The organism is Leifsonia sp. 71-9, assembly GCF_001898805.1.
Classification (GTDB): Bacteria; Actinomycetota; Actinomycetes; order Actinomycetales; family Microbacteriaceae; genus Leifsonia.
On record NZ_MKVJ01000017.1, the window covers coordinates 62,004 to 119,343 of the forward strand.

Sequence of the window (57,340 nt, forward strand, 5' to 3'; positions counted from 1 at the left end):
GTGAGGCGCCCGCCTGTCCGGCGTTCGTGCTCCCCGGCTAGTGCTCGACGGTGCCGCTGCGACGGCGGCGCGAGGTCAGCACGAGGCCGGCGAGGGTGAGCAGGGCCCCGAGGCCGAAGAGACCCGCCAGGGCGGTGGATCCCGTCTCGGCCAGCCGGTCGCCGCTCTGCGCCGCGTCGGTCGACGGAACGGGCGATGACGGCGTTGCGGGAGGTGCGGGAGTCGACGGCGTCGACGGCGGAGTGGGCGTCGTGGGCGCAGCCGCCGGGGCCGTCGTCACCGTCAGGGTCGCGGCCGCCGTGATGGCCTGGTTCCCGGCTCCGGGGCCGGTGAAGACCGCGCGGAACAGGTCCTCGCTCTGCTCGGCCGTCGTCTCCGGAGTGGTGTACGCCGGGTCCGTGGCGCCGGCGATGTCCGTCCACGTGGCGCCGTCGTCGGCACTCGTCTGCCACTGCACCGCGATCGGGGCGCTGCCGTTGGCGGCCGCGGCGAACTCGGCCGCGTCTCCGATGGCGACAGTCGCATCGGCCGGATCCGTCGTGACGGCGACCGGGATGGGCGTGACGATGACCGCCGCCGCGACCGTGGCCGCGGTCCCGACCGGATCGGTGAAGACGGCCCGGTAGAGGGTCACGCTCTGACCGAGCGCCGTCGGCGGGGTCGTGTAGGTGCCGGTCGTCGCGCCCGCGATGTCGGTCCAGGTGACGGCGTCGGTGCTGGACTGCCACTGGACGGTCATCGGGGACGTCCCGTCGGCGTCGGCGGTGAAGGTGGCGGTCTCGCCCTCGGAGACCGTCTGCCGCACCGGCTGCGTGGTCACGGTCGGCCCGACCGGGACCACCTTGGTCAGGACCGCCGAACCGTAGTTGATGGAGGTTACGAAGGTGCTGTGGGTCGTCGGATCGGTCGCGGTGTAGTAGGCGCCGGTCACGCCGGCCAGGCTCTGGCTGAGCGTCCCGGACCGCGAGTCGATGATCCCGAGCGAGCCGCCGTCGGCGAACGGCTGCGTGACGAAGAGGGAGCCGAGGGCGGCGTCCTGCGACTGGTAGTAGGTGCTGCTCAGCGGGACGGACGCGCTCGGTGCGCCTTCGGACGGTCCGGCTGTGAGGTCCACGACGGGGAACGTCGTGCCGAGCTGGACGGACACGTAGGCGCGCGTGTCGTCGGGGGAGAGGGCGACCTGGTGCGCCGCGCTGAGGCCGGTCCAGGTGTCCAGGAGGGCGCCGGTGGCGGCGTCGATGACGGAGACGGCGTTGGAGTCGCTCTTCGCGCCGTAGAGGGTGCTGCCGTCGGTGCTGACGGTGACGCGTTCGACGTTGGCGATCGGGATGGCGGGGAGCGCGGCGGGTGCTGCCGGGTCGGCGAGGTCGTAGACGTTGACGCCGGTCGTCGAGCCGACGTAGAGGAGGTCTCCGTCGGGGGAGACGGTGACGCCGACGGGGGCGGTGCCGGCGGGCAGGGTGTCGACCACGGCGCGCGTGTCCGGGTCGATGACGGAGAGGGAGCCGGCCGAGGCGGTGTCCGTGTACTGGGAGACGTAGACGTATCCCGTGGGGCCGACCGCGATGTTGTACGGCTGGTTCGGGACCGGGACGGTGGCGACGAGCGAGAGCGAGGCCGCGTCGTAGACCCAGACCGCCGACGAGCGGCGGCCGGCGACGTAGACGAGGCCACGGGCACTGTCGACGGCGACTCCCGCCGTTTCGGTTCCGGGAGGCGCGACCTGCTGCGCGATGCGGTAGGTCGGGAGCTCCGTGGTGACCGCGGTCGCGCTGCCGACGGGAACGGCCGCGATCGCGAACGCGGTCACCGCCGCACCGGCGACGGCGATCCACCGGCCCAGGCGGGAGGCGGCTCCGCGCGCGTGCCGGGTGGAGCGGTGCGGACGTGGGGGCGCTGGGGTGTTCTTCGGGTTCACGGTTGTTCCTTCGGGATCGATCGGGTTCGAGCCGGCTCAGGTCGTCGGGATGGTGCGGGCGGCCGGGTCGTGAGGGAGCGCGGGCGGGTTCCTAGTCCGCGCCCGCGCTCTGCTCCGCTGGCGACCCGAACGCCAGCGGAAGCGGCCGAACGTCGCAACCCACGACAGAGAACGGCCCGCGTCAACAGTGCGGCACAGGGTGGCCTCCGACCGCTGCCGGAACCGTGATCGAGTACCGGCCGACGCCGATTGCCGTAGTCGCAGCCGCGCCATGCAGTGCGATTCGGCTGGACATCAGTAACAGAAGCGGGGCGGAAGCGCGCACGCGGAGATACGTAACGTGCCCTACTCACTCACGCAAATCTGCCCGCGAACTACGTCAACGCCGCTCGCGTACTGCTGTCCTGGAGAGGCGACTTTTCTGCTCCTCCGTATGGGGAGGGATAGACCGTCCTCCCGGCCGGGATGCCCGAGTGCAGTCACCATCGAGCCGGCCGCTTTCGAGGAGGGCGTCGGTGCCCTCCGGCCGAGGTTCACGACGTGGTGGCTGTTCCGGGCGGAATGAGCGCCACGTCGTGAACCTCGGCGGCCGGAGCTACGCGGCGGCGCGGTCGGCGGTGGGCCGCCGGCGCAGTGCGGCGTCGCCGACCTCCGGACCGCGGTAGACCATGTCCATCGCGCCGATGCTCTCGCCGGGCGGGACGATCGCGTCGATGCGGTCGAGGATCTCGTCCGACAGGGCGACGTCCACACCGGCCAGGGTGTCCTCGAGCTGCTCCATCGTGCGGGGTCCGGCAATGGCGGAGGTGACGCCGGGGTGGGCGATGACGAACGCCATCGCGAGGTGCGTGAGCTTCACCCCGACCTCGTCGGAGAGGGCGATCAGCTCCTCGACGGCGGCGAGCCGGCGCTCGTCGCGGAAGTGGTGCATCCCGGTGCGGGTCGAGCGGAAGTTGTCGTTCTCCTGGCCCGCGCGGTACCGGCCGGTCAGGGTGCCGCCGGCGAGCGGGCTGTAGACGAGCGTCCCCATCCCGTACCGCTGGGCCACGGGGAGGATCTCGCGCTCGATCTCGCGGTCGAGGATGGAGTAGTTGGGCTGCTCGGTGCGGAACCGCTCGAAGCCGCGGCGCTCCGACATCCACTGGGCTTCGACGATCTCGGAGCCGCGCATGGACGAGCTGCCGATCGCGCGGACCTTGCCCTGCCGCACCAGGTCGGTGAGCGCCGAGAGCGTCTCGTCGATGTCCGCCTCGGTGTCGGGGCGGTGCAGCTGGTAGAGATCGATGTGGTCGGTCTGCAGGCGGCGCAGCGACCGCTCGACGGCCTGCATGATCCAGCGGCGGGAGGCGCCGCGGTGGTTGATGTCGTCGTCGACAGGCCCCCAGAACTTGGTGGCGAGCACGACGTCGTCGCGGCGCCCCTTGAGCGCCTCGCCGACGACCTCCTCCGAGTCGCCGTAGCGGTCGGCGGTGTCGATGAAGTTGATGCCCGCGTCGAGCGCGCGGTGGATGATGCGGATGCCGTCGGCGCGCTCGGGGTTGCCGAGCGACCCGAGCATCATGGCGCCGAGGGCGTAGGGGGTGACCTTGATGCCGGTGCGGCCGAGGGTTCGATACTGCATGCTGTCTGCTCCTGAACGGATCGAGATCGTGGCACCGGGAGGGTCGGGGTGTCGTATGATCGGTGAATCGGAACAATGCTCCGGTTGGGAGTCCACTCTAACCGGAACAATGTTCCGTTTACAAGACGACTGTACCCGGGCCGCGTCCCGCGCGCCAGAGGGAGCCCCGCATGACCGACTCCGCCGTCCGCCCCCGGCGGGCCGACGCGCGCCAGAACGTCGCCTCCCTCGTGGAGGCGGCGAAGGCCGTGTTCGCCGAATCCGGCGTCGACGCGCCCGTGCGCGCGATCGCCGAGAGGGCCGGCGTCGGCGTCGGCACGCTGTACCGGCACTTCCCGCTGCGCTCCGACCTGATCTCGGCCGTGTTCCGCCGCGAGATCGACGCGTGCGCCGACGCGGCGACCGAGATCGAGGCCGCCTACCCTCCGGGAGAGGCGCTGGACCGCTGGATCATGCGATACACCCAGTTCGTGGCGACGAAGCGCGGTCTCGCCTCCGCCCTCCACTCGGGCGACCCCGCGTACGAACCGCTCGCGGAGTACTTCTCCACCCACCTCGCTCCGACGCTCGAGCGGCTGCTCGCGGCGGCGACGGCGTCGGGCGACGTCGTGCAGGAGGTGGAGGCGTCCGAGTTCCTGGGCGCGGTCGCCAACCTGTGCCACGGGGGAGGCCCGGCGGGAGGCGCGACCTCGCCGCGCGCGGAGCGGATGGTGCGGTTGCTGCTGGCGGGGCTGCGGGCGCCAGGGGATGGCCTCGGCTAGCCTCGACCCATGACTTCGGGGGGAGGCAGGGGCGCTGCCGTCGAGCGCCGCTGGAAGGTCGGGGGCGCCCTCGCGCTGCTCGTCCCCCTCGCCGCGCTGGCGTTCCTGGTCGCCACCGTCGTCAGCGGGCTGCCGGATGCCCCGACGTCCGGCGACGCCCGAGGGGAGGCCGAGGCGGTCCTCCGGGAGGTCGACGCGGCAGACCTCCGCGCGCTGCGCGAACGCTTCGACAGCCCCTACCCTCCCGGCGCCGACGAGCTCTACGCGAGCTGCCGCGACATCGCGCCAGGCGGCCGGCAGATCGAGGTGTCGGGCAGCGCTGACTTCCCCTCGTTCGGCATCACCGTCGTCGGAGCCGCGCGCCAGGACCCCGGAGAGCACATGAGCTGCTCATTCAGCCTCCTCCGGAAGGACCGCCACTGGGTCGTCAGGGTGCGGTGAGGGCTGCCGTCAGAGGCCGCGGACGTGCTGCAGGCCGACCCGGATGCGGCGCAGCTGGAAGCGCCACGGGCTCAACCGCGGAGCCGTGAGGGACAGCCCGGCGTGGTCGGCCATCCACTCCACCACCTCGTCGGTCGTGCGGTGATCGGTGTGCACGTGCGTGGCGTAGCGGTCGCCGGCGAGAGCGGCGACGCAGCGGTCGATCTGCTGCACGGCCCAGGTCTCGCGGCGCAGCCCGGTGCGCAGGAAGCCGATCCGGGTGCTCAACCGCCTGCGCAGGGTCGCGGGGGAGGCGAGCAGCGCGTAGTGCCGCACATCCACTCCCCGCGAGCGCAGCCCGCCGATGATCTCGTCGAAGTAGTCGTCGCGGACGATCGTCATCGGCACGAGCACCGGCCCGGGATGTGCGGCCTCCGCCTGCTGCAGGGTGTCGACGACGGCGGAGCGCCACTGGGGGAGGTCCTGGAAGTCGGGCCGCGCCTCCACCGGAAGCGTGCGCTGCAGCGCGAAGCCGAGCAGTTCCGGGTCGGCGACATGCGAGCCCGCGAGTCGTCGTCGGAGCTCGAAGGCGGTGTGGGTCTTGCCGGCACCGAAGGCGCCGTTGATCCAGATCAGCACGATCCGAGCCTACGGCGCCCCCGATGTCATCGAGCGAGTGACTTCTCCTCGGCGACGAGGGCGTTGATGCGCGCACGCTCGGCGCGACCGTAGGTCTCCCGGGTGACGAGGATCGCGACGAGTCCCACGATGGCCGCGCTCAGGTACAGCAGGGAGGCGCCCGCCCAGCCGATCCATCCCACCAGCGCCGCGGCGAGGAGCGGGGCGAAGCCGCCGAGCGCGGCCGCGATCTGGTACCCGAGCGAGGCGCCCGAGGTGCGGGTCGACGTGCCGAACTGCTCGGTGAGCAGGGAGCCCTGGTTGCCGGTGAGGGTGGCGTGGATGAAGCCGATCCCGAAGACGAAGACCGCGACCACCAGGGCAGGAGTGCCGTCCTGGGTGAGGAGGTACATCGGGAAGGCGAACAGGATGGCGGCGATGCACGCGCCGATGTACAACGGTCTGCGGCCGACCCGGTCTGTCAGCGCGCCCGCGACGAAGGTCGTGAAGATCGCGAGGATGCTCGCGGCCGTGATCGCGCCGAGGGCGGTGGGCCGGATGTCGGGGAAGCGCTCGGTGAGGTAGTTCAGCAGGTACGTGGCGGTGGAGTAGTACGCGAACGACTCGACGATCCGCAGGCCGATGACCCGGAGGATGCTCCGCCAGTCGCGGCGGATGGTGGTCAGGAACGGGTTCTTCTCGATCCGTCCCTCGGCCTTCGCCTCGACGAACTCGGGGGATTCCGACAGGCGCGAGCGCACGATGAGAGCGACGACGACCAGGACGGCGCTGAGCAGGAACGGGACGCGCCAGCGCCAGTCGCCCTCGAGGTTCGCGCACAGCAGGAACATCCCGCTGGCGAGGGCGATCCCGAGAGGGTTGCCGGACTGCGGGATGGCGGCGTACATTCCCCGCCGGTTCCACGGTGCGTGCTCGTAGGCCATCGTGATGGCGCCGCCCCACTCGGCGCCGAACGCGAGGCCTTGGATCATCCGGATGATCACGAGAAGGATCGGCGCCAGGATGCCGACGGTCGCGTAGGTGGGCAGCAGCCCGATCACGAAGGTCGCGCCGCCCATCACGAGCATCGCCCCGACGAGCACGGGCTTGCGGCCGAACCGGTCGGCGAGGTAGCCGCCGACGGCTCCGCCGAGAGGGCGCATCAGGAAGCCGACCGCGAGGGTGGCGAACGAGAGCAGGGTTCCCACGAACCGGTCGCTCTCGGGGAAGAAGACGGCGCTGAAGTAGAGGGCGGACGCGGTGCCGTAGGCGATGAAGTCGTAGTTCTCCACGCTGGTGCCGAGTGCCGCGGCGATGGCGGTCTTGTTGCGGTCTTTCGACCCCAGCGCAGAGGTCTGCGCGGCCGTCGTCGTGCTTGTCACGGATGGATCTCCTTTGATCGGGAACGGGGGTGTTCGGGGGCGGTCAGATGAGGGTGAGGGGGAGGGGCGTCGCGGTCGCGAGTTCGTCGAGAGCGTTCAGCTTGGCGACTCTGCGCCGCGTGTCCTCGTCGTCGTCGAAGGTCGCTGCGAGGAAGGCGGCGACGATGTCGTCGATGAAGGCCGGCGGGACGAGCCACGCACCGAGCGCGATGACGTTGGCGTCGTCGTGCTCGACCGCCTGGTGCGCCGAGTAGGACTCGTTGGCGAGACCGCACCGGATGCCGGGGATCTTGTTGGCGGCCATGATGGCGCCCGCGCCGGTGCCGCAGACCAGCACGGCGCGGTCGGCGCGGCCGTCGAGCACCGGGGTGCAGGTGGCCAGGGTGATGTCGGGGAAGTCGACCGGGTCGGTGCTGTGGGTTCCGCGGTCGATGACCGTGTGCCCGAGCGCGGTGATGGCGTCGATCACGCGCTGCTTGATGGGGAATCCGGCGTGGTCGGCCCCGACGGCGACTCTCAAGCGGGTGTCCTTTCGGCGAGCCGGGCGAGCAGGGGCTCGACCTCGGCGATGGGCGGGATGGAGGAGGATGCGCCTGCGCGCGTGACGGTCAGTGAGCCGGCGGCGCCGGCGAGGGTCAGACGTTCGGCGAGGGGGAGGTGGGGGTGCGCCGCGAGGTAGCCCACGACGGTGTCGCCCGCGGCCGTCGTGTCGACGGCCTGGACTTCCGGGGCGCTCACCGATCCTGAGCTGTCGCCGTCGACGTAGAGGGCCCCGGCCGCGCCCAGCGTGCAGACGGCGGCGAGGGGCCTCCCGGAGGACTCGGCCAGGGCAGAGGCGGTCCGGGCGAGCAGCGCGGCTCGCCCGTCGGCGCCGGAGTCTCGCCCGACACCGAGAAGGGAGGCCAATTGCTCGAGTTCCCGTTCGTTGACGACGAGCAGGTCGATGTCGTGGACGATGTCGTCGGCGGTCGCGGGAGCCGGCGCGGCGTTCCAGATGACCGTCGCTCCCGCCGCGCGGGCCAGGCGTGCGGCGGCGCGGTTCGCCACGGATGGCACCTCGTTCTGCAGCACGAGCACGTCGCCGGGGCGGAGGGTGCCGGGGAGGGCGAACGCGTCGGCGGCCGCGGTCGCGTCGACGAGGCCGTTCGCGCCGGGAAGCACGATGATGGCGTTCTCCCCGCGTTCGTCGACGGCGACGACGGCGCGGCCCGTGGAGGCGCCCGGCCGGGTGCAGACGGAGGCGGTGTCCACGTCGCGGTCGGCCAGCGCGCGCAGGACCGCCGCCCCCTCCGCATCGTCGCCCACGAGGCCCGCCATCCGTGCACGGGCTCCCGCCGCTGCCGCGGCGATCGCCTGGTTGGCACCCTTGCCGCCCGGGGAGGACTGCGCCGAGTGCGCGAGCACCGTCTCGCCCGGGGCGGGCAGCGCGGCCATCCGGTAGCTGGTGTCCGTGTTGATGCTGCCGAACACGAAGACGGCCGCCGTGGCATCCCTCTCGCCGACCCGCATGCGCACCTCCGTGTGAACGTTTCCATGGAAACGATTCCATGACTGACGGTGACAATGATGCCCCACGATCCCCGGCAGCGCAAACCCGGTCAGGCGGCGGAGCGATCCACCAGTTCCATCGCGACCCGCTGGGACTCGACCGGTCGGCCGTCGATGAGGTCGATCAGGCCGCGCACCCCGAGCCGGCCGATGGAGGCGGCGTCGTTGCGGACCGCGCTGATCCGGGGCGTCGTGAAGTCGAACCAGTCGAGGTCGTCGAACGAGATCACGTCGATCGCCGACGCGGCCTCGCGACCCAGACGCGCGTGCAGCGCCCGAACGGCGCCGAGGGTGGTGGGGCCGTTGGCCCCGAACACCGCCGTCGGCCGCACCCCGCGGTCGAGGATGCGCGTCATCGCCGCCGCTGCACCGTCGGGAAGGAAGTCACCCGCCTCCACGAAGGCGTCCGAGGTCGTGATGCCGTGCTCGGCGCGACCGGCGACGTACGCGGCCAGCCGCTCCGCGCCCGTCGAGATGCTGGCCGGGCCGCCGACGTAGGCGACGTCGCGGTGGCCGTGCCGCTGCAGCCAGTCCAGGACGAGGCCGACGCCCTGCTCGTTGTCCGTCTCGAACAGCGGCGCATCCAGTCCGTCGGCGTGCCGGTTCAGCAGAACGACGGGCATCCCCGACGCGACCAGGGCGCTCAAGCGCGGGGTGACGGGCCCCTGCGGCGACAGCAGCAGGCCGTCGATGCGTTGCGAGGCGAAGATGCCGAGATATTCGTCGGCCTGGGCTTCGTCCTCGTTGGCGTTGGCCAGGAGCACGCTGTACCCGGCTCGCAGGGCGTCGCGCTCGGCGGCATGAGCGAGCTCGGAGAAGAAGGGGTTCCGGATGTCCGACACCAGCAGCCCCAGGACGTCCGTGCGCGAACGGCGCAGCGATCGCGCCGGCCCGTGTGCGACGTAGGCGAGCTCTGCGGCGGCGGCCTGCACGCGGGCGCGCGACTCCGGCGACGTGGCGGAGCTGCCGCTCAGAACCCGCGACGCCGTTCCGAGCGACACCCCGGCTCGCGCTGCCACATCCTTGATCGTGGCCACTGGCCAGCCCTCCACGGAAACGTTTCATCCGGTACGTACTTCGACCGACAGTATATTTCGCGAGCCCGGGGTGCCGCCGGACGGTGATCTTCGTCCGCCCCTTGACCTCAAGCGCTTGAGGTCTGTTCTGATGGGGTCATGATCACGTTGGCCATCCAGGACGTCGCCCGGCAGAGCGGGCTCAGCGAGCCGACCCTGCGGTATTACGAGGAGGTCGGCCTGCTCGGGCCGATCGCGCGCGATGCCAGCAGCGGGCATCGGCGGTACCGCGAGAGCGATCTCGACGAGGCCCAGGTGCTCGCCTGTCTGCGGGCGATGGGCATCGGCATCGACGACATGCGCGCCTACCAGCTCAACCGGCGTCGGGGCCGAGCGGCGGCGGGTGAGCAGCGGGACATCCTGTTGCGCCACGCCGGCCGGGTGGAGGAGCAGATCGCGACGCTCCGCGTGCACCTCGACTACCTGCGGGTGAAGTCCGCCCTGTGGGACGCCCGTGATCGCGCCGACGCGGAGGCCGAGGCCGCCGCGCACGCCGCGCTCGAATCCATCCTTCCCCGACTCGAGGAGACCTTCCGATGACCACGACACCCACCATCCTCATCACCGGCGGCACCGGCTACCTCGGCACCCGGCTCCTCGCCGACGTGCTCGCCACCGGCGCCGACGTGCGCACCAGCGTCCGCTCGCTCGACCGGGCGGACGAGGTGCGGGAGGCCGTCCGCCGGGCCGGCGCCGACGACGCGGGCCTGTCGTTCGTCGCCGCCTCCCTCACCGCCGACGAGGGCTGGAGCGACGCCATCGCCGGCATCACGGACGTCTACCACGTCGCCTCGCCGATGATCCAGACGGCGGACCCGGACGAGGTCGTCGTCCCCGCTCGCGACGGTGCGCTGCGTGTGCTGCGCGCCGCCCGCGACGCCGGCGCCCGCCGGGTGGTGCTCACCTCGTCGTTCGCCGCCGTCGGGTACTCGCCGAAACCGGTGCGGGACTACGACGAGTCCGACTGGACCGACCCGGCGACGCCCGGCCTCCCGGCCTACCCGCTCTCGAAGGCGGTCGCCGAGCGCGCCGCCTGGGACTTCGTCGAGCGCGAGGGTGACGGCCTCGAACTGGTCGCGATCAACCCGACCTGGATCGCCGGCCCCACCCTGACCGCCTCCGCCCGCTCGTCCCTGCAGGTCTTCACCGGGATGCTCGACGGCACGATGACCGCAGTTCCGCGGCAGCGGTTCGGGATCGCGGACGTGCGCGACGTCTCGGCGGCGCACCTCGCGGCGATGGCGACCCGGGATGCGGCGGGCAAGCGTTACCTGGTGCTCGCGGACGGCCCGACGATGACGTTCCTCGACGTCGCGAACGTCCTCCGTGCCGAACTCGGCGACCTCGCCGCGCGCGTGCCGACCGTCGAGATCCCGGGCGACGAGCCGTCGCCGCTCGTCATCCACAACGACCGCGCGAAGACCGAGCTGGGCTTCCGGCCGCGGCCGGTGGTGGAGACGATCGTGGAGACCGCGGACAGCCTGCGGGAGCTGGGGCTGTTGGCGTCGAGGGGCTGAGCACACGGCGGCCGCGGGGCGTCCGGGCCCCTCACTGCAGGCAGAACTCGTTGCCCTCCGGGTCGCGCATCATGATGACGAACTCCTCGTACGGGCCCCAGGTGCCGAGGAGGGTCTTCTCCTCGGTCGCGCCGAGGGCGATGAGGCGGTCGCGTTCGGCCTCCAGTTCGTCCCGCGTGGCCCGGCGGTCGTCGAACGGGGTGATGTCGAGGTGGACGCGGTTGCGCTGCCGCTTCTCGTGGCGGTAGCGGGAGAAGTAGAGGCGCTGGTGGGCGGGGTTGCCGTCCCACGCCTCGGCGCGGTCGGCGATGGCGTCGTCGTCGAAGCCGGACTCGCGGAGGGCGGCGACCTCCTCGTCGTCCCAGCCCGTGAAGGCGGGATAGCCGAGCACTTCGGCCCAGAAGGCGGCGAGGGCGACGGGTTCGTCGGCGTGGAAGGTCACGTTGGCGATGCGGGCGGTCATAGCGGGAAGGCTATCCCGGCCCGGTCGCGCCAGGAAGGTCCGGCTCGGACGGTCAGTCCCGCAGGGTCAGGCCGGCGAAGAACGTCCGGATGTGGTCGGCGGCCAGGTCCGGCTGTTCCAGGCCGAGGAAGTGGCCGCCCCGCGGCGCGCGTTCGAAGGAGCGGAGGTCGTCGGCCGCCCGTTCCGCGAGGGAGCGCGGGAAGCCGTCCATCACGGGCTCGCGGCTGAGCAGCACGCCGAGGGGCGCGGCGATCGGCGGTCGCGGCGGGTTCGCGTCGTAGTCGAAGTACTGCCGGAAGGACGTCCCGATGCTGCCGGTCGCCCAGTAGAGCGTCGCGATGGTGAGCAGCGCATCCCGCGGCACCGCCCGGTCGAGGTCGCCGTCGACCCAGTCGTGCCACTTGTCCGCGATCCAGCCGAGCAGCCCGGCGGGGGAGTCTGCGAGGGCGGCGGCGATGGTGTCGGGCCGGGTGGCCATGATCTCGCTGTAGCCGCCGTCCGCGGCGTCGTACGTGGCGACGGCCTCCAGGTAGGCGCGCTCGTCGTCGGTGTGCGGCTCCTCGTCGGCGGGGAAGGGGGCGTGGATGAGCTGCACGCCGATCACCTGGTCGGCATGGTCGACGCCGAGCCAGGTCGCGGCCCCGCCGCCGATGTCGCCGCCGAAGGCCGCGTACCGGTCGTACCCGAGCACGGTCGTCATGAGCTCGTGGAGGTCGTGGGCGATCGCCTGCCGGGTGAGCAGCCCCTCCGGGAGCTCGGAGAACACGAAGCCGGGCAGCGAGGGCACGACGACGTCGAAGGCGATGCGCGCATCCGAGCCGGAGCCGGCGGGGTTCGCCAGGCGCTCGGCGAGCGGCAGGTACTCCGTGTACGCGCTGGGCCAGCCGTGCAGCAGGAGCAGCGGGATGCGGACCTCGGCCGACCCCGCGGCTGGAACCCGCACGAAGTGGAGACGGTGCCCGCCGACGTCGGCCAGGTACTGGTCGTACGAGTTGAGGTGCCCCTCCTGCGCCCGCCAATCGAAAGCGAGCCAGGAGTCGACCAGCTCGCGCAGCACCGGGCCGCCCGCGCCGCCGCTCCACGGCGCCGAGCCCAGGGGGTCGACGAAGCGCGTGGCCGCGAGCCGGGCGCGCAGATCGTCGAGCAGTTCGTCGGAGAGGTGGATGCGGAAGTCGTCGATGCTCACCGGGGACACGGTACCCGCACGCCGGTCGACGCAGGTGCCGACGCCGGATCAGCCGATGCGGAGCGACGACGCGTTGCTGCGCATGTTGCCCACGTTCGTGCTGGAGCCGACCGGGCCGTACGCGGCGCCGCCGTAGTTGGCGTCCCAGTAGAGCGTCGTGGTGCAGCCGTTGTACGAGTCGACGGACTGGATGCGGTCGTTCCAGGCGCCGAGCGAGGCATAGCCGTAGCTGAGGCCGCTGCAGATGCCGGCGCTGCTGGTGAAGTACGTGTTGCTGGCGCCGCTGTAGCTGAGGCCGTCGTACACGACGGCCAGGATGTAACTCGCGGCGGGAGCGGCGGACGCAGCAGGCGCGGCGGCGTTGCGGGCGGCGGCGCCGGTGGGGACAGCGACGACCGGGAGCCCGGTGTCCGACTCGATCTGCTGCAGCGGGTCGAGCGCGGCGTCGAAGCAGCGGGTCTCGCCGGTGTCCACGTTGACCCAGCAGGACTGGTGAGCCCCTTCTGCGGTGGTGGCCGCACCCGCGGGCGCGGCGATACCGGAGACGAGAGCGGTCGTGGCGGCGAGTCCGGCGAACGCGAGAGAGAGGGCGCGGGATGCGGTCGAGTTCATGGCACCAGTGAACCGATCGGGGAGGGTGCGGCGCCGGAGGCCGCCGATGACGGGTCGATGACGGTTTGCGTCGTCGGATGAGCGGACGTTGCACTCTCGGGGAACGTTCGCCTGCCGGGGTAAGAAGACCCCGGAGGGCGACGTAGCTGTAAAGAGGAACGCGTTCTCGCTCAACGTCCCTGGGGCGCGGGCTCCGACGCGATCGTGGCCCGAATGGGGGTGAACCTCCACCCCCGCCATCGCTTAGGGTGCTCACGATGTCCACCCTCACGGATCGTCTGCTCGTCGAGGCGGCATTACTGGGGGACCGGGGGGCTTTCGACCGGTTGTACCACCGGTATGCCCGCCTCGTGTACGAGGCCGCCCTCGGCGCCCTCGGCGACGCCGACGAGTCCGCCACGGTGACCCAGGACGTGTGGGTGATCACGTGGAACAAGCTCGACCGCGTGGATGTCGGGTCCGGCACCATCCTGCCGTGGCTGCTCGGCGTCGCGGCGGGTGAGATCCGCAACGCAGGGCGCCGCCTGGGGCGCCGTCCGGACGTCACCGGTCTGGAGTCCTTCCGGGGCGTCGACCCCGATCCCGACCCCGTCCACACGAGCGTCAGCACCGGGCAGCTGCTGGCCGCGATCGACCGCGAAGTGTCGGCCCTCACGCCGAAGGACGCCGCGGTCTTCCGCTGCCTGATCGAGGACGGCCTGTCGTACGAGGAGACCGCGACGCGCCTGGGGATGACGGCGGGAAACGTCGGCAAGCGGATGAATCGTGTACGGTCGCATCTCAAGAAGCGTCTGGCAGAGGACAGGCTATGAGCGGCCCACAGCCCGAGACCCGAGGAGAGGCGACGCCGCCCGACCGGGGTTTCACACCCGAGATGCGTGCCGGGATCCTCGAGCGCGTGCACGAGGCGACCGACGAACGCCGGTGGCCCCGCCGGCGACGCCGCCTGCCGATCGTCATCGCCCTCGGCGTCCTCGGGGCCGGGCTCGTCACCGCCACGGCGTGGAGCGTGCTCGCCCCGATGAACGAGCAGCTGCGGCACGTCGTCTGCTACGAGGGCGTGTCGACGAGCTCGTACGCGACGACCGGCGACCTCGGCGGCGACCCCGCGTCCGCCGACCGCCACCAGCTGCTGGAGGGATGCGCCGCCGCCTGGCGCGCCGGCGTCCTCGGTCACCGGACGGAGACGGGTGCCCCGCACTCTCCGGACGTGGCGTACCCGGTCCCGCCGCTGACCATGTGCTCCCGCAACGACGGCACCATCGTCGTCTTCCCGGCGCGGGAGACCCCCGACCTCTGCAGCAGCCTCGGCTTCGGCCGATTCGACGGCTGACACCCGTCGCACGACTCCCCGGCAGAGCCTCTGACGTCGCGCTTCCGACGCTTCTTACCCCGCCCGGAACGGATTCATCGAACGTTCCCCGGCACGTCTCCTGCCGCTGGTTTCAGTACCCGCAGAGTTCGTCTTCGTTTCCTTGCTGAGGCCGCCGTGGAGGCGGCAAGCTCACAACTGGCCGGGGCAGACGAGGGGTTCTGCAAAGCATCGCCGGCCGGCGGATCAGCTCGCTGAGACGCGACGTGCCCGCCCCAGCAGCAACTGGAACGGGCACACGGGCCCGAGGGCCCACCCTCGCGTCCGGGGCGTCCGGACGAGGGAACCTCCAGGATAGGGAGACACAAGAAATGAAGGCAACAGCCCTCCGGAAGGTCGCCGTCGCCGGCGTCGCCTTCCTCGGTGCCGCCGCGCTCGTCGCGGCCGGCGCGACCGCCGCGAACGCCGACCCGAGCAGCTCGGGCCGCACCTACACCGCGGTCGGCTCCGACACCATCCAGGACCTCTACAACGGCTTCGGCAACGGGTACACGACCACCGCGAACGGTGCAGTGAACCCGGGCCAGAGCATCGCCTCGTGGGACGCGTTCGGCGCCGGTGGCGCGCAGAACACGCAGATCACCATCGGCGGCCAGCAGTTCTACCGCCCCGCCGGTTCGGGCGACGGCGTCAAGGCGCTCTCGGCCGCGTGGAACACGACCCACACCTACACCGACGCCGCCGGCCACAGCAACACGGTCGCCGCCAACTCCATCCAGATCGCCCGCTCCTCGGGCCGCCCCGGCACGCCCGTCCTCGCGTCCGACCCGAACAACAAGCTCTCGTTCGTGCCGCTCGCCCGCGACGCCGTCTCGGTCGCCATCCAGACGGCGGGCCTGCCCGCGGGCACGGTCGCTCCGACGAACTTCAGCACCAACGACCTGAAGTTCATCTACGGCGGAACCGGCACCCCGGATGCCAACATCACCCAGAGCGGCACGGCCTCCCCGGTCTACCACGCCGACGCGAGCCACTCGTTCACCCTGAACGTCAAGCTGCCGCAGTCGGGCTCCGGCACGCGGAGCTTCTTCCTCGGCGCGATCGGCGTGACCGCGCCGGCGTCGTGGGTGACCTCCACGATCGCGGAGAACCACGCGGATGCGATCAACGCCTCGGGTGACATCGCTCCGTTCTCCGCCGCTCAGTGGATCGCTCAGAAGAACGGCCTGTCCTCGACCTTCACCGGCACCAACGCGGCGTCGCTGAAGATCACGAAGATCAACTCGGTCGAGGCCGTGACGGCATCGAACACCACGGGCGCGCTCTACGGATCGGCGACCGCCGCACCGGCGGGCGGGGCGGGCAACTTCAACCGTGACGTCTACTCGGTCGTCCCGACCGCGAACAACACGGGCGCCACCAACACCCTCGTCCAGACCACGCTCCGCAACGCCAGCTACATCGGCGCGGTCGACCACGCCACCCACAACGTGGTCGAGGACTTCGGGTTCCTGAAGATCAGCTACACCGGCACCACCGGCTACCTCTACTCGAACTGGACCAACTAGTCCGATCCCTGTCTGTGCCGGGCGGACACTGCTCCGCCCGGCACAGATCGGCGCTCTCCACACCCCACAGAAAGGCACCCAACCCGATGACCCCCAGCAAGCCCACGCGCCGCCTCGCGATCGGCGCGATCACCGCGTTCCTCGCCGCCGGCGCCGCGATCGCGACCGTCGCGCCGGCCTCCGCCGCCGGCCAGGGAGGGGTGACGCTGGGCGCCACCAGCGGTGCCGCCGCCGACTTCGGAGGCGCCAAAGTCCCGGTGAACGCGATCGACCTCGACTGCGGGTCGGACGACACCGCCTGGGTGCGTCCGTTCCTGGCTCTTCCCGGCTCGGAGCGCCCGTTGGTGACCGATCCGTCGGTGTACCCGTTCAAACTGGACGGCATCGTCGCCGCCGACATCGGCAGCGGGGTGATCACGGGACCGACCACCGACGGCAAGCCCGATCCCTACTTCTGGAACAACCCGGATGCCGTCAAGGCGCTCCTGTCATCGAACGCCTATTACAACGTCGAGTTCTCGCAGCAGACCATCGGAGGCTGGCTGCAGGTGGAGGGGCAGGCCGGCGTCGACACGCTCAGCCTGGGCTTCATGTGCGTCTCCTCCGGGGGGCAGATCCTCACGGGCGCCGACAACCGGGCGCTGACGAGCTGGACCACCCTCTCCTTCGACGCCGCCGGCGCCTGGCACGTCGTCGTGCAGAAGGCGGACACCACCACCACGCTCGCGGCGACCGCCTCCGGCGCGTACGGCGCCTCGCTGAACGCGACCATCGCGGCGGGCGGCTCCACCGCCGCGGCCGCGACCGGAACCGTCGACTTCTTCGAGGGCGCCGACAAGGTCGGCTCGGCGGCCGTCGCCGGGGGCGTCGCCACGCTGGGCCTCACCGGGCTGAGCGTCGGCGACCACAGCTACACCGCCGTCTACACGCCGGCCGCCGACGCGGCCTTCAACGGTTCGACCGCCCCGGCGGCGACCGTGACGATCACGGCCGTGAAGTCCGACACGAAGGTCGGCCTCGACGTGAAGGCGAAGGGGGCCGACTCCGCCGACCTCACCGCGACCGTCACCGCAGGCGGCGCCACCGCCGCGGCAGCGACCGGCGCGGTCGACTTCTACGCCGATGGCGGCAAGATCGGCAGCGGCACGCTCGACGCCGGTGTCGCCACCTACACGGCGACCGGCCTGAAGGACGGCGCCAAGCACACCTTCTCGGCGAAGTACGCGGGAGACTCCGCCTTCAACGCCTCGGAGTCGTCGACCGTGACGGTGGCGCTGCCCGCGAAGCCGACTCCGTTGAAGGACGGCGATGTCGTCACGCCCGGTGCCGCCTACACGGTGTCCCTCCCGGCCGGCAGCTTCGACGCGTCCTCCACGGTGACGGGCGAGATCCACTCCGACCCGATCCGGCTGACGGAGACCGCCCCGGCCACCGCGGACGGCGCCGCCGACTACACCTTCACCGCCCCGGCGAACCTCCCCTCCGGTGCGCACCAGCTCGTCCTCACCGGCGGTTCCAAGACGGTCACGATCGCCTTCAGCGTCGCCGCGGCCGTCGACCCGACCACGCCGGCCGGACCGGGCACGACACCCGCAGCCGGCGGCGCGAACAACCCGGTGTCGTTCGCGACGGACTGGATCGGGACCGCCGCCTCCACCCCGGGCGGCCTGATCGCCCTCATCGCCGCGGCCCTCGCCGCCCTCAGCGCCGCCACAGCGGGCGTCGCCGTGCTGATCCGCCGCCGCTTCGCGCCGCGCATCCGCTGATCCACCGGGTGGGGCCGGTCGCACGGCCGGTCCCGCCCTTCCCTCCCCGTGCACGAACCGACTCGAAGAGCATGAGAGCACACAGAACCCGAATCGTCTCCGCCATCGCCAGCGTGCTGATCGTCGCGTCCAGCGCCGTCGCAGGCGCCACCGTGGCCGTCACTCCCGCCCTCGCCGGCACCGGGAGCTGGGGCCCCGCCGGCGCCATCAGCACCGACTCGGCCGTGACGGTGAACTGGGACGAATCAGCGTCCCCCAACGCGGGCGACGACACCGTCCTCGACCGCCGCGATCCGAGCACGGTCATCGCGCACACGGCCGGCAAGACGGTCGCCGACATCTCGTCGAAGCTGACCAAGAACTACAAGGCCGCCTTCGCGGCGGACGGGGACGGCCGGGGGCTGTCGATGACGGTCTCGCAGACGAACGACCTGATGGCCCAGGGCGTGACGGTCAGCGTCTCGGGGGCCCGCGGTGGCGCCGCTCCCGGATTGGCGGACACCGAGTGGCTGGAGGTGTTCCAGTGCTGGGGAGCCGGCGGCGAGGCCGATCCGCGGCCGGAGCGCTGTCAGACCGGGGCGGGCGGATCCGATGTGGATGCCGGAGGCGTCAACTTCCGTGCCTTCGGCCGCGACCCGCTCCGCAACGGCGGCGATTGGGACGGCCTGACCAGCATTCCGTTCGAGGCCGTGGACGGGACCACGTACGGCGGGGTCATCACGGGCAACCCGTACTTCAACCGCACGACGACCAACGAGTTCACGCGGCTGCGGATCGGGCCGGCCGGAACCGCTGAACGAACGTTCGAGCTCCAGAGCACGACCGAGTCGCAGGGCCTCGGCTGCGGATCCCGGCAAGGGCAGGCCTCGACCGACACCTGTTGGCTCGTCGCGGTTCCCATGCTCGCGTCGAACAACGACCTCGGTCTGGGCGCGGCCGGCGGCAACCCGTCGGCGTTGACCCCGTCCCTCTGGGCGCAGCGGTTGCAGGTCAAACTCGCCTTCCAGCCGATCTTCGCCTCGTGCGGTGACGGCGGCCAGACCCTGAGCGTCGGTTCCGAGTTGCTGTCGCCTGCCGTCCGAGGGTGGTCGAAAGGCATCTGCAACGAGAAGCACGTCTCGCTCGGCTACTCGAAGTCGGCGGATCCACAGGTCCGGACGGCCGTGGCGACCGGTGCGTCGACGCTCGGGTTCACGACCCAGCCGATCGAAGCGGGAGGAGGCCCGACCGCCTACGCGCCGACCGCCCTGAGCGGTGTCGTGTTCGCCCTGAACCTCGACTACCGACCGTGCGGGCGCGGGAACCCGGATACGGCGGTCGAGAGATGCGGGTATCCCGACCGCAAGACGGCCGATGCCGAGATCGCGAAGACGGGCACGCCCGTGCGGGATGTGCGGCTCAACGCGCGACTCGTCGCGAAGCTCCTGACTCAGAGCTACGGGATATGGATGACCGCCGAGGTCCCCACGCTCCTCGCGAACGCCCCCTGGGCGCAGGGCTTCAACGGCGGCTCCCTCTTCCTCGACCCCGAATTCCAGGCGCTCAACCCGCAGCTGCGGTACATGGACTTCGGCCGGGGCTCCAACGAGCGCCAGCTCCAGACGGAGATCCTCCGCTCGGACGCGGCGAGCGCCGTCTGGTCGTGGATCCTCGGCGACGCGCAGGCCAGAGCCTTCCTCGACGGCTGCCCGGATCGGTTCGGCGCGGTGGTCAACCCGTTCTACTCCACGAGAACCTACGCGGAGTGCGCTTCCCGGGCGACCGAGCTCGAGCGTTCCGCCTTCGCGATCCGCCACGCGACGGCGTCGCCGGAAGACTTCAACCGGTCTCAGGCCGCGACCTACCCGCCCTCCGACGCGTCCTATCCGACCGTCCTGTATGCCGAAGAGGACGCGAAACCGGACCCCGTCAATCCGGACCAGACGGTCCCCCCGGGAACCCTGGTGGACCTGTTGCCGAAGCTCGCCGATATGGAGAGCATCTCGCGGGCGACGCTGCGCGCCAACCCGCCGGCCGGTCGCTGGTGCGCGAGCTACACCGACGACATCAAGTGCACGCCGCCGCAGTGGAAGAGCGTCCAAGGGCTCGGGCAGGCCGTCGGCGAGCGTGTGGTCCTCTCCATCACCGACGCCGCCGATGCCGCACGCTACCTCCTTCCCACCGCGCTCCTCTGCGACGGCAGCGACGCGACGCCCGCGCACTGCGTGGGCGCCGACACCGCCAGCATGACGAAGGCGGCGGGCGAGTTCGCGAAGAGCTCGGTCGACGGGGTGCTGCAGCCCGCGGCGAAGGCCGACTACGCGGGCGGCGCGTACCCGCTCACCCTGCCGGTGTACGGCGTCGTGAACACGCAGAAGCTGTCGTCGGCGGATGCGAAACCGATCGCCGACATCCTCGAGTACGCGGCGACCTCCGGGCAGAAGCCCGGCACCCGGCCCGGACAGCTCGCGCCCGGATACGCACCGCTGACCGCGCCGCTGGTGGCGCAGGCGCAGGCGACCGTCGCGAAGCTGCGGGCGCTGACCGACCCGGTCGCGGCCGCCCCCGCAGCGGTGCCCGCCGCACCCACCGGACCGGTCGGAGCGGTTCCCACGACCGTCGAGGTGCCCACCGACGGCTCCAGCGCCGCTCCCACCGCACCGCCGATGAAGCAGACGTCGGCCGCGCTCGGCAAGACGGCGCCCACCGAGATCGGCTTCCCGCAGTTCGGGCTCGCCACCGGGTTGCTGGCCGCGCTCGCCGCAGGCATCCTCTCGCCCGTGCTCGGCCGGCGGCGCAAGGGAGGCGCGGCATGAGCGCGCTCCTGCAGACCACGCGTCCCGACTATCCGGAGGCGGGCGCCGACGACGCGGTGGCGCGTCCGCTCCGGCACGTCCGGGAGCTCTCGGACAAGGTGTTCCGCGGCGTCAGCCGGGGCGGCGGCGTGATCGTGCTGGCCATCATGGTGCTGGTCGGCATCTTCCTCACCGTCCAGGCCACGCAGGCCATCTCGAAGGTCGGCATCGTCGCGTTCCTGACGACCCAGAAGTGGTCGCCCGAGACGAATCAGTTCGGGATCGCCGCGCTCCTGACCGGGACGGTCCTCATCGCGATCGTCGCGCTGGTCATCGCGTTCCCGCTCTCGGTCGGCACCGCCCTGTTCATCACCGAGGTCGCGACCGGGTCGTTCCGGCGCACCCTCGTGTCGATCGTCGATCTGATGGCGGCGGTGCCCAGCGTGGTGTTCGGCCTGTGGGGGCTCATCTTCCTGCAGCCGGCGATCGTGCCGTTCAGCCAGTGGCTGTCGACCTGGTTCGGGTGGATCCCGATCTTCCGGGTCGACGCCGCCGACCCGGGCAACCCGTTGCCGGACACGTCGCTGTACACGTCGTCGACGTTCATCGCCGGGGTGGTCGTCTCTCTGATGATCATCCCGATCATGACGTCGATGATGCGGGAGTCGTTCTCCCGCGCCCCGATCGGAGAGCGCGAGGGGGCGTTCGCACTCGGGGCGACGCGGTGGGGGATGGTCCGCTCGGTCGTCCTGCCCTTCGGCCGGGGCGGGATGATCGGCGGCACCATGCTCGGGATGGGGCGGGCCCTCGGCGAGACGATCGCGATCTACCTGATCATCAACCCGATCTTCAACATCAACATCCACATCCTCCAGAACGGGACGAACTCCATCGCGGCCCACATCGCGCTGCGCTACGGCGAGGCGAACGCGTTCTCGATGAGCGCGCTCATGGCCGCCGGTCTCGCGCTGTTCGTGATGACGATGATCGTGAACTTCACCGCGTCGGCGATCATCGCCCGATCCCGCTCGGGAGCGGAGAGCGAGGGCTGATGACCGACGACACCATGACGGTCCGGCTGGACCTCGACGACGTCCCTGGCCTCACCGGCGGGACCCGGCTGCCCCGGGAGGACCTCGCCCCGGAGGCCGAAGACGAGTCGCGCGTGGTCATCGGGTTCTCGCGGGACGACGCGTTCACCGTGGCGGGGGCCGCGGCCGCGGGTCTCGCGATCGGCCTCCTGCTCACCGTGGCCGTGACGCTCATCCCGATCGGCTGGCTGCTGCCGCTGTCGTTCCTCTGGTTCGTCGCGATCTACTCCACCCTCGTCTTCCTGCGGAACCCGGGGCCCGCCGTGCGCGACCGGTTCTGGACGGTCATGCTGTGGGCGGCCGGCGTGGTGGTGGTGGGCTCGCTGGCCCTCGTGATCGGCTTCACGCTCGTGCGCGGCGAGGACGTGTTCGCGCAGATGTTCTCGACGGCCGGCGGCCAGAGCTTCTGGGACCGCTTCCACTTCTTCACGACGGACATGCGCGGCGTCGGCCCGCTGTCCGGACTGGACGAGGGCGGGATCCTGCACGCGCTGGTCGGCACGCTCATCCAGATCGGGATCGCCCTCGCCATCACCATCCCGCTCGGCCTGACGACGGCGGTGTTCCTCGGCGAGGTCGGCGGAGTGTTCGCCCGTTTCGTGCGGACGATCGTCGAGGCGATGACCGCCCTGCCGTCGGTCGTGGCGGGCCTCTTCATCTACGCCGCGATCATCGTCGGCATCACCCACGCGTTCAACGGCTTCGCCGCCGCGCTCGCCATCACGGTGCTGATGCTGCCGATCATGATCCGCTCCGCCGACGTCGTGCTCCGCCTCGTGCCGGGCAACCTCCGCGAGGCCGGACACGCGCTGGGCGCCGGCCAATGGGCGGTCGTCTGGTATGTGGTGCTGCCGACCGTGCGCGCCGGCCTCACCACGGCGATCATCCTCGCGACCGCCCACGGCATCGGCGAGACCGCGCCCATCCTCCTCACCGCGGGCGTGACCTCGAACCTGAACTTCAATCCGTTCGAGGGGCCGATGACCTCCCTACCGCTCGCCGCGCTCGAGTTCGTGAAGAGCCCCCAGCCGAACATGATCGCGCGCGGATTCGCGACCGCCGCGTTCCTCCTCGTCGTGGTCCTCGTCCTGTTCCTGGTCGCCCGCGCGCTGGGCGGTCAGGAGCCGGGCAAGCTCACCGAGAGCCAGCACCGGCGCCTGACGGCCCGCTCGCGAGCGACCCTCGCGCGGATCGAGTCGCGGGCTCCGCGACCCGTCGCACCCCTCGAGCTCGACGAACTGCTCGTCTTCAACCACTACCTCGCGCCCGGCGAGGACAGCCGCCCCGCGGCCGGACCCGGACAGGACCCCACACGATGAACCGCCCCCACCGAACCCTCCGACGGCTGCTGCGCGCATCGACCCTCGCCGTGGCAACGCTCCTTCTGGCCGGCATCGGCCTGCCCGCCTCCGCCGCCGGCTACCTCCGCATCTCGGGCGAGGGGTCGTCGTGGGCGGGGAACGCCGTCGCCCAATGGGTCAGCGACGCCGGTGCGCAGGGGGTCACCGTCGACTACGCGCCGAACGGCTCCTCCACGGGCCGCACCGATTTCGCCAAGGAGATCAACGCCGACTTCGCCGTCACCGAGATCCCCTTCACCGGTGACACCGCGGACCCGCAGGACACCACCGTGCCGCAGTTCCCCTACGTGATGCTGCCCATCGTCGCCGGCGGCACCTCGTTCATGTACAACCTCAACCTCGGCGGCAAACGGTTCACCGACCTCAAGCTCTCCCAGGCGGCGATCGCGGGGATCTTCACCGGCGAGATCACGCAGTGGGACGACAAGGCCATCGCCGCCGACAACCCCGGCGTCGCCCTCCCGTCGCAGCGCATCACCGTGGTCGTCCGCTCCGAAGGCTCGGGAGCCACGGCGCAGTTCACGCTGTGGCTGCTGCGGCAATACCCGGACCTGTACCGCAAGCTGTGCGCCAAGGCCGGGTGCGACCCGGCGCACGCCACGTCGTACTACCCGCACCAGAACCTCCCGAACTTCGTCGCGCAGAACGGGTCGAACGGCGTCACCGCCTACACGGCGGCGAACCAGTTCGCGATCAACTACGACGAGTACTCGTACGCGCTGGGCGCCGATTTCCCCGTCGCCAAGGTGAAGAACGCCGCCGGCTTCTACACCGTGCCCGACCAGTACGCCGTCGCGGTCGCCCTCCACGTCGCCAAGATCAACACCGACAAGGGGAACCCGAACTACCTCAGCCAGGACCTCTCCGACGTCTACCAGTACGGCGATCCGCGCACCTACCCGCTCTCGATGTACACGTATCAGGTCGCTCCGAGCGTCGTCCACGGCGGATTCAACACGCAGAAGGGGGCGACGCTCGGCTTCTTCGACCAGTACTCGCTGTGCGAGGGACAGCGGAAGATGGGCAACCTGGGCTACTCGCCGCTGCCCATGAACCTCGTGCTCGCCGCGCTCGACCAGGTCAAACAGATCCCCGGCGTGGATGCCGCCACCATGGCGAAGATCAACGCGACGGGCCAGGCGGTGGGCAGCGGCAGCGGCAACCCCTGCAACAACCCCACGTTCAAGCCGGGCGACAGTCCCGACAAGAACCAGCTCCTGATCGAGGCGCCGTTCCCTACCGACTGCACACCGGAGCGATGCGCGACGTGGGGGTTCACCGGAGCCGGCCCGGCGGCGCAGGCCAAGACCGGCGCGAAAGGGCCCACCGGAGCCTCCGCCGCCAACACCGCCGCGGGTGCGAACGGGAGCGCTCAGCAGCAGGCGTGCGACCCCGACACCGGCGGATGCGGCGACGGGGCGACGGCGAGCGGGACGTCCGCCAACGTCAAGGCCGTGCCGATGACCCTTACCGGCAACGACGGGTGGGCGGGCCCGCAGACCCTGATGGTCGTGGTCATCCTGCTCGTGCTGCTGCTCCTCATCGGACCGCCGGTCGTCAGCCACGTCGTGTCCAGGTCGGGGCGGGACGGTCGGTGATGGTCGCCGTGATCGCGCCCGGCCCACCCCGGGCCGTCCCGCGCCCGCACGCGACGCGCGTCTCGGCGCCACCGATGCAGCGGGCGCTGTCGCTGGTGCTCGGCATCCTCTCGTCCGGCATCCTGCTGCTCATCGTGGTGCTGCTCGCGGTCTCGCCCGTCCAGCACTACGTCAGCCAGAACACCCTCTACGACCAGCTCCGGCTGAGCCTGGCCGAGGGCGCGACCCCGGTCGAGCCGGTGACGGACGACGGCGAGCCCCTGAGGATCGGGACGCCGCTGGCCGTGATGTACGCGAAAGACATCGGCATCAACCGCGAGGTCATCGTCGAGGGGTCGGCGGGCGCGCAGACCATGCTCGGGATCGGCCACCAGCGCAACACGGTCATGCCCTGCCAGCTCGGGACGAGCGTCCTGATGGCCCGCTCCAGCTCGTACGGCGCGGTCGGAGCCGCCTGGTCGGACCTCCGCGTCGGCCAGACGTTCACCGTTCAGGCCGGCCAGGGCTCCTGCACGTACAAGGTGCGGGACCGCCGCCTGGCCGGCGACGACGCGCCTCCCGCGCTCAAGACCGGCGAAGGCCGCGTCGTGCTCACCACCGCGACCGGCGGCTGGTACACCCCGACGGGCGTGCTCCGCGTGGACGCGGATCTCGTCACCAAGGGGTACGACCGGCCCGCCCAGCTCGGGATGCCCGTCTCGGAGGCCGAACGGCCGATGGGCACCGACCCGACGAACGCGTTCGGGCTGGTCCTCCTGCTCGAGCTCCTCGCCGTCGCCGTCATCGGCGCGACCTGGCTCTGGCGTCGCTGGGGCCGCTGGCAGACGTGGATCGTCGCGGTGCCGGTCATCGGCGTGCTCGCGCTCCTCGCGGCCACGAACGTCAACCAGATCATCCTCCCCAACCTGCTCTAGGAGCCCCATGAACTTTCGCACGCTGCGTCCCGGACGCCGCTCCGCCGTCGCCGACCAGGCGCCGCCCTTCGGCGAACGTCCCCCTGTCACGACCCGCGAGTCCCTGTTCGGCCGGACGGCGGCCGCGACGCTGCAGGCGGACTCGATCTCGGCGTGGTTCGGACAGCGCAAAGTGCTCGACCGGGTCTCGCTCACCATGCGGAAGGGGGAGGTCACGGCGCTCATCGGGCCGTCGGGCTGCGGCAAGTCCACCTTCCTGCGCATCCTGAACCGGATGCACGAGATGGTGCCGACGGCGAGTCTCTCGGGCGAGGTGCGGCTCGACGGCAGCGACATCTACAGCCCGCAGGAACGCGTCACCACGGCGCGACGGCACATCGGGATGGTGTTCCAGAAGCCGAACCCGTTCCCCGCGATGAGCATCTACGACAACGTCGTCTCGGGGCTGAAGCTCGCCGGGGTGCGCACGAGCCGCGATCAGCGCGACGAGCTCGTCGAGGACTCGCTGCGCAAGGCGTCGCTGTGGGAGGAGGTGAAGGATCGCCTCGACCAGCCCGGCGGCGGTCTGTCGGGCGGCCAGCAGCAGCGGCTCTGCATCGCCCGCTCCCTGGCGGTCTCACCGCGGGTGCTGCTGATGGACGAGCCGTGCTCGGCCCTCGACCCCACGTCGACGCGTCGCGTCGAGGAGACCATCGCCGACCTCCGCGGCCAGGTGACGGTGGTCATCGTCACCCACAACATGCAGCAGGCCGCGCGCGTCAGCGACCAGTGCGCCTTCTTCCTCGCCGCGCAGAACACCCCCGGCGTCATCGTCGAGTACGGCGACACGACCGCGATGTTCGAGGACCCTCGGGACGAGCGGACCAGCGACTACGTGAACGGGCGGTTCGGATGACCGTCTCGATCCGCACCGCCGCCGGTTTCGCCGTCGCCGCCTTCATCATCGCCGGGGCCGCCGGCTGGGTGGCCAACCTCCCGAAGCCCGCGGCGACGGCGGCGGACGGGAGCGTCATCGCCGGCGCCGGCGGGACGGGCATCCCCGTCGCGGCAAGCCTGCCCGCGGCGGGTGACTCCTCGGCCGGCGATTCGGAGACGCTCCCGGTCGCCGGTCGCCGGTCGAACACCGACGGCGTCGTCGCGCTCGGCTGGCTGACGGCGACCTCCGGCCGCACAGGCATCCCCGCCCGCGCGCTCCAGGCGTACGCGGCCGCCGCGGTCGTCGAGTCGACGGCCGCACCCGGCTGCCGCGTCACCTGGAACACCATCGCCGCGATCGGGTCGATCGAGTCCGGCCACGGGACGCACGGCGGGGCGCACCTGGATGCGTCCGGCCACCTCGTCGGCACGATCCTCGGTCCCCGACTGGACGGGGTGGACTTCGCCGCCGTCCCGGACACCGACCACGGCCGGCTGGACGGGGACGCCCAGTGGGACCGCGCCGTCGGGCCCATGCAGTTCATCCCGTCGACCTGGGCGCAGTACGGCACCGACGCCGACGGCGACGGCGTCGCCGACCCGAACCAGATCGACGACGCGGCACTGACGACGGCGAAGTACCTCTGCGCCGCGGGCGGAGACCTGCAGACGCCGGCGGGGTGGACCACGGCGATCCGGGCGTACAACCACGACGACGCCTACGTCGCCGCCGTGCGCGAGAAGGCGAACGAGTACGCGAGGGCGGCTGCATGACCGAGCGGCACCGGCGCAGGACGGGAAGAGCGGCGGCCGTCGCCTGGACAGGGGTGCTGGTCCTCGTCGTCGTCGCCCTGACGACCGCCGGAGGGACCCTCGTCGCCCGCACCTTCGCCGCAGCGACGCCGTCGGCGGGGGCGGAGGGGGCCGCCCCGGCGCAGACGCCGATGGCGGAGCCCGCCCCGGGCCAGTCTGCCGCACCGGTCGGCGCGCCGGCAGCGCCGCGACCGCTCGTCCCCGGGCAGCCGACGCGGCTCGCCATCCCGTCGATCGGTCTCTCCGTGAACGTCGGGAGGATGTCCGTCGCCGACGGGGGCACCGTGGACCCGCCGACCGCCGGGAGCGCGTACTGGCTCGCGGAGTACGGGGCGGCCACGGCCGACACCGGCAACACCGTCTACATCGCCGGGCACACCTACCGCGGTGGCGATGCGGCGTTCAACGGGCTCCTCGACGTCCCGCACTCGGGATACACGGTGCACCCGGGCGACCGCATCGTGGTCACCGTTCCCGAGGGCGACATCGACTACGTCATCGACGACACCGCGCTCTACGAGAAGACGGATGTCGCGCAGCAGGCGGAGCTGTGGAAGCGGGTCCCCGGGCGGCTCGTCCTGGTCACCTGCTTCCAGTACGACGGCGGCACCAGCAGCCATCAGAACTTCGTCGTCTACGCGCACAGAGTATGAACGGCGACGCATCCATCCCACGCGGTCGCGAGCGCTACACGGCGCTCCGCCCCCTCGGCGCCGACGCGTTCTCGATCACCTCCGTCGCACGGGATGGGCTCCTCGACCGGGACGTCGCGCTCACCGAGCTGCGCCCCGAGCTCGCCGACGACGCGGTCGCCGCCCGCATCGTCGCCGCCCGCATCGCGAGTGCAGCCGACCTCTCCGTGCCCGGCGTCCCGGAGGTCTTCGACCATGGGGGCGGCAGGGCGGCCCGCCCCTGGGTCGTGACGGCACTGGTCGCCGCACCGACGGTGCAGGATCTAGTGGCCGACGGCCGGTCGGCCCGTGACGCGGAGGAGCTGCTCGCCGTCGCGCGGACGCTGGCGGAGACGATGCGCGAGGTGAACGCGGGCGGCGTCGTCCACGGCGCGCTCGGCCCCGACATCGTGCTCCTGGAGGGCGCGCGGACGTGGGTCACCGGCCTCGGCCCGCAGCCGTGGGAGCTGCTCTCGCCGTCCGACCCGGCCGGAACGGCCGAGGCGTGGTCGCGGTTCACCGCGTCGCTGCGGTTCGCGTCACCGGAGCAGGCCGCCGGAGAGGCGCCCGGCCGCCGCAGCGACGTCTACGGCTTCGGGCGCGTCCTGGAGTCCCTGCTCGTGCTCGGGGAGAGGGGGGAGGACGCCCCGCCCGTCGTTGCGGTGCGGCTGCTCGGCGCCCTGCAACGGCTCCGGGAGTCGTGCGTCGATCCGACTCCGGCCCGGCGCCCCGCGTCCTTCGCGGCGGTGCTGGGGGAGCTGGAGCGGATCGAGGCCGCGGCCCGTCCGCCGCGCGAGAGCCGTCCCGAGGACGTGTCCGCGTGGCCCACCGCGGCGCTGGCGACGATCACGACGGTGCACCCGCAGGCGGATGCCGACGCCGTCGCGACGGAGCGGATCCGAATCGTCCGCGGGCGTCCGGCGACCCCGGCGACGGCGACGGCGACGGCGGGGGCGGGGGCGGCGAGGTCCGCGAGGTCCCCGAAACGAGCCTCCGGTCCGGGCTCCCGGCCGAGGCCGCGGCGACCCTGGTCCCCGGCCGCGCGACTCGTCGTCGCCGGGGCGGCGGTCCTGGTCCTGACCGCCGCGGTCGTCGCGCACGCGCTTCTCGTGCCCGCGGGTTCCGCACCCGACGTCGTCGTGCCCCAGGTGGCGGGGAAGACGGTGGAGGAGGCCGCACGCACCCTCACCGCCTCCGGCGCCGTCGTCGCCGGTCAGCATCCCACCGCTTCGTCGTACGGGGCCGGGCTGGTCTCCGGGACGGACCCCGGGCCGGGGACGTCGATCTCGGCGGGTCAGACCGTCGCGTTGCTCGTCTCCACCGGCCCGGGCGAGACGCCGGTGCCGCAGCTGGCGGGGTTGGACGTGGCCGGGGCACGGGACGCGCTGGCCGCGTCCGGACTGACGCTCGGCGCGATCTCGGCACGCGACGGGGTGGATCGCGCCGGTGCCGTGCTCGGGACGGCGCCGTCGTTCGGCGCGCGCGTCCCCGAGGGCACCGCGATCGATCTCGTGATCGCGAGCGGCCGCGTCCGTGTGCCCGCCGGCCTGACCGGCCAGGCGAGCCAACCGGTGATCGACGCGCTCGCCGCGGCCGGTCTGCACGCGCAGACCGTCACGCAGGACACCAGCGAGTTCCTGACCGGCGTCGTGCTGCGCGTCGAGCCGGGCGAGGGCGCGCGCCTCGCGCTGGGCGGCATCGTCACCCTGACCGTCGCCCGCTACGTGCCGCCGCCGGCGCCGCCGCCGACGGACGGACCGGTGCCGACGCCCTCCGCCACCGCGGACCGGACGCCGGTGCCGGTCGCCACGCCGTAGAGCACCGACAGGGATCGAGGGGGACGATGGGACGCAGGGAGCCACGGGGGACGCCGTACATCCGCTTCAACCTGCTGCACGAGGACAGCGACCGCTACCGCGTGTGGGCGGCCTTCCGGGACCGGCTGATGGCGGCGCCCGAGGTCGCGGTCGAGGGCGGTCCCGCCGCTCGGGTCAGGCGGGCGAAAGACACCACGGACGAGCAGGGGACGATCGTGCTGTGGCGGTTGATGTCGTCGAATCATCGCGAGATCGCCACGAGCGGCGCAGGGTTCCCGACCGTCGACGCGGCGCGCGCGCATGCCGAGGTCATGATGGGCAGAGCCTCGCGCCTGATCGCCCGGCAGGTCGTCGACGGAGTTCAGGAACGGTTCGCGTGGACGCTGCACAACCGCACGGTGGTCGCCCTCATCGCCGGCCGGTGGCACCCGTCGAGACGCGACGTGGTGGTCAGCCTCGCGCTCGCGAGGGAGACCTTGGCGCGAGCGGATGTCGTCGAGACGCCGATCGAGACCCGGCCGCTCGCCGTGGTCAAGCCGCGGCGGCGCGACGACCCGCGCGTCGACCGGCGGCTGTCGGACGCTCCGGTGATCGAAGCCGGCGCCGCCCGACCGATCAAGGACATCCGCCGATACAACGAACTGGGCCGCGGAAGCCGGTGACGCCGATGATGGCCGGGGTCTTGACGCCTCACTTGTTTTTTGCAAGTATCAGTCTCGACAGCAGTGAGAAGTCAGCTCAGACCATCCGTCGAAGGAGACCACGATGACCGCGATGTTCGTCAACCTGCCGGTGACCGACCTGGAGCGTGCGAAGGCGTTCTACACGGCGCTCGGCTTCACCATCAATCCGCTCTTCACCGACCACAACGCGGCCTGCGTCGTCGTCGAGGAGGACCACAGCTACTTCATGATCCTCGTCCGCGAGTTCTTCCAGACCTTCACCGATCTGCCGATCGGCGACCCGGCGACGAACCCGTCCGTCTCGACCGCGATCTTCCTCGACTCCCGCGACGCGGTCGACAAGGCCGTCGCGGACGGCGTCGCCGCGGGTGGCACCGAGCCGCGCCCCGCGGCCGACTACGGCTTCATGTACCAGCGCCAGCTCGCCGACCCGGACGGCAACCTGCTCGAGTTCGGCTGGATGGACCCGACCGCCGCCCAGCAGGGCCCCGAGGCCGCCGTCGCGAACCAGCAGGCCTGAGGTCCGATGGCCGCGCGCGACTACGGGCAGTACTGCGGCGTCACCCGGGCCCTCGAGCTCGTGGGCGAACGCTGGGCGCTGCTCATCATCCGCGACCTGCTCGTCGGGCCGCGCCGCTACGGCGAGCTCGCCGCGGGCCTCCCGCGCATCCCGAGCAACATCCTGGCGGCGCGGCTCAAAGAGCTGCAGGAGGCCGGCATCATCCGCCGGGCGCCGCGCTCGCGCGTGATCGTCTACGAGCTCACGCCGTACGGCCGGGAGCTCGAGCCGGTCGTCCTGGCGCTCGGCACCTGGGGGTTCAAGGCGATGGGCGACCCGCGGGAGGAGCAGATCGTGACGCCGGACTCGATGACGATGGCCCTCCGCACCGCGTTCCGGCCGCAGATCGCCGCCGACCTCCCCACCACCGTCTACGGCGCGCATTTCGGCGCCGCCGAACTGCTCATCCGGGTGAACGGCCCGACCCTCGACGTCGCGCGCGGCGACGGCCCCGCCGACCTGGCCTTCTCCGCCGGCCCGGGCATCCGCCGGCTCATCTCGGGCGAGCTCGCACCGGGCGCCGCGATCGAGACCGGAGTGGTGGAGGTGCTGCACGGCCGCGGCGACCTGCTCGGCCGGTTCGCCGACACGTTCCACCTCGCCGCCTGACGGCTCGACGAACGTCGCGCCCGTGCGCGCGCCGCATCCGTCACACTGGGTGGCGGAGGTCGTGATGGAGAAGCGCGGAGAATCGTGGCCGTCCCTCGAGGTGGAGGCCTGGACCCCCACCCGGGAGACGCTGCACATGTGGCTGCAGATCATCGGGAAGCTGCGGATGGTCGGCTCGCCCTTCCTGAACCACTGGTGGCACGTGACGCTCTCGCTGAGCGCCCGCGGGCTCTCGACCGGCCCGATCCCGCTCGACGGGAGCATCCTCGACATCGAGTTCGACTTCGTCGACCACCGGCTCGTGCTGCGGACGAGCGGGGGCGGCCGGGAGGAGATCGCGCTGCAGCCGATGACGGTGGCCGCGTTCTACCGGCTCACCTTCGAGGCGCTCGGCCGGCTCGGCGTCGAGCTCGAGATCCATCCGACGCCGAACGAGGTGGACCCGGCCATCCCGTTCCCGACCGACATCGAGCACCGCTCGTACGAACCGGAGCAGGCGAACGCCTTCTGGCAGCAGCTCATCCGCGCCGACGGCGTGCTGCGTCGCCTGCGGGCCGAGTTCCGCGGCAAGGCCAGCCCCGTCCACCTCTTCTGGGGCGCACTCGACATCGCGACGACCCGGTTCTCCGGGCGCCCCGCACCACTGCACCCCGGTGGAGTCCCGAACTGCCCCGACCGGGTCATGATCGAGGGCTACTGCGACGAGATCAGCAGCTCGGGATTTTGGCCCGGCGGCGGCCGCGAGGGCGCGTTCTACTCGTACGCGTATCCCGAGCCGGAGGGATACGCGGAGACCGCGGTCCCGGGAGGCGCGCACTACGACCACGCGCTGGGGGAGTTCGTGCTGCCCTACGAGGTGGTGCGGCAGTCCTCGGACCCGACGGCGCTGACGCTGGAGTTCTTACGGGTCACGACGGCGGCTGCGGCGTGGCTGGGGGAGTGGCCGCAGACCGCGCTGTGATAGCTTGGGAGCAACATTCGGACCCATCCAGCCCTCGGGCTGGGTGGGTTCTTCGTTTATGGGGGAACGCGTGAAGCATTGGATCGACCTGAAGGCGCAGATCAGGCGACATCTCGACCGCGGCTTGGAGCTCGGTGGCGTGAGCGAGCAGCAGTTCGCCATGTTCCTCTACTCGAGCAACTACTACCGGGTGAGTGGATACGCGCGCTGCTTCTACCAGCAGGACGGCCCCTCGGAACGCTATCGGGCAGGCGTCGACGCTGCGACGTTGATGGAGGTGTACGACCTCGATCGCGCCGTGCGGAATGCGGTCCTGGACGGAGTGTCCGTCGTCGAGCCGACACTGCGAAGCCGCGTCGCCCACCATGTGACCCGGAGCATCGGCGGCAGCGATGCGTACGCGGACGCGAACCTGTACCTCCCCGAGAACACGAGGCCCGAATCTCCTGGGCCGGCGCGGGACCGATGGACTGCGGAGGGGAAGAACAGGAGCATCGTGCTCGGCAGCTTCGCATCCGTGCAGCAACGGGACGAGATCTTCATCAAGCATCACGTGCGGAAGGGTGATCCGATTCCGCTCTGGGCGGCTGTCGAAGTCATCTCGATCGGTACGTTCTCCCGCTTCTTGCGTGCTCTTCGGGACAAGTCCGTTCTCGAACCGGTCGCGAAGTCCCTCGCTCTCGAAGATGTTCCCAAGCTGCTTCAGGCGGTCCAGAACATCGCCTTCCTGCGCAACATCGCGGCGCATCACGGACGCCTCTGGAACAGACGATTCGACGGCCACGTCACCCTCCCGCGAATCGCATTGGACGTGAAGAGGGACTACCTGTCTCCGAGGACACCCGCCGCAGCACTGACCCTTCTCGGTGGCCTGGTCGATCAGATCGAGGGGAGCGACGGATTCTCCACGCAGCTCCTCGACCGCGTTCACTCGGTGCCCGGGCTCGAGGAGGGCTACTACAGGCCTGTGCTCTGATCCGCGCCGAACCCCTCCGCCAGCACCGCGAGCGCCGCCTCCCGGTCCGCCGTCCCGCCCGCCTCGTGCCCGGCGCCCGGCCATTCACGGAAGGCGACCTGAGCCGCATACGCCGAGGCCGCCGCGCGCGCCGTCTCGGGCGGGCAGATGTCGTCGGCGAGGCCGTCGGAGATCCAGCCGGGGGCGGTGGCGTGGCGGGCGGAGGTGATGCCGTCCACGTAGGCGAGGGTGCGGGCGACGGCGGTGGTGCGGTCGGGGTGCTCGTCGAGGTATGCGCGCAGTTCCGTCCACGGGCCCTGGGCCGCGTGCTGCAGCGCGATCGGCGCGGCCGTCAGGAACGGGGACTGGGCCAGCACGGCGACGAGGTCCGGGACGAGTGCGCCCACGCCGAGCGCGATGCCGCCGCCCTGGCTGTTGCCGATCATGGCGACGCGCGAGGCGTCGACCTCGTCGAGTCCGCGCAGGGCCTCCACTGCCCGGGCGGCGTCGACGAAGACCCCGCGGTAGTACGACCGCTCGGGATCCTGGATGCCGTCGAGCAGATGGCCGGTGCTGCCGCCGCCCTGACCGTGGGTGTTCACGACGAGGTGCGCGTAGCCGGCGGCCGACCAGGTGAGGTCGTCGATGGCGGCGAGGCGGCCGGCGCCGTAGCCGTTCGCGTGCGCGACGGCGGCGAGCGGACGCGGCCGGTGGCGCGGCAGCCGCAGCCAGCCGGTGACGGTGCGCCCCGCCGACCCGCCGAACGACATGTCGTACACGTCCACGGTCGTGAGCCCGGTGTCGACGGGAGTCAGGCGGGTCGCGAGCGGGAACCTCCCGGCCTCGTCGAGTGCGGTGGCCCAGAAGGCGTCGTAGTCGTCCGGTGTCGGCAGGAGGTCGTGCCCGAGCAGGGCGGCGAAGGGGGCGGTCACGGTGTCGCCCGCTCGTACGCCTCCAGCCAGGCGTCCGCGATCATCCGGTGGCCCGCGGGGGAGGGATGCACGCCGTCCGGCGCGACGGCGGGGATGCCGAGCCGGGCCGCTGCGGCGGTCATGCGGTCGTGCAGCGGGACGAGCGTCGCCTCCACGTCCGCGGCCACCCGGGCGACCGCGGCGCGCTTGCCGGCCAGGTCGTCCAGCCAGCCTTCCTGCTCGGCGGTGGTCGGGAGGAAGAACGGCTCGACGAACAGGAGACGCGGGCGGGGAGACGGGAGCGCCTCCACCAGCCGGCGGAGCGTCGCCTCGAAGTCTGCGGCGGAGGTCGGGTCGTCGCTGTCGAAGCGGCGCCACATGTCGTTGACGCCGACGTAGATCGTGAGGACGGAGGGGTCGGCGGCCACGACGTCGTCCGCCCAGCGGGCCTCGAGGTCGACCGCGCGGTCGCCAGAGACGCCGGCGTTGCGCACGGTCCCGGCGCGCCCGGCGAGGGCGTCCGCCAGCAGGCGGACGTAGCCCTCGCCGAGCGACGCACTGTCGCTCCGATCGCGCTCGCAGTCGGTGATGGAGTCGCCGACGAAGACGAATCGGGCGGGGTGGGACATGGTGCTCCTTCTGATCGTTCCGGTGGTGCTACTTCTTCACGGTGTACTGCAGGACGTCGTTCCGCAGCACGTCGCCCGACACCTTCTGCACGGTGATGCGGTGCTCGCCGTCCCGCAGCCCGTCGACGGAGAAGAGCGTCCGGCCGGTGCGGCGCGCGTCCGAGCGGGTGTCGACCGTCTTGGCCAGTCTGCCGTCGATGTAGACGGCCGCTGTGCCCTGGTCGGGCGCGGTCGCGCCGATCCACGAGACCCCGGTGCCGCGGAAGACGAGGTCGACGCGGTCGCCGTCCTTCGTGGTGGCGTGGACGTCGTCGCGCGCGTCGCCGCGGAACTGGAACGCCAGCGACGCCGTGCCGTTCGCGAGCCCGGCGAGGTACCCCGCGCGCAGTGTGACGGTCGACCCCGAGACGGTGTAGTCGGTGCCCTTCTTCAGGGCCGACCCGTCGCGGGAGATCCCGGCGAGCTCGCCGCCGTCGCGCAGCAGCGTCACCGGCACGTCGGCGGGCGCCGCCTTGTCGAACACGGCCACGTCGGGCTGCAGCAGGCTCTCCAGGGTGACGTCGAGCTTGTCGAGCAGCATGAACGCGCCCGACTTCTTGACGACGCGGAGGGTGTGCGATCCGTTCGGGAGGCCGCTGACGCTCCACACGGCCTGCTGCGTCTGGCGCGGCTGGCCCGCGTCGCGGCCCGTGCTCACGGTCTTCTGGAACTGCCCGTCGAGGTACACGTCCACGTCGCCCTGCGACTGGTCGAGCTCGGTCACGTAGTCGATGCCCGTGCCTGTGAACGTGTACTGGAACGAGGAGCCGTCGGCCTCGACGTAGTGCACGTCGTCGTTGTAGTCCCCGAAGCCGCGGCCGCCGCTCTGCCCCCAGGACCCCGAGTAGGCGATGCCGGAGTCGTTGTCGTTCACCGCGACGACGCGGCTCGAGGCGGGTGGCGTCGGCACCTGGCCGCCGCTCGAGTCGCCGACCGCGACCGGCAGCTGCTGCGTCGTCGCCGGCACCTCGAGGCCGCCGTTGCGCGACCAGTCGCCGGTGTACTGCACGCGCTGGGCGTCGTCGTTCAGCGCGACGGTGGAGCCCTTCTTCGGTGTGACCTTCAGCAGGCGGGTCCCGTGGATCGGGACCGTCTCGCCCGTGAACCTCGTGTCGAACGTGCCGAGATCCTTGCCGGCCCACAGATCCCGGACGGTCGCCGGGCCCGTCAGGCCGAGGTCGGACCAGTTCGCCGTGATGTCGGCGTCGGTGCGGCCGAGGTTGAAGAGGGCGACGGTGTAGCTGCCGTCGGCGTTCGGCGCGAACCAGACCTGCTTGTCGGTCGCGGTCGAGACCGGCTGCGCGGGAGTCCCGGCCTGGTTCACGGCCACGACTTCGCGATTGGTGAGCAGGTCGACACCGAACTGGTCGAGCTTGGTCAGGTCGTTGCCGACGTACATCGGCGCCGCCGAGATGGCCCAGAGGGTGGTCGCGGTGCGGCGCTCGTCGCGGGTGAGGCCGTCCATCGTGCCGTTGCCGACGTCGAGCGAGTCGAAGTCGTTCCAGCCTCCCGGGCCGGCGTGACGCCACCAATCGGCCGCGCGCGGGAAGAGGCGCGCGATGTTGTCCCACTGCGTGAGGGCGACGCCGGAGCAGTAGCACTCGACGTCCCACTCCACGCGCCAGCCGTTCGCGTACTGCTTCCACGTGTCGGCGTAGTTGATGTCGAGCGCCCACGACAGCTCGAACCAGATGTTCTTCTTCTTGAGCGCCTGCGACCACGCGGCGACGTCGTCGCGGGCGTCGAGCGAGAGGTCGCTGACGCCGGAGCCCGGGGTCACGCTGTCGAACTTGAGGAAGTTCACGCCCCACGCCGCGAGCTGGTCGACGATCGAGTCGACGTACTTCTGGGCGCACGGGTTCGAGAAGTCGATGCGGTAGCCGATCTTCCAGTAGTCGGCCTGCTGCAGCGGCTGCTTCACGATGTCGTGGGTGGTGCAGCCGGGCGCGTTCGCGATCGGGTAGGCCTTCTCGTACACATCGGGGGAGATGCCCGGGATGAGGTACAGCCCGAACTTCTGCCCGTTGGCGTGGACGTGGTCGATCACCTTCTTCAGGCCCTGCGGGTAGAGCGTGGCGCTCGGCGTCGGGCGCCCGTTCGCGTCCACGCCGTCGTTCCAGCCGGAGTCGACGTTGATGTAGTCGTAGCCGGCCTTGCCGAGCTTGGCCTTCATGGCGTCGGACTGGGCGATGATCTGATCCGCGGTGATCCACTTCGGATCACCGCTGTAGACCTGCATGCTGTAGCTGCTCCAGCCCAGGTAGGGCGTCTTCGCCCAGGCGTCGACGGGCGGCGCGGCGGGAGGCTGGATGATCGGGGCGGGCTTCGCGCCGGGCTTCGCCGTGGCGGCGGGGGAGGCGGACGGCGCGGCCGTGGGCGTCGCGACCGGCGACTCCGGAGCCGCGCCTGTCGGTGTCGGCGTCGGTGCGGGCGTCGACGTCGCGGTGGGCGTGGCCGTCGCGGCGGGCGTGCCCGTCGGCTCCGGCGAGGGTGTGCCCGTCGGTGTTGCACCCGCCGGGGCAGCGGCGGCGGCAGCCACCAGCCCGAGGGCCGCGACCGACACGATGAGTGCCCGCAGGCCCCGTCGCGCACGTGTCTGGCGTGTCATGCGATCTTCCTCTCTGAAGCGCTCGGACGCGTCGGTGCGCCGGAGCGGTTATTGCGGTGGGCCGTCTGAGGGGCTCGTCCGCTCGCGCTCGCCGGGCCGTGTCACGGCAGCCGGACGAGGTCGAACAGCATCGCCTGCTGGGGGTTGAGGGTCGGCATCGGGACGCCGGCGACCGCGAGCACCGAGCCGGGGAGCGCGACACCCTCGGGGCGCAGCGCGGCGGAGATCCACGCGGGGTCGGAGCTCTGGTGGCGGCTCGCCGGCCCGAACTCGTCGCGGATGCGCACGGCGTAGCGGGCGGAGGCGTCGAGCCCGGGGAAGCGGACGCGTCCCGCCTGCCCGCCGGCCGAGGTCGCGAGCCGCGCCCAGGTGTGGATCGCCCGGCTGCCGTCCTGCGCGACGATGCCCGTGAGCACGGTCGCCTCGTCCGCGAGGTCGGCGTTCACCACGCGGCCGCTGTGGATGAGCTCGCGCAGTTCGCGGTACACGGCACCCCAGCGGGCGATGCGCTCGAGCTCGTCGCCGTCGGCCTCCTGCAGATCCCACTCGATGCCCGCGTGCGCGGTGAGCGCGACGATCAGCCGGAACGAGAGGTCGGTGCGGCGGGAGGTGGTGTGCGAGCGCTCGGCGCCGAGGTGCGAGCCGATGAGCTCCGGCGGGACGAGCATCCGGGTCCACCGCTCGATCTGCAGGCGCTCGACCGGGTCGTTGCAGTCGGAGGCCCAGATGCGGTCCGTGCGGTCGAGGATGCCGAGATCGACCCGGCCGCCGCCTCCCGAGCAGGTCTCGATCTCGAGCCCGGGGTGCCGCTCGCGCAGCGCGTCGAGCATCCGGTACAGGGCGACGGTCTGGTCGTGCACCGCGGGCCGGTCGTGCCCGGATCGTCCGCTGACCGCCTCGGACAGATCGCGGTTGTGGTCCCACTTGATGTAGTCGACGCCGTACTCCTCGACGATGGCGCTGATGCGGTCGAGCACGACCTCGTAGGCGTCCGGCCGGGTCAGGTCGAGCACGTACTGCTCGCGCGCCGTGGCGCCGAGGCCCGCACGCGGTCCGAGCACCCACTCGGGGTGGAGGCGGGCCAGATCGGAGTCGAGGTTGATCATCTCGGGCTCGAACCAGATCCCGAACTGCATGCCGTGCGAGCGCACCCGGTCGACGAGGGGCGACAGGCCGTCCGGCCACACCGAGCGGTCGACGACCCAGTCGCCGAGTCCGGCGTTCGCCGCCCGGCGGCCGTGGAACCAGCCGTCGTCGAGCACGACGCGCTCCACGCCGACCTGCGCCGCGCGCTCGACCAGGTCCGAGAGCCGGTCGAGGTCGTGGTCGAAGTAGACCGCCTCCCAGGAGTTCAGGGTGAGGGGGCGCGGGGTCGTGGGGTGGGACGGACGCGCGCGCAGCCGCCTGTGGAGGCGGTCGGTGATGCCGTCGAGACCGTCGCCCGACCAGACGAAGAGGGCCGTCGGAGCGTCGTAGCGGTCGCCGGGCGCGAGCAGCAGCTCGCCGGGCCGCAGGGCCTCCCCGGCGCCGAGGACGGACGAGAACGCGCCGGCGCCCTCGGGGAGCCGCTCGACCAGGTACTCGGCGTCGCCGCTCCAGGCCAGGTGGGTCGCCCAGGCCTCGCCCGTGCCGAACGCCAGATCGGCCGTGCCGGCGACGACGAGGAAGGGGGAGTCGTGACCCGGCTTGCCGCGCCGCGTGCGTCGCAGGTGCGTCCCGGAGACGATCGCACCGCGCTGCGGGGAGCGCTCGCGGCACCACTTGCCGTCGAAGTCGAGGATGTCGACCGCCCGCTCGGGCACCGGGAGGAGCACGCGCAGGGCGTCCAGCTCGTAGGGTGCGGCCGGGGCGTCGCCGTCGAGCAGGGTCTCGTCGCGAACGACCGAGACGTCGACGGCGAGCACGCCGAACCGGTCGAGCGCGAGGCTCATCGTCGATCGAAGGCCCGTGATCCCGTCGACCAGGTCGATCTCGATCAGGCCGCCGCCGTCTCCCTCCTCGCCGTCGACGCGGTGTCGCACGCCCACCGCACGCGGGCGCGGCGTGGTGGCGGAACCACCGGCGTGCCCCTCCTGCGCGGGTGCTCCGGCCCATCCCTCGTACTCGGTGGCCCACAGGCTGAACGCGCGCGGGACGTCCGGCGAGTTGTTGAGCACGGCGGGGCCGCCGGTGCTGCGGAGGGCATCGGCGGCGGCGGGGTCGAGGGGCCCGAGGTCCGCGCCCCAGTGCAGCACGCGCGGCACCCGCCCGGACGCGTCGATGACGAGGGATGTGCCTGCTGCGCGCAGCGGGAGAACGGCGCCGTAGCCGTCGAGCATGGGTGGGGCTCCTAGCGGGGTGAGTTACTTGACAGTGTCAATTAACCATGCCTACTGTGTGATCTGCAACCCCCGAGAAGGAAGACCAATGTCGATCTCCACCGTTCCTCCCGCGGTCGAACCGCCGGCGCCGGACCGCGCGGCACGCCGGCGCTCGCGCCGCCCGACCAACGCGTCCGCCCCCTCCCATCGCGGCGACGCCAAGCTGGCCTGGCTCCTCATCGCCCCCGCGATGATCGGCTTCCTGGTCTTCGCGCTCTACCCGACGCTCCGCGGCATCTACCTCAGCTTCACCGACTTCCGGCTGCTGAGCGCGCCGACCTGGATCGGCGTCCAGAACTTCATCGACCTGTTCCAGGACGACACCTTCTGGCAGTCGCTCGGCATCACCCTCTACTTCGTCGTCATCGCCGTGGTGCTCACCCTGGCCGTCTCCATCGTGACGGCCGCGGTGCTCCATCGCGTCACCCAGTCGACGGTGCTGCGCGGCCTGATCATCCTGCCGTTCCTGATCTCGGGCGTGGTCGCGGCGACGGTCTGGTCGTGGATGCTCGACGCACAGCTCGGCATCGTCAACCAGCTCGTGCACGCGCTCGGCGGCGAGGGCATCAAGTTCCTCACCTCGCGCGAGTGGGCCATCCCCTCGCTCGCCCTCATCCACGTGTGGAAGAACATGGGCTACACGTCGATCATCATCTTCGCCGGGATGCAGACCATCCCGCCCTCCATCTACGAGGCCGGACGGATCGACGGCGCCAGCGAGCCCAAGATGTTCTTCCGCCTCACCCTGCCGCTGCTGCGCCCGATCCTCGCGCTGGTCGTCGTGCTCAACGTCATCGGCGCGTTCCAGGTCTTCGACATCGTCTCGGTGGCGACCAAGGGAGGCCCGGCCCACGCCTCGAACGTGCTGCAGATGTACATCTACCAGAAGGCCTTCGGCCAGTTCGACTTCGGATACGCGTCCGCGATGTCGCTGGCGCTGTTCGCCATCCTCATCGTCATCACCTTCGTGCAGATGCGCCTGCTGCGCGCGAGCGAATCGGACAACGCATAATGACCGCAACGACCGCACCCGCCTCCGCCCCGGCTCCCGCCGCCGCGCGTCCGGCCGCCCCGGCGAAGCCGCGACGCAAGCGCCGCCGGCCCACCGTCGGCCGCGCCATCGCGTGGATCTACCTCGCCGTGATCGTCGTCATCACGATCTTCCCCTTCTACTGGATGCTGCGCTCGGCGCTCTCGAACAACTACGCGATGATCGCGAACCCGTCGTCGCCGCTGCCGGTCGGCTTCACCTTCGGGCCGTTCCTGCGCGTGCTCGGACTCGAAGACCCGGCGGAGGCCGTCGCACAGGGCGGATCCGGCGCGACGGTGCAGATCTTCCACTACCTCGTGAACTCGGTGATCTACGCCACGGTCTCGACCGTCCTGATCGTCTTCTTCTCGCTGATCGCCGCCTATGCGTTCGCGCGCCTGCAGTGGCGCGGCCGGGAGCTCGTCTTCTCGCTCTTCCTCGCCGCGCTGATGGTGCCGGGCATCCTCACGCTGCTGCCCAACTTCGTCCTCATCAAGGAGCTCGGGCTGCTCAACACCTTCGCCGGCATGATCCTGCCCGGCGCGCTGTTCTCGGCGTTCAACATCTTCTTCCTGCGGCAGTTCATGCTCGGGCTGTCGACCGAGATCGAGGAGGCCGCGCTGCTGGACGGGGCCGGCAAGCTGCGCATCCTGATGCGGCTGACGATCCCGATGACGAGCGGCCCGATCATCACGCTCTCGATCCTCGGCTTCATCGGGATGTGGAACGACTACTTCTGGCCCCTGCTCGTCACCACCGACTCCAGCGTGCAGCCGCTGACGCTCGGCCTCGCCGTCTTCAAGCAGTCGTCCCCCCAGACGATGCCCGACTGGGCCGGCCTGATGGCCGCCACCCTGGTCGCGGCGCTGCCGATGCTCGTCCTCTTCATGGTGTTCGGCAAGCGCATCGTGAACTCCATCGGATTTTCGGGCCTCAAATGAGCGAGAGCACACTGCAGCTGGCCTGGCGCGCCCCGGCGGAGCACTGGGAGGAGGCCGTGCCCCTCGGCGACGGACTGCTCGGCGCCATGGTCTTCGGCGGCGCCGACGGCCGGTACCAGGTGAACGACGCGACCGTCTGGTCGGGGACGCCGCAGACGGCGGCCGACGAGCTCGAGAGGGTGCTGGCCGGAGGTGCCGGGCCGGAACGCCTCCAGGAGGTGCGCGCGGCCATCGCCGCCGGCGACCTCGACCGGGCGGAGGCGCTGCTGATGTCGTTCGAGGGGCGGTACTCGCAGGAGTTCCTGCCGTTCGTCGACCTGCACGTCGGCCTCCCGGGCGCGGCTCCCGTCGACGGGGAGCCGGCGCGCGTGCTCGACCTGGACCGCGCGGTGCTGGAGGAGCAGCTGACCGTCGACGGAGCGCGGGTGCGCCGGGTCTCGCGTGTCAGCGGGCGGACGCTCGTCGTCTCCATCGAATCCGACGTCCCGCTGGCGCAGGTGCGCTTGCGTCTGACGACCCCGCTGCGCGAGCTCGGGCGCCGCGGCGCGGACGGGCTCGCCCTCCTCGACGTGGCCGTCCCGGTCGACGGGGCGCCCCTGCACGAATCCTCCGTCGTCCCGCCGCTGCGTTACGCGGAGGATGGCGACGGAGGCTACGACGGCTTCGCGGCGGCGGCTCTCGCCGTGCGGAGCGACGGCACGGCGGAGGCGGACGACTCCGGTCTCACGATCCGCGGTGCCCGTCGGCTGCTGATCGCCCTCTCGTCGTCGACCCGCGCTGAGTCGTGGTGGGCCGGCGCGGACGACGAGTGGCGGAGCGTCTCCCATGAGACGATCCGGAGCCGCGCGCGCGATCGCGCCCTCGACGCTCTCGTCGAGAACGCGGTCCCCGCCGCGGGCGACGCCCTGACGCGTCGCCCGGCGGCCGCGCGGTTCGCGATCGGCGGCCGCCGCGAGGGCCGCTGGGATGTCGACGCCGACATCCTGCGCGGAGACGACGACGGCCTCCGCGCCACCGTCGCGGCCGAATACGGCCGGTACCTGCTCGAGTCCTCGTCGCGTCGGGGCGGACCTGCGGCCAACCTCCAGGGCATCTGGAACGGGGACCTGCGGCCGGCGTGGTCCTCCAACTACACGATCAACATCAACACGCAGATGAACTACTGGGCGGCGGGACCGCTCGGCCTGATGGGCGCGGCCGAACCGCAGCTCGCGCTGGTCGAGCGGATCGCGCGCACCGGCCGCGACGTCGCCCGCGACCTCTACGGCGCCCGGGGATGGGTCGCCCACCACAACAGCGACCTGTGGGGCTGGAGCCTGCCCGTCGGCATGGGGCACGGCGCTCCGAGCTGGGCGATCTGGATGATGGGCGGGGTCTGGCTGTGCCACTCCCTCTGGGATCAGTACGAGTTCACCGGCGACACGGCGCTGCTGCGCGACCGCATCTGGCCGCTGCTGCGCGGCGCGACCGAGTTCTGCCTCGACTGGCTCCAGGTCGACGCCGACGGGGTCGCCTTCGTCGCCCCCTCCACCTCGCCCGAGAACATGCGTCTCGACGCCGACGGGCGGCCGCGCGCGCTGGGCCTGACGGCGACGATGGACCTGGAGCTCATCTCCGCTCTCTTCCAGCGCGCACTGCGGGCCATCGAGGTCCTGAGCACCGAGGACGGGCGCTCCGATCCGCTGCGCGACGAGATCGCGGCGGCGCTCGCGACCATCCCGGCGCCGCGGATCGGGAGCGACGGACGGCTGCTCGAATGGGCAGAGGAGGTCGTCGAGCACGAGCCCGCCCACCGACACCTCTCGGCGCTGGTCGGCCTGTACCCGCTCGACCTGATCACCCCCGACGGCACCCCGGAGCTGACCGACGCTGCGCGCCGGTTCCTCGACGCGCGCGGCCCCGGCGCGATGGGGTGGTCGTGGGCGTGGAAGATCGCCCTGCGCGCGCGCCTGGGCGATGGCGAGGCCGCGCACTCCCTGCTGCGGGAGGCGCTGACCGCCTACAGCGGCGACGCGCGCCGGCACGGGCCGGTCGACGGCTCGGAGTGGGGCGGCCTCCTGCCGAATCTCTTCAGCACCCACCCGCCGTTCCAGATCGACGGCAACCTCGGCTTCCCGGCCGCGATCGTGGAACTGCTGGCGCAGAGCCACGGCGAGCGCATCCACCTGCTCCCGGCCCTGCCGTCGGCGTGGCCCGAGGGTCGCGTCGACGGGCTGCACCTCCGCGGCGGCCTGTCCGTCGACCTGGCCTGGGCAGGCGGACGCATCGAGCACGCGGTGCTGCACAACCCTCATCCGCGGCCGCTCAGCGTCCGCGTCCGCGTCGGCGCCGCCGGCTCCGCCACCGACCTCGACGTCCGGCTGCCCGCCCGGGGCACGGCCGTCGTCCCGAACCCACCACATCCATCCACTCCCGACACCGACGACGGTGTCCGGGCGACCACAGTGAGGAACTCATGAAGAAGCTCCGCATCATCGCCGGTCTGGCGGCCGTCGGGCTCGCCGCCCTCGGGCTCGCCGGCTGCTCGACCGACGGTTCGTCGGGCGGCAAGACCACCGTCAACTGGTGGACGTGGGACGACCACCAGGCCGCCAACTACAAGCTGTGCATCCCCGGCTTCGAGAAGGCCAACCCCGACATCACGGTCAAGATCTCCCAGTACAACGTGAACGACTACTTCACGAAGCTGACGGCCGGGTTCGTCGCCGGCACGGCGCCGGACGCCTTCCAGAACAGCGTCCCGCTGCTGGGCCAGTACGCCGGCCAGAAGCAGATCATGCCGCTCGACGACCTCATCAAGAAGACCGGCTTCGACCTCGGCAAGTTCGACATCGGCGTCGACTCCTGGAAGTACACCGACGGCAAGCAGTACGGCATCCCGCTCGACTGGGCCGGCGCCGCGATCTACTTCAACGAGGACATGGTGAAGGCGGCCGGCCTCACCGACGACGCCATCAAGACGATGACGTGGAACCCCGACGACGGCGGCACCTTCGACAAGATCGTCGCGCACCTCACCGTCGACACCAACGGCAAGCGCGGCGACGAGCCGGGCTTCGACAAGAACAGCGTCAAGACCTACGGCATCGGGACGCTCGCCGCCAGCGACTTCAACGGCCAGACCTCCTGGAACCCGTTCGTCACGACCCTCGGCTGGAAGCTGGGCGGGGACGCCACGGCGTGGCCGAAGGTGCTGCCCTACGACGACCCGCGCATGACGAAGACGCTCGACTACATCCGCGGCCTCGGCGACCGCGGGCTGATGCCGAAGTTCGGCCAGTTCACGATCTCCGCCGCCGAGCAGATGGGAGCCGGCCAGGTCGCGATGGCGCAGGACGGCACCTGGAGCGCCACCTCCATCACGAAGGTCCCCGGCGTGAAGGTCGGCATCGCCCCGACCGTCGAGGGCCCGGACGGCACCCGCGGGATGATCAGCAACTCCAACGCGAACAACATCTTCGTGGGCACCAAGCACGTCGACCAGACCTGGAAGTGGGTCTCGTACATGGGCAGCGTGGAGTGCCAGACGATCGCCGGCAAGACGGCGACGTTCCTCCCCTCCATCGCGCAAGCGCTCCAGTCGACGGTCGACGCCCAGAAGGCCGACGGCGTGGACATCTCCAGCTTCATCGACGCGCTGAAGAAGAAGGAGCTGTACCCGGCGCCGCCGATCTCGAACGGGCAGGAGATCACCGACACCCTGCAGCCGATGTTCGAGGCGTTCTTCAGCGGCGAGGGCGATGCGTCCTTCCTGAAGACGGCTCAGGCGAAGTCGAAAGAGATCCTGGCCAAGAAGTAGATCGGAGCGCGCGGCGGGCGGGGCTCACGGGACCCGTCCGCCGCGCTTTTCCGAGTAGCATCCTCGAAAGGGGGAGCAGCACATGAACGACGAGACGCTGACCCGCACGGCGCTGCTCCAGTCGTCGTCCGACGCGGCCACCCGCGTGTTCACGACCATCCTCACCCGCAGCCCCATCAGCCGCATCGACGTGGCGCGACTCACCGGGCTGTCGCAGGCGGCGGTGACGAAGGCCGTCGCCCCGCTGGTGACGGCCGGCCTCATCAACGACTCCCTCGACCCGACCCTCACCGGTCTCCCCGGCCGTCCCGTCAGTCCCGTGGCCGTGGTGCCGGAGGCCGTGGTGGCCCTGGGCGTGAAGGTGAACGCCGACGAGCTCATCGGCGTCGCCACCGACCTCACCACCCGCATCATCGCCTCCGAACGCGTGCCCCTGGTCTCGCACGAGCCCGCCGCCGTCATCGACGCGATCGTCGACCTCTGCGCCAGCCTCCAGCGCGCTATCGGCGGCCTCGGCTCACGCCTGGGCTGTGTCGGCGTCGCCGTCTCGGGTGACGTCGACACCGAGACCGGCGTCGTGCGCGACTCGGCCCTGATGGGCTGGCGCGGCGTCGAGCTCGGCTCCGCGCTCTCCGAGCGGCTGTCGCAGGAGGTCGTGGTCGAGAACGACGTGCGCGCCCTCACCATCGGCGAGCACTGGTTCGGCGTCGGCCTCGGCACGGGATCGTTCGCGATCGTGACCATCGGGCGCGGCATCGGCAGCGGCCTCCACCTGAACGGGGAGGTCGTCGAGGGGGCGTACGGCGTGGCCGGCGAGATCGGCCACCTGCCCCTCACCACCCCGGATCACCTGTGCGCGTGCGGCCGGCGCGGCTGCGTCGAGGCGGTCGCGGCGACCAGCGCGATCGTGGAGGCGGTCTCGACCGCGCACGGCCGCCCCGTCCCGATCGAGGAGGCGGTCGCGCTCGGCCGCGCGGGCGACCCCGCCGCCGTGTCCGCCTTCGCCGAGGCCGGTCATGTGATCGGCGCGGCCATCGCCAGCCTGGTCAACCTGGTCGGCCCGGAGCTGGTCATCATCGGCGGCGAGGGGGTGGCGAACTTCGACCTGCTCGAGGCGTCGCTCCGCGAGTCCTACGCGGAGCACGTGTTCGCCTCCGCCGACCGCTGTCGCATCGTCGTGCGGCCGCACACCTTCGAGGACTGGGCGCGCGGCGCCGCCGCCTCGGCGATCCGGTCGCTCGTGGTCTAGGCGGTCACGCCGCGTACGAGGCCAGCGGCGCGAACGGCGGCTGGCTTCCGGGATGCGCCACGGCGGCGGCCCCGACCGCGCAGGCGGCACGGAGCGCCTCCTCGTCCGTCGCTCCGCTGGTGAGGGCGATCGTGAGCGCGGCGCAGAAGGCGTCGCCCGCGCCGACGGTGTTGACCGGCCGCACGCGCACGGCGGGAACGCGGGCCACCTCGGTGCCGCGCTCGTACAGGGCCGCCCCGTCGCCCCCGTAGGTCACGGCGACGCGTGCGGCGCCCGCCAGCTCGGGCATCAGCGCGTACTCGGACTCGTTGACGATGAACAGCTCGACGCGGTCGATCAGCTCGGCGGGCAGCGGGCGCGCGGGAGCGGCGTTGACGGCCAGGAACGCGCGCGTGCCGGCGGCGAGGTCGAGGACGACCTGGAGGTCGACCTCCAGCTGCGTGAGCACGACCTCCTCGTCGCCGATCTCGACGTCCGCGAGGGACACCTCCGCGTTCGCGCCCGGGCAGACGACGATCTGGTTCTCACCGTCGTGGTCGACCGCGATGAGGGCGGTGCCGGTCGCGGTGGCCACACGGCGCACGGCCGTCACGTCGACTCCCGCCTCCCGCAGCTCGTCGAGCATCCATCCGCCGTCGGCGTCGTCGCCGACCGCGCCCACCATGCGCACGCGGGCGCCGAGCCGGCTGGCGGCGGCCGCCTGGTTGGCTCCCTTGCCTCCGGCGTGGCGCTGGAGGACGCCGCCGCCGATCGTCTCGCCCGGGGTGGGCAGGCGGTCGGCGATGGCGGTGACGTCGACGTTGATGCTCCCGACGACGACGAGGCTGCGGGGGTCGTGCACGGTGGATGCCTTTCGGTTCGGCGAGGTCAGGACACCGAGGCGGTGGACTGCATCACGGTGAGCTGGCCCACGTGCGACGACGTGATGCACTTGGCGAGGTAGAGGGGGGTGCCCGAGCGCTCGGCCACCTGCGTCAGCACGAGCACCGGATCGGCGGGGTCGATCCCGAGGAGCTTGGCGCGCGTCTTTCCGGCGACGCTCGCGGCGATCTGGCAGACGGCCGAATCGAACTGCGGGCCGCGCCGCGCGGTGAGGGAGGCGTGCAGCGAGGCGGGCAGGGCCGCCACCTCCTGCAGCTCCGCCGCGATCGCCGGGCTCACGTCGCTGAGGTACTTGCCCGCGGGGAGGTGCTCCTGCAGGATCGCGATCGGCTCGCCGTCGCGACGCAGGAGGGACTCGCGGAACCAGGTGTTGGCCGCGGAGTCGAGCGCGAGCTTCGTCGACACGAAGTCGGTGGTCTGCTGCATCTCGAACTCGAGGACCTCGACCTCGACGGGCGCGCCCGACTCGCTGAGCGCGACGTCGAACGGCTGGAAGAGCTCGAGGCCCGAGCGGGGGATCGCGTCGGCGACGAAGCGCCCGACGCCGCGACGGGTGCGGATGAGCCCGTCTTCCTCCAGGAGCATCAGCGCCTCGCGCACGGGCGTGCGGCTGATGCCCAGCTGCTCGGCGAGCTCGGTCTCGCGGGGCAGCATCGCGCCGAGCGGGAAGACGCCGGAGCGGATGCCGTCGGCCAGGCGCGAGTAGACGGCCACCCTCAGCGGCTGGCCGGCGGGCGTCATCAGGCGCTCGCTCAGGAATTCTTCCGTGGTGGTGGCGGTCATCGCGGCTCCTCGCATCGTCGGAGCAATTCAAGCATCCGATCCCCGGTGTTTGCAAATGTTGTACCCGAGAGGTATAACTTCCTACTACCTGCCGGAAACCCTCCGGCGTCTCTGACATTGGAGTCACATGAGTCACCCGAACGTCTCGACCGCCGCCGGCCCGGCCGCGTCCGTGTCGCCCACTCTCAGGGGAGGCCGCGCGGTCGGCCTCGTCGTCACGCTGGTCCTCGGCGTGCTGTCGTACCAGCTCAACGCGAGCATGCTGTCGCCCGCCCTGCCCGACATGGCGAAGGAGCTGAACGTCGACGTCGGCTCGGTCTCCCAGGTCACCTCGCTGTTCTTCCTCGCGGGCTCGATCGGAGGCGTCGTCCTGTCGCGCTGGAGCGACTTCGTCGGCCGTCGCCGGTCGCTCATCATCGTGCTGGCGATCCTCGCGGTCGGCACCCTGCTCTGCATCTTCGCGCCGAACCTGCCGATCCTCCTCGTGGGCCGCGTGCTCCAGGGGGCGTCGAGCGCCGCGTTCCAGCTGGCGTACATCATCCTGAGCGAGTCGCTCAGCGCCAAAGTCTTCGGCACCACGCTCGGGATCATCACCGCGGTCAACGGCGGCGTCGGCGGCCTCGACGGCTGGGTCGGCGGACTGCTGACGGACAACTTCGGCTTCCGCTCGGTGTTCGTCGTGATCTTCGTCTTCGGGATCGTCGCCCTGCTGGCCGTGATCGTCGCCGTGCCGCGCGGCGGGCGACCGACACCGACCGGAACGATGGACTGGTGGGGCGCCGCCGCGCTGTCCGTGGCCCTGATCGGCCTGACCTACTTCGTCTCGAACGGCTCCTCGCTGGGCTGGGTCGCCCCGCTCACGCTCGTGTTCCTCGCCGTCGGGGTGGTCGCCTTCGTGGCGTTCTGGCTGATCGAGAAGCGCCGCACCTCGCCGCTGATCGCCGTCGAGCACCTCCGGTCGCGCCAGGTGTGGCCGGTCATCGTCACCACCGTCCTCACGCTGTCGGGCATCTTCGCGGTGATCAACTTCACCGTCGTGCTGCTGAGCCAGAACACCGAGATCGGCTTCGGGCTCGACGCGGCCACGTCGGCGCTGCTCTTCCTCACCCCGGCCGCCCTGATCGGCGTCTTCGCCGCCCCGCTCTCCGGCTGGCTCGCGGGACGCGCGGGCTGGCTCCGCATCCTGCGCATCGGGCTGCTGCTGAGCACGATCGCGCTCGTCGTCATCGCGTTCGTCCCGACCAGCCAGGGTGTCGTGCTCGCCGCGGTCGCGTTCCTCGGGATCACCTATAACGGCCTCGTGCTGACGACCGTCAACGGCCTGGGCGTGCTGCTCTCGCCGCCGGACGCGCCGGCGGCGCTGCCCGGCCTGAACGGAGCGGCCTTCGGCATCGGCGCCAGCCTCGGCATCGGCATCGTCGCTCCGTTCGCGGCCTCCGGCTCGCTGGGCGGCGTGACGACGGCGCTGTGGATCTCGGTGGTCATCACCGTCCTGGCCCTCCTCACCAGCCTGCTCATCCGCCCCCGCGCCGGACAGCGCATCTGACACCGAACACCGAAAGAAGAGCATGAGCACCACCGATCAGCGCCTCCCCGTCTACCTCGACTGCGACACCGGGATCGACGACTCCCTCGCCCTCGCCTACCTACTCGCCGCCCCCGGCGTGGACCTCGTGGGCGTCGGCACCGTGAGCGGCAACACCAGCGCCTCCCAGGCCGCGAGGAACACCCTCGACCTGCTCGGGCTGGCGGGCCGGGAGGGCGTCCCGGTCGCGCAGGGAGCGGAGGACTGGTCGACGCGGGCGTTCGACGGCGGTGTTCCGCACATCCACGGCTGGAACGGCGTCGGCGGGGTGGAGCTGCCGCGTGGCGCGGGGGAGGCGGCCGGCGCGTCCGCGACCGACCTCCTCCTCCGGCTCTCGCACGAGCACGAGGGCGAGCTGCGCCTCGTCACGGTCGGGCCGCTGACCAACATCGCCCTCGCGCTCGAGGCCGACCCGGGCCTGGCCCGACGGGTGAAGGAAGTGACGATCATGGGAGGCGCGGCGCTCGTGCCTGGCAACGTCACCGCCGTCGCCGAGGCGAACGTCTGGAACGATCCGGAGGCCGCGCGGATCGTGCTCGCGGCCGACTGGGACGTCACGCTGGTGCCGCTCGACGTCACCCTGGAGAACACGCTGGACGAGTCCGACCGCGCCCGCCTGCTGGGCTCGGAGGTGCCGCTCGCGGTGGCGCTGGGGCGGATGCTCGACCACTACTTCGACTTCTACGTCGACTTCTACGGCGAACGCAGCTGCGCCCTCCACGATCCCCTCGCCGCGGCGATCGCGGTGGGCGGTGTGGTCCCGACCGTGGCGCCCGCCGTCCCGGTGGAGGTCGACGCGACCGGGGGCCCCGGGCGTGGCCAGACCATCTGCGACCTGCGCGGCCAGCGCCTCGGCTCCGTCGACCAGCCGGGTGCGCGGACGCGGGTGGTGCTCGGCACGGACCGGCCGCTCGGGCCGCACCTGATCGAGCGGCTCACGACCGCATGCTGATCAATCTGCACACCCACCTGGAGGGGCGCGTCCGCCCGAGCACGGCGGCCGCCCTGGCTTCGTCCGCCGGCCTCGACGCCGGGATCGACTGGCAGCGCGCGCTGGAGCTCGACGCGCCCTCCGACTTGACGGACTACCTGGCGAAGGTGTCGTCCTCCTACCCCTTCTTCGGGAGCCGCGACTCCCTCACCCGCATCGCGCGGGAGGCGGTGGAGGACGCGCACGCCGACGGGCAGGACTACCTGGAGCTGCGCTTCGGGCCGGCGACGCACGTGCGGGACGGCTTCGGCCTGAGCGATGTGATCGCCGCCGTGTGCGAAGGGGTGAAGCAGGGCACCGCCATCACCGGGATGCCCGCCGGCGTCGTCGTCGCGGCGCTCCGGCTGCACGATGCGGCGGCCAACGAGTCCGTCGCCCGGGCCGCCGCGCGCTTCGCCGGCGACGGCGTCGTGGGCTTCGACCTCGCCGGTGACGAGGCGCGCTTCCCCGACCTGCGTCCGTTCGCGGAGGCGTTCGCCATCGCGCGGGCGGCGGGGCTCGGCCTCACCTGTCATGCCGCGGAGGCCGCTCCGGCCGGCGCCGCGCTCGAGGCGGTCGAGCTGCTCGGTGTGACACGTATCGGCCACGGGGCGCACATCGTCGACGACCCGGAGGTGCTGGCGCGCGTCGTCGACGCCGGGGTGGCGGTCGAGGTGTGCCCGACGTCGAACCTCTACACCGGGGCCGTCGCGTCGCTGGCCGTGCACCCCGCCGGCGCGTTCCGCGAGGCGGGCGTCGCCGTGGTCCTCGGCGACGACAACCCCCGCCAGACGGGATCCCCGCTGTCGCGGGAGCACGCGCTCCTCGCGGACACGCTCGGATTCGACACGTCCGCGCTGGATCGGCTCGCCGCCGACAGCATCCGCGTGGGGTTCATGGAGGAGCACGTCCGCTCGGCCCTCGCCGGTCGCGCAGGCTGACGCGGCTGCGGAGCGTCGCGCAGGGTCAGCCCGAGACGCGCCAGGACCGGGCGAGGTCGTTGAGCAGCATCCGCCTCGTCCCGACGATCGTCGGGCTTCGATTCAAGTCGAGCGCCCGGCGTCGCACAAGCCGCGACGCGGGGTGTCGTTCGCTCCTGAGACGGTCGGCGGCGGCAGGACATGATGGGTGTGAGGGACGTGATCCGCAGAGGAGTTGGGGTGTTGGCGCTGACGCCGGAGTCGACGGGCGAGTCGGTCATCGACGACCGCCCGGCGATCGAGCGCCTTCGCCGCGGTGACCGCGACGCCCTGACCCAGCTCTACCGACGCCACGCCGGCACCGTCTACTGGAACGCGTTCGGCCTGCTCCGCTCGCGTCCGGATGCCGAGGAGATGACGGCGGACGCCTTCCTCACCCTGTGGATGCGTCGGCACGAGGTCGAGATCTTCGGCAATTCGGCCCTGCCGTGGCTCATCGTCACGGTCAAGAACCTCAGTCGCAACCGCCTCCGCTCGAACGAGCGCCGCCGGGCGGAGCACCTGGACGATCGCGACCGCTCCGCGACCGACACCCCCTCGGCCGAGGACCTCGCCGCCCTCGACGAGGCGATGCGCCTCGTGCGCGCGGTCATCGCCGCCCTGCCGGAGGTCGACCAGGAGATCTTCCGGCTCTGCATGGTGGACGGGCTCACCTACCAGGAGGCCGCGGCGCGTCTCGGTCTCAAGCACGGGTCCGTGCGCAACCGGCTCTCGCGCGTCCGTCTGCGCCTGCAGCGCGAACTCGGGGATCGGGGGTGAGGGCATCATGACGAACACCGCGCCTTCGCTGCCTCCCGGCTCCGACGCCCGGATCTCCGGGCTGCTCGCCGACGGTCTCACCCGCTACACGCGCACGCGGAAGAAGCGGGCGCGCCTGACCGCGGCCGCGGCGGGCATGGCCGTGGTCCTCGGCGCCGGGGGCCTGGCGTGGGCCACCCTCGCGCCCCTCGTGCAGCAGACCCGTTCCGCCTACTGCTACAGCGCGGACAGCACCGACTCTCGCTCCACGCAGGTCGGCCTCCCGGACGAGGTCACGGGACCCGACGGCAGCACCTCTCCCGTCGAGACTCCCGCTGACCGCACGGCGAGCGCCCTCGATCTGTGCTCGTCGGCGTGGGCGGCGGGCATCCTGAGCGACGGCACCGAGGTGCCGCCGCTCGTGGTCTGCGTCCGCAGCGACAACGTCCTCGCGGTCTTCCCCAAGGACGAGTCCGACCCCCGCAGCGACGAGAAGCTCTGCACCGACCTGGGCCTGGCGCTCGAGCGGTGACGCCCGGCGCGGAGCCGCGGACGGCCCGGCCGGTGCCCCCTCTCGTCAGCCGCTGTGCCGCTGCACGAACTCCAGCGCCTCGTCCGCGACCTCCCGCCAGCCCGAGTCGATGACGAGCGAGTGACCGCGGCCCGGGACGACGACCAGTTCGGTGACGCCGGGGTTCTTCTGCTGGATCTTGAACTCGTTCTCGACGACGGACTGCGGAACCGTGTGGTCGTCGCCGCCGGCGATCAGGAGGAGCGGGCCGCGGTCGTGGTTGTCGGTGACGACCTTGGTCTCGGCGAACGGGTTGAAGTTGGCGGTCGCCGCCTGGAAGATCGGCACGGCCGAGGCGGGCACGTGGTACTTCTCGTACAGCGCCCTGCCCTCCTCCTCGGAGACCGCGTTCGTCCAGCCGTAGGCGAACTGCTCGTAGGTGAGGGTGACGCCGTGCTTCGTGCGGTTGAAGGTCAGGAGCGCGGGCGCGCCGGCCTTGAGCGCCGACGGCGGCAGCGCGGTGACGCCCTGGAACTGCGCGGGATCGATCGCGACCGTCACCGCGTTCTTCGACTCGCCCGCGAGCTTCTGGGCGATCAGGCCGCCGAAGCTGTGCCCGATCACGACGGGCGCCTGGTCGAGCGCGTCGATCGCCTCCGCGTAGTGGTCCGTGACCTGCCGCACCATCTTGCCCGCGAAGACGTCCGGATCGGCCTTGGCCTGCTCCACGGTCTCGGGATCGTCGGGCCAGCCCGGTGCGAGGGTGGCGTAGCCCTGGTCTTCGAAGAGGTCGCGCCACGGCTGCCAGCTGCTCGAGAGCAGCCACAGGCCGTGCACGAACACCACGGGCGTGCGCCCGGATGAGTTGGCGGCTTCGACCTCGTCGAGTTCCGTCTGGGTGAGGGGCATCGCGACTCCGTTCGTCGGTGTGGTTGTGCGCGAACGGTACCGGGTGCGACGGGGTCGTGGGGAGGGGGATCTGACGGACCGAGCCCCCGGCTGCTCAGGGGCGATCGGATCCCGCGAGCAGCTCCTCCCGCACCGTCCGCCGCAGCACCTTGCCCACCAGCGACCTCGGCAGCTCGTCGACCTGAACGAAGCGCTTGGGGATCTTGTAGGCCGCGAGGCGCGCGCGGCAGTAGTCGCGCAGGGCGCCGGCGTCGAGGGTCGCTCCCTCGTTCATGACGACGGCCGCGGCCACGTCCTCGCCGCCCGAGCCGCGGGGCAGGCCGACCACCGCGGCGGCGCTGACGTCGGGATGGGAGACGAGCGTGTCCTCCACCTCGCTCGGGCTCACATTGAAGCCGCCGGTGACGATGAGCTCCTTGATCCGGTCGATGATGGTCACGAACCCGTCCTCCGAGACGGTGACGATGTCGCCGGTGCGCAGCCAGCCGCCCTCGAGGAGCGCCGCGCGCGTGTCGTCGGGGCGCCTCCAGTAGCCGTGGAAGACCTGCGGGCCGCGGATCAGCAGCTCGCCCGGCTCGCCCGACGGGACGTCGACGGTCACGTCGGCGGGGTCGACGATGCGGATGTCGGTGCTCGGGAACGGGACGCCGACAGTGCCCGGGCGCCGCGACGGTCCCATCGGGTTGCCGAGGGCGATGGGGGAGGCCTCCGTCATCCCGTAGCCCTCCACGAGGAGGCCGCCGGTCGTCTCCTCCCAGCGGGCCACGGTGGAGACCGGCAGGCTCATCGCGCCGGAGATGGCGTAGCGGATCCTGCTGAGGTCCAGCCGCTTCTGCTGGGCCGCGCGGGCCAGCGCGTCGTAGATCGGGGGAACGGCGGGGAGGAACGTCGGCGGCGACGTCCGCGCGGCAGCGATCACCAGATCGACGTCGAAGGTCGGGAAGAGCACCACGCGCGCGCCGATGCTGAGCGCGGTGGTGAGGCAGAGCGTCAGGCCGTAGGCGTGGAACAGCGGCAGGATACCGTAGAAGACCTCCTCGCCCTCCCGCAGGCCGGGGACCCAGGCCCTGCCCTGCGCCGCGTTGGCGACGAGGTTGCCGTGGGAGAGGATCGCCCCCTTCGGGATGCCCGTCGTGCCGCTCGTGTACTGCAGAAGCGCGGCATCCCCGACCCGAGGGCGCGGCGCCCGGCGCGGCAGGGGCCGGTGGGCGACGAGCTGCTCCCACCGGAGCACCCGCTTCGCCGTCGGGGTGGCGGTCATCGCAGCGCGGGCCGAGCGGGCGCGGCGCAGCGGCAGGCGCAGGGCGGCGCGTTTCGCGAAGGGCAGCGCGCGCGTGATGTCGACGGACACCACGCGGTCGGGTACGGCATCGGCCGGGAGGCTCGCGACGGTGTCCGTCGTCTTGTCCCAGACGATGGCGACCTTCGCGCCGTGGTCCTCGAACTGGTGGCGGAGCTCGCGCGCGGTATAGAGCGGGTTGTGCTCGACGACGATCGCGCCCAGGCGCACGACGGCGTAGAACGCGATCACGTGCTGCGGGCAGTTGGGGAGCACGAGGGCCACCCGGTCGCCGGCGACGACGCCCAGCTTGCGGAGCCCGTTCGCCGCGCGCGCGACCTGGTCGCCGAGCTCGTCGTATGTCGTGGTGCGCCCGAAGAACTCGAGCGCTCCGCGGCGTCCGAATCGCCGGACGGACGCGTCGAGAGTGTCGGCGAGCGTGGTCGTCACATCCGGGATGTCGTGCGGGACCCCCTCGGCGTAGGAGCTGAACCACGGGCGGGAGTTCCTTGCACCGGGTCGATCCGAGGAAGCGCGCGTCATGACCTCACCGTAGGTCACCAGCCTGGAGAAAGGCCCGAGCGCGGGGGCGCTCGGGCCGAGGGGTCACTCCGCCCGCAGCGCCCCGCGCACGGCCGCGAGCTCGTCGTCGGTGAGTCCGCCGGAGCGCAGGTAGCCGGCGGCGTCGCCGTGGTTCGCGTCGACCCAGTCGAGGGCGGCGGTGATCGCCGAGGCGGGGGACTTGGTCGCGAGCGTCTCGAGGCGCGGGACCAGGGGGATGCCGAGCTGCGTGATCAGGCCGGTCAGTGCGTCGGCGAAGGTCCCCGCGAGGTTGGTCTGCGTGAGCTCGTAGTCCGCGACGATCGCGTCGCGATCCGCGCCGGCGACCGAGAGCAGCAGGGCCGCGGCGATGCCGGTGCGGTCCTTGCCAGCGGTGCAGTGGAACAGCACGGCGGGACGCTCGGTGCCGACCGAGTCCGCGACCGCGCGGGCGACCCGGGCGAACTGCGGGGCGCTGCTCTGCAGGATGGCGACGTAGAGCTCCTCCAGGGTCGGGATCTGCTCCACGAGGGCGGCGATCTGCTCCTGGCTCAGCGCGGCCCGGTCGCCGGAGGGGAGCAGCTGCTTGACCAGCTCGTCCATCGCGCCGCCCAGAATGGACAGCTCGACCAGGCGCGTCTCCCCGCCGGCGGGCAGCACATCCGGTGCGCGCAGGCGCTCGCTGTCGGTGCGGAGGTCGATGGCCGTGCCGATCCGCAGATCGAGGAGGTTCTGCACGCCCGCCGGGGTCAGGGTCGCCAGCGCATCGGAGCGGAACACGACGCCCGGCGCGACCACGGCGCCTCCGTCGAGGGCGATGCCGCCCAGATCGCGTGCGTTGTGCGTGCCGTCGATCACCGATGTCAGTTCCATGCATTCCTCCAGGCCGGCGTGTCCGTCGAGGATATCAACGCCGTCCGTCGGAAGGGAAACAGCATGTGATCGGGTCTTTAATCAGACCGGAGAAGAGATGTGACCAAAGGTGTATTCACCCGGGCGAACGCGGGTATTACTTTCATTCTGTGCGCCATCGGGGGACGGCGCTGGCGGTGGCGGGCAACGGGGGTTCCTGCCACCGCCGCCTCCGTTAACGGCCGTGACCGCCGCC

The 57,340-nt window shown here is 71.7% G+C and carries 51 protein-coding genes; 32 read left to right on the forward strand and 19 right to left on the reverse strand.

Annotated features, from left to right (window positions below):
* Window positions 1-37 precede the first annotated feature (37 nt).
* Window positions 38-1,918: a hypothetical protein gene (locus BGO91_RS10060; protein WP_290472624.1), complete on the reverse strand. Its 1,881-nt coding sequence runs from the start codon at window positions 1,916-1,918 to the stop codon at window positions 38-40.
* Between the two features lie 595 nt (window positions 1,919-2,513).
* Window positions 2,514-3,539: an aldo/keto reductase gene (locus BGO91_RS10065; protein ID WP_290472625.1), complete on the reverse strand. Its 1,026-nt coding sequence runs from the start codon at window positions 3,537-3,539 to the stop codon at window positions 2,514-2,516.
* Window positions 3,540-3,709: 170 nt separating this feature from the next.
* On the opposite strand from BGO91_RS10065, the gene BGO91_RS10070 reads away from it, so the two are divergent.
* On the forward strand, window positions 3,710-4,300 hold the full coding sequence (locus BGO91_RS10070; RefSeq protein WP_290472626.1) for a TetR/AcrR family transcriptional regulator: 591 nt from the start codon (window positions 3,710-3,712) through the stop codon (window positions 4,298-4,300).
* 9 nt (window positions 4,301-4,309) lie between these two features.
* Window positions 4,310-4,741 carry a hypothetical protein gene (locus BGO91_RS10075; RefSeq protein ID WP_290472627.1) on the forward strand — a complete coding sequence of 144 codons (432 nt, stop codon included), beginning with the start codon at window positions 4,310-4,312 and terminating at the stop codon, window positions 4,739-4,741.
* Between the two features lie 9 nt (window positions 4,742-4,750).
* Here the strand turns inward: BGO91_RS10075 and BGO91_RS10080 are convergent, their stop codons facing one another.
* From BGO91_RS10080 to BGO91_RS10100, 5 genes are all read right to left on the reverse strand, one after another.
* Complete coding sequence (locus BGO91_RS10080; RefSeq protein ID WP_290472628.1) at window positions 4,751-5,359, reverse strand: AAA family ATPase; 609 nt, start codon at window positions 5,357-5,359, stop codon at window positions 4,751-4,753.
* A gap of 26 nt (window positions 5,360-5,385) precedes the next feature.
* A complete protein-coding gene (locus BGO91_RS10085; RefSeq protein ID WP_290472629.1) occupies window positions 5,386-6,720 on the reverse strand; it encodes an MFS transporter in 1,335 nt (444 codons plus the stop codon).
* A gap of 43 nt (window positions 6,721-6,763) precedes the next feature.
* The gene (locus tag BGO91_RS10090; RefSeq protein ID WP_290472630.1) at window positions 6,764-7,240 is read right to left on the reverse strand and encodes an RpiB/LacA/LacB family sugar-phosphate isomerase; all 477 of its coding nucleotides are present in this window, start codon (window positions 7,238-7,240) and stop codon (window positions 6,764-6,766) included.
* Complete coding sequence (locus BGO91_RS10095) at window positions 7,237-8,229, reverse strand: PfkB family carbohydrate kinase (RefSeq protein WP_290472631.1); 993 nt, start codon at window positions 8,227-8,229, stop codon at window positions 7,237-7,239. The genes BGO91_RS10090 and BGO91_RS10095 overlap by 4 nt, the downstream gene beginning before the upstream one ends.
* An 89-nt stretch (window positions 8,230-8,318) precedes the next feature.
* The gene (locus BGO91_RS10100) at window positions 8,319-9,287 is read right to left on the reverse strand and encodes a substrate-binding domain-containing protein (RefSeq protein WP_290472632.1); all 969 of its coding nucleotides are present in this window, start codon (window positions 9,285-9,287) and stop codon (window positions 8,319-8,321) included.
* A 156-nt stretch (window positions 9,288-9,443) separates the two neighbouring features.
* On the opposite strand from BGO91_RS10100, the gene BGO91_RS10105 reads away from it, so the two are divergent.
* Entirely contained in the window at window positions 9,444-9,884 is a 441-nt protein-coding gene (locus BGO91_RS10105; protein WP_290472633.1) for a MerR family transcriptional regulator, read from the forward strand.
* The gene (locus BGO91_RS10110; RefSeq protein WP_290472634.1) at window positions 9,881-10,861 is read left to right on the forward strand and encodes an NAD-dependent epimerase/dehydratase family protein; all 981 of its coding nucleotides are present in this window, start codon (window positions 9,881-9,883) and stop codon (window positions 10,859-10,861) included. Before BGO91_RS10105 ends, BGO91_RS10110 begins: the two co-directional genes overlap by 4 nt.
* A 31-nt stretch (window positions 10,862-10,892) precedes the next feature.
* On the opposite strand, the gene BGO91_RS10115 is transcribed toward BGO91_RS10110, so the two are convergent.
* Genes BGO91_RS10115 through BGO91_RS10125 form a run of 3 tightly spaced genes read right to left on the reverse strand, consistent with a single transcriptional unit; the run spans window position 10,893 to window position 13,122 of the window.
* Window positions 10,893-11,324 carry a VOC family protein gene (locus BGO91_RS10115; RefSeq protein ID WP_290472635.1) on the reverse strand — a complete coding sequence of 144 codons (432 nt, stop codon included), beginning with the start codon at window positions 11,322-11,324 and terminating at the stop codon, window positions 10,893-10,895.
* Window positions 11,325-11,376: 52 nt separating this feature from the next.
* Complete coding sequence (locus BGO91_RS10120; protein WP_290472636.1) at window positions 11,377-12,510, reverse strand: epoxide hydrolase family protein; 1,134 nt, start codon at window positions 12,508-12,510, stop codon at window positions 11,377-11,379.
* A 48-nt stretch (window positions 12,511-12,558) separates the two neighbouring features.
* On the reverse strand, window positions 12,559-13,122 hold the full coding sequence (locus tag BGO91_RS10125) for a hypothetical protein (protein WP_290472637.1): 564 nt from the start codon (window positions 13,120-13,122) through the stop codon (window positions 12,559-12,561).
* 257 nt (window positions 13,123-13,379) lie between these two features.
* Between BGO91_RS10125 and BGO91_RS10130 the strand changes: the two genes are divergently transcribed.
* The 18 genes from BGO91_RS10130 (at window position 13,380) to BGO91_RS10215 (ending at window position 33,510) form a co-directional block, all read left to right on the forward strand.
* Window positions 13,380-13,934, forward strand: coding sequence for a sigma-70 family RNA polymerase sigma factor (locus BGO91_RS10130; protein WP_290472638.1), 555 nt, complete (start codon window positions 13,380-13,382; stop codon window positions 13,932-13,934).
* Window positions 13,931-14,455: a hypothetical protein gene (locus BGO91_RS10135; RefSeq protein WP_290472639.1), complete on the forward strand. Its 525-nt coding sequence runs from the start codon at window positions 13,931-13,933 to the stop codon at window positions 14,453-14,455. The genes BGO91_RS10130 and BGO91_RS10135 overlap by 4 nt, the downstream gene beginning before the upstream one ends.
* 350 nt (window positions 14,456-14,805) lie before the next feature.
* Window positions 14,806-16,002 (forward strand): hypothetical protein, encoded by a 1,197-nt coding sequence (locus BGO91_RS10140; protein WP_290472640.1) that lies wholly within the window; start codon window positions 14,806-14,808, stop codon window positions 16,000-16,002.
* 86 nt (window positions 16,003-16,088) lie between these two features.
* Window positions 16,089-17,768, forward strand: a complete 1,680-nt coding sequence (locus tag BGO91_RS10145; RefSeq protein WP_290472641.1) for an Ig-like domain-containing protein — start codon at window positions 16,089-16,091, stop codon at window positions 17,766-17,768.
* A gap of 71 nt (window positions 17,769-17,839) precedes the next feature.
* On the forward strand, window positions 17,840-20,563 hold the full coding sequence (locus BGO91_RS10150; protein ID WP_290472642.1) for a hypothetical protein: 2,724 nt from the start codon (window positions 17,840-17,842) through the stop codon (window positions 20,561-20,563).
* Window positions 20,560-21,594, forward strand: a complete 1,035-nt coding sequence (gene pstC, locus BGO91_RS10155) for a phosphate ABC transporter permease subunit PstC (protein WP_290472643.1) — start codon at window positions 20,560-20,562, stop codon at window positions 21,592-21,594. Before BGO91_RS10150 ends, pstC begins: the two co-directional genes overlap by 4 nt.
* Window positions 21,594-22,952 carry a PstA family ABC transporter permease gene (locus tag BGO91_RS10160; RefSeq protein ID WP_290472644.1) on the forward strand — a complete coding sequence of 453 codons (1,359 nt, stop codon included), beginning with the start codon at window positions 21,594-21,596 and terminating at the stop codon, window positions 22,950-22,952. Before pstC ends, BGO91_RS10160 begins: the two co-directional genes overlap by 1 nt.
* A gap of 50 nt (window positions 22,953-23,002) precedes the next feature.
* Entirely contained in the window at window positions 23,003-24,592 is a 1,590-nt protein-coding gene (locus tag BGO91_RS10165) for a substrate-binding domain-containing protein (RefSeq protein ID WP_290472645.1), read from the forward strand.
* Complete coding sequence (locus BGO91_RS10170; protein WP_290472646.1) at window positions 24,592-25,506, forward strand: hypothetical protein; 915 nt, start codon at window positions 24,592-24,594, stop codon at window positions 25,504-25,506. The genes BGO91_RS10165 and BGO91_RS10170 overlap by 1 nt, the downstream gene beginning before the upstream one ends.
* Before the next feature lie 7 nt (window positions 25,507-25,513).
* Window positions 25,514-26,401: a phosphate ABC transporter ATP-binding protein PstB gene (gene pstB / locus BGO91_RS10175; protein WP_290472647.1), complete on the forward strand. Its 888-nt coding sequence runs from the start codon at window positions 25,514-25,516 to the stop codon at window positions 26,399-26,401.
* Window positions 26,398-27,195: a lytic transglycosylase domain-containing protein gene (locus tag BGO91_RS10180; protein ID WP_290472648.1), complete on the forward strand. Its 798-nt coding sequence runs from the start codon at window positions 26,398-26,400 to the stop codon at window positions 27,193-27,195. Before pstB ends, BGO91_RS10180 begins: the two co-directional genes overlap by 4 nt.
* A complete protein-coding gene (locus tag BGO91_RS10185) occupies window positions 27,192-27,887 on the forward strand; it encodes a class F sortase (protein ID WP_290472649.1) in 696 nt (231 codons plus the stop codon). The genes BGO91_RS10180 and BGO91_RS10185 overlap by 4 nt, the downstream gene beginning before the upstream one ends.
* Window positions 27,884-29,722, forward strand: coding sequence for a PASTA domain-containing protein (locus BGO91_RS10190; RefSeq protein WP_290472650.1), 1,839 nt, complete (start codon window positions 27,884-27,886; stop codon window positions 29,720-29,722). The genes BGO91_RS10185 and BGO91_RS10190 overlap by 4 nt, the downstream gene beginning before the upstream one ends.
* Window positions 29,723-29,823: 101 nt before the next feature.
* Window positions 29,824-30,384, forward strand: a complete 561-nt coding sequence (locus BGO91_RS10195; RefSeq protein ID WP_290472651.1) for a hypothetical protein — start codon at window positions 29,824-29,826, stop codon at window positions 30,382-30,384.
* Between the two features lie 103 nt (window positions 30,385-30,487).
* Window positions 30,488-30,925 carry a VOC family protein gene (locus tag BGO91_RS10200; protein ID WP_290472652.1) on the forward strand — a complete coding sequence of 146 codons (438 nt, stop codon included), beginning with the start codon at window positions 30,488-30,490 and terminating at the stop codon, window positions 30,923-30,925.
* Window positions 30,926-30,931: 6 nt separating this feature from the next.
* The gene (locus BGO91_RS10205; protein ID WP_290472653.1) at window positions 30,932-31,573 is read left to right on the forward strand and encodes a helix-turn-helix domain-containing protein; all 642 of its coding nucleotides are present in this window, start codon (window positions 30,932-30,934) and stop codon (window positions 31,571-31,573) included.
* 64 nt (window positions 31,574-31,637) lie between these two features.
* Entirely contained in the window at window positions 31,638-32,534 is an 897-nt protein-coding gene (locus BGO91_RS10210) for a DUF5996 family protein (protein WP_290472654.1), read from the forward strand.
* 70 nt (window positions 32,535-32,604) lie between these two features.
* Window positions 32,605-33,510, forward strand: coding sequence for an Abi family protein (locus BGO91_RS10215; RefSeq protein WP_290472655.1), 906 nt, complete (start codon window positions 32,605-32,607; stop codon window positions 33,508-33,510).
* On the opposite strand, the gene BGO91_RS10220 is transcribed toward BGO91_RS10215, so the two are convergent.
* From BGO91_RS10220 to BGO91_RS10235, 4 genes are all read right to left on the reverse strand, one after another.
* Complete coding sequence (locus tag BGO91_RS10220; protein WP_290472656.1) at window positions 33,492-34,421, reverse strand: acetylxylan esterase; 930 nt, start codon at window positions 34,419-34,421, stop codon at window positions 33,492-33,494. The two genes, BGO91_RS10215 and BGO91_RS10220, sit on opposite strands and share 19 nt — an antisense overlap.
* Window positions 34,418-35,029: an SGNH/GDSL hydrolase family protein gene (locus tag BGO91_RS10225; protein ID WP_290472657.1), complete on the reverse strand. Its 612-nt coding sequence runs from the start codon at window positions 35,027-35,029 to the stop codon at window positions 34,418-34,420. The genes BGO91_RS10220 and BGO91_RS10225 overlap by 4 nt, the downstream gene beginning before the upstream one ends.
* A 28-nt stretch (window positions 35,030-35,057) precedes the next feature.
* Window positions 35,058-37,676: a X2-like carbohydrate binding domain-containing protein gene (locus tag BGO91_RS10230; protein ID WP_290472658.1), complete on the reverse strand. Its 2,619-nt coding sequence runs from the start codon at window positions 37,674-37,676 to the stop codon at window positions 35,058-35,060.
* Between the two features lie 101 nt (window positions 37,677-37,777).
* Complete coding sequence (locus BGO91_RS10235; RefSeq protein ID WP_290472659.1) at window positions 37,778-39,994, reverse strand: alpha-galactosidase; 2,217 nt, start codon at window positions 39,992-39,994, stop codon at window positions 37,778-37,780.
* A gap of 88 nt (window positions 39,995-40,082) precedes the next feature.
* Between BGO91_RS10235 and BGO91_RS10240 the strand changes: the two genes are divergently transcribed.
* The 5 genes from BGO91_RS10240 (at window position 40,083) to BGO91_RS10260 (ending at window position 47,055) form a co-directional block, all read left to right on the forward strand.
* Complete coding sequence (locus BGO91_RS10240; RefSeq protein ID WP_290472660.1) at window positions 40,083-41,048, forward strand: carbohydrate ABC transporter permease; 966 nt, start codon at window positions 40,083-40,085, stop codon at window positions 41,046-41,048.
* On the forward strand, window positions 41,048-42,007 hold the full coding sequence (locus tag BGO91_RS10245) for a carbohydrate ABC transporter permease (RefSeq protein ID WP_290472661.1): 960 nt from the start codon (window positions 41,048-41,050) through the stop codon (window positions 42,005-42,007). The genes BGO91_RS10240 and BGO91_RS10245 overlap by 1 nt, the downstream gene beginning before the upstream one ends.
* Entirely contained in the window at window positions 42,004-44,466 is a 2,463-nt protein-coding gene (locus BGO91_RS10250; protein ID WP_290472662.1) for a glycoside hydrolase N-terminal domain-containing protein, read from the forward strand. Before BGO91_RS10245 ends, BGO91_RS10250 begins: the two co-directional genes overlap by 4 nt.
* A complete protein-coding gene (locus BGO91_RS10255; RefSeq protein ID WP_290472663.1) occupies window positions 44,463-45,806 on the forward strand; it encodes a sugar ABC transporter substrate-binding protein in 1,344 nt (447 codons plus the stop codon). The genes BGO91_RS10250 and BGO91_RS10255 overlap by 4 nt, the downstream gene beginning before the upstream one ends.
* 82 nt (window positions 45,807-45,888) lie before the next feature.
* The gene (locus BGO91_RS10260; protein ID WP_290472664.1) at window positions 45,889-47,055 is read left to right on the forward strand and encodes an ROK family protein; all 1,167 of its coding nucleotides are present in this window, start codon (window positions 45,889-45,891) and stop codon (window positions 47,053-47,055) included.
* Window positions 47,056-47,059: 4 nt separating this feature from the next.
* Here the strand turns inward: BGO91_RS10260 and BGO91_RS10265 are convergent, their stop codons facing one another.
* Together BGO91_RS10265 and BGO91_RS10270 are read right to left on the reverse strand one after the other, a co-directional pair.
* Complete coding sequence (locus BGO91_RS10265) at window positions 47,060-47,896, reverse strand: ribokinase (protein WP_290472665.1); 837 nt, start codon at window positions 47,894-47,896, stop codon at window positions 47,060-47,062.
* A gap of 26 nt (window positions 47,897-47,922) precedes the next feature.
* Window positions 47,923-48,720 (reverse strand): GntR family transcriptional regulator, encoded by a 798-nt coding sequence (locus tag BGO91_RS10270; protein ID WP_290472666.1) that lies wholly within the window; start codon window positions 48,718-48,720, stop codon window positions 47,923-47,925.
* A 127-nt stretch (window positions 48,721-48,847) separates the two neighbouring features.
* Between BGO91_RS10270 and BGO91_RS10275 the strand changes: the two genes are divergently transcribed.
* From BGO91_RS10275 to BGO91_RS10295, 5 genes are all read left to right on the forward strand, one after another.
* The gene (locus tag BGO91_RS10275; protein ID WP_290472667.1) at window positions 48,848-50,266 is read left to right on the forward strand and encodes an MFS transporter; all 1,419 of its coding nucleotides are present in this window, start codon (window positions 48,848-48,850) and stop codon (window positions 50,264-50,266) included.
* A gap of 22 nt (window positions 50,267-50,288) precedes the next feature.
* A complete protein-coding gene (locus BGO91_RS10280; RefSeq protein ID WP_290472668.1) occupies window positions 50,289-51,257 on the forward strand; it encodes a nucleoside hydrolase in 969 nt (322 codons plus the stop codon).
* Complete coding sequence (gene add / locus BGO91_RS10285) at window positions 51,251-52,216, forward strand: adenosine deaminase (RefSeq protein ID WP_290472669.1); 966 nt, start codon at window positions 51,251-51,253, stop codon at window positions 52,214-52,216. Before BGO91_RS10280 ends, add begins: the two co-directional genes overlap by 7 nt.
* A 219-nt stretch (window positions 52,217-52,435) precedes the next feature.
* A complete protein-coding gene (locus tag BGO91_RS10290) occupies window positions 52,436-53,014 on the forward strand; it encodes a sigma-70 family RNA polymerase sigma factor (RefSeq protein WP_290472670.1) in 579 nt (192 codons plus the stop codon).
* Between the two features lie 7 nt (window positions 53,015-53,021).
* Complete coding sequence (locus BGO91_RS10295; protein WP_290472671.1) at window positions 53,022-53,525, forward strand: hypothetical protein; 504 nt, start codon at window positions 53,022-53,024, stop codon at window positions 53,523-53,525.
* Between the two features lie 45 nt (window positions 53,526-53,570).
* On the opposite strand, the gene BGO91_RS10300 is transcribed toward BGO91_RS10295, so the two are convergent.
* From BGO91_RS10300 to BGO91_RS10310, 3 genes are all read right to left on the reverse strand, one after another.
* Window positions 53,571-54,413 carry an alpha/beta hydrolase gene (locus BGO91_RS10300; protein WP_290472672.1) on the reverse strand — a complete coding sequence of 281 codons (843 nt, stop codon included), beginning with the start codon at window positions 54,411-54,413 and terminating at the stop codon, window positions 53,571-53,573.
* A 94-nt stretch (window positions 54,414-54,507) separates the two neighbouring features.
* On the reverse strand, window positions 54,508-56,235 hold the full coding sequence (locus tag BGO91_RS10305) for a long-chain-fatty-acid--CoA ligase (protein ID WP_290472673.1): 1,728 nt from the start codon (window positions 56,233-56,235) through the stop codon (window positions 54,508-54,510).
* A gap of 63 nt (window positions 56,236-56,298) precedes the next feature.
* Window positions 56,299-57,105 (reverse strand): tyrosine-protein phosphatase, encoded by an 807-nt coding sequence (locus tag BGO91_RS10310; RefSeq protein WP_290472674.1) that lies wholly within the window; start codon window positions 57,103-57,105, stop codon window positions 56,299-56,301.
* Window positions 57,106-57,340: the final 235 nt, after the last annotated feature.

Coding starts and splice junctions, on each gene's coding strand:
- BGO91_RS10065 (WP_290472625.1), bottom strand. CDS start 3,539: ATGCAGTATCGAACCCTCGGCCGCACCGGCATCAAGGTCACCCCCTAC.
- BGO91_RS10070 (WP_290472626.1), top strand. CDS start 3,710: ATGACCGACTCCGCCGTCCGCCCCCGGCGGGCCGACGCGCGCCAGAAC.
- BGO91_RS10075 (WP_290472627.1), top strand. CDS start 4,310: ATGACTTCGGGGGGAGGCAGGGGCGCTGCCGTCGAGCGCCGCTGGAAG.
- BGO91_RS10095 (WP_290472631.1), bottom strand. CDS start 8,229: ATGCGGGTCGGCGAGAGGGATGCCACGGCGGCCGTCTTCGTGTTCGGC.
- BGO91_RS10105 (WP_290472633.1), top strand. CDS start 9,444: ATGATCACGTTGGCCATCCAGGACGTCGCCCGGCAGAGCGGGCTCAGC.
- BGO91_RS10110 (WP_290472634.1), top strand. CDS start 9,881: ATGACCACGACACCCACCATCCTCATCACCGGCGGCACCGGCTACCTC.
- BGO91_RS10115 (WP_290472635.1), bottom strand. CDS start 11,324: ATGACCGCCCGCATCGCCAACGTGACCTTCCACGCCGACGAACCCGTC.
- BGO91_RS10125 (WP_290472637.1), bottom strand. CDS start 13,122: ATGAACTCGACCGCATCCCGCGCCCTCTCTCTCGCGTTCGCCGGACTC.
- BGO91_RS10130 (WP_290472638.1), top strand. CDS start 13,380: ATGTCCACCCTCACGGATCGTCTGCTCGTCGAGGCGGCATTACTGGGG.
- BGO91_RS10135 (WP_290472639.1), top strand. CDS start 13,931: ATGAGCGGCCCACAGCCCGAGACCCGAGGAGAGGCGACGCCGCCCGAC.
- BGO91_RS10140 (WP_290472640.1), top strand. CDS start 14,806: ATGAAGGCAACAGCCCTCCGGAAGGTCGCCGTCGCCGGCGTCGCCTTC.
- BGO91_RS10145 (WP_290472641.1), top strand. CDS start 16,089: ATGACCCCCAGCAAGCCCACGCGCCGCCTCGCGATCGGCGCGATCACC.
- BGO91_RS10150 (WP_290472642.1), top strand. CDS start 17,840: ATGAGAGCACACAGAACCCGAATCGTCTCCGCCATCGCCAGCGTGCTG.
- pstC (WP_290472643.1), top strand. CDS start 20,560: ATGAGCGCGCTCCTGCAGACCACGCGTCCCGACTATCCGGAGGCGGGC.
- BGO91_RS10160 (WP_290472644.1), top strand. CDS start 21,594: ATGACCGACGACACCATGACGGTCCGGCTGGACCTCGACGACGTCCCT.
- BGO91_RS10170 (WP_290472646.1), top strand. CDS start 24,592: ATGGTCGCCGTGATCGCGCCCGGCCCACCCCGGGCCGTCCCGCGCCCG.
- pstB (WP_290472647.1), top strand. CDS start 25,514: ATGAACTTTCGCACGCTGCGTCCCGGACGCCGCTCCGCCGTCGCCGAC.
- BGO91_RS10180 (WP_290472648.1), top strand. CDS start 26,398: ATGACCGTCTCGATCCGCACCGCCGCCGGTTTCGCCGTCGCCGCCTTC.
- BGO91_RS10185 (WP_290472649.1), top strand. CDS start 27,192: ATGACCGAGCGGCACCGGCGCAGGACGGGAAGAGCGGCGGCCGTCGCC.
- BGO91_RS10190 (WP_290472650.1), top strand. CDS start 27,884: ATGAACGGCGACGCATCCATCCCACGCGGTCGCGAGCGCTACACGGCG.
- BGO91_RS10200 (WP_290472652.1), top strand. CDS start 30,488: ATGACCGCGATGTTCGTCAACCTGCCGGTGACCGACCTGGAGCGTGCG.
- BGO91_RS10205 (WP_290472653.1), top strand. CDS start 30,932: ATGGCCGCGCGCGACTACGGGCAGTACTGCGGCGTCACCCGGGCCCTC.
- BGO91_RS10210 (WP_290472654.1), top strand. CDS start 31,638: ATGGAGAAGCGCGGAGAATCGTGGCCGTCCCTCGAGGTGGAGGCCTGG.
- BGO91_RS10225 (WP_290472657.1), bottom strand. CDS start 35,029: ATGTCCCACCCCGCCCGATTCGTCTTCGTCGGCGACTCCATCACCGAC.
- BGO91_RS10230 (WP_290472658.1), bottom strand. CDS start 37,676: ATGACACGCCAGACACGTGCGCGACGGGGCCTGCGGGCACTCATCGTG.
- BGO91_RS10235 (WP_290472659.1), bottom strand. CDS start 39,994: ATGCTCGACGGCTACGGCGCCGTTCTCCCGCTGCGCGCAGCAGGCACA.
- BGO91_RS10240 (WP_290472660.1), top strand. CDS start 40,083: ATGTCGATCTCCACCGTTCCTCCCGCGGTCGAACCGCCGGCGCCGGAC.
- BGO91_RS10245 (WP_290472661.1), top strand. CDS start 41,048: ATGACCGCAACGACCGCACCCGCCTCCGCCCCGGCTCCCGCCGCCGCG.
- BGO91_RS10250 (WP_290472662.1), top strand. CDS start 42,004: ATGAGCGAGAGCACACTGCAGCTGGCCTGGCGCGCCCCGGCGGAGCAC.
- BGO91_RS10255 (WP_290472663.1), top strand. CDS start 44,463: ATGAAGAAGCTCCGCATCATCGCCGGTCTGGCGGCCGTCGGGCTCGCC.
- BGO91_RS10260 (WP_290472664.1), top strand. CDS start 45,889: ATGAACGACGAGACGCTGACCCGCACGGCGCTGCTCCAGTCGTCGTCC.
- BGO91_RS10270 (WP_290472666.1), bottom strand. CDS start 48,720: ATGACCGCCACCACCACGGAAGAATTCCTGAGCGAGCGCCTGATGACG.
- BGO91_RS10275 (WP_290472667.1), top strand. CDS start 48,848: ATGAGTCACCCGAACGTCTCGACCGCCGCCGGCCCGGCCGCGTCCGTG.
- BGO91_RS10280 (WP_290472668.1), top strand. CDS start 50,289: ATGAGCACCACCGATCAGCGCCTCCCCGTCTACCTCGACTGCGACACC.
- add (WP_290472669.1), top strand. CDS start 51,251: ATGCTGATCAATCTGCACACCCACCTGGAGGGGCGCGTCCGCCCGAGC.
- BGO91_RS10295 (WP_290472671.1), top strand. CDS start 53,022: ATGACGAACACCGCGCCTTCGCTGCCTCCCGGCTCCGACGCCCGGATC.
- BGO91_RS10300 (WP_290472672.1), bottom strand. CDS start 54,413: ATGCCCCTCACCCAGACGGAACTCGACGAGGTCGAAGCCGCCAACTCA.
- BGO91_RS10305 (WP_290472673.1), bottom strand. CDS start 56,235: ATGACGCGCGCTTCCTCGGATCGACCCGGTGCAAGGAACTCCCGCCCG.
- BGO91_RS10310 (WP_290472674.1), bottom strand. CDS start 57,105: ATGGAACTGACATCGGTGATCGACGGCACGCACAACGCACGCGATCTG.